General features: G+C 53.0%; 56 protein-coding genes (2 of these 56 cut by a window edge). 27 read left to right on the plus strand and 29 right to left on the minus strand.

The annotated features are described in order from the left end of the window. From AC07P6_RS14840 to ftrA, 4 genes are all read right to left on the minus strand, one after another. A protein-coding gene (locus AC07P6_RS14840; protein ID WP_478316798.1) for a DUF2846 domain-containing protein crosses the window boundary here: on the minus strand, positions 1-253 show its 5' portion. The gene continues 20 nt to the left of window position 1, outside the view; only the first 253 of its 273 coding nucleotides appear in the window; its start codon is at positions 251-253; the stop codon falls past the left edge of the window. Between the two features lie 317 nt (positions 254-570). Then, entirely contained in the window at positions 571-1,629 is a 1,059-nt protein-coding gene (locus AC07P6_RS14845; protein ID WP_478316799.1) for a hypothetical protein, read from the minus strand. A gap of 318 nt (positions 1,630-1,947) precedes the next feature. After that, entirely contained in the window at positions 1,948-2,043 is a 96-nt protein-coding gene (mgtS, locus tag AC07P6_RS14850; RefSeq protein ID WP_049089018.1) for a protein MgtS, read from the minus strand. Between the two features lie 134 nt (positions 2,044-2,177). Next, complete coding sequence (ftrA, locus tag AC07P6_RS14855; RefSeq protein WP_434663565.1) at positions 2,178-3,188, minus strand: transcriptional regulator FtrA; 1,011 nt, start codon at positions 3,186-3,188, stop codon at positions 2,178-2,180. Positions 3,189-3,255: 67 nt separating this feature from the next. On the opposite strand from ftrA, the gene AC07P6_RS14860 reads away from it, so the two are divergent. The 8 genes from AC07P6_RS14860 to AC07P6_RS14895 all read left to right on the plus strand — a co-directional run bounded on the left by AC07P6_RS14860 (position 3,256) and on the right by AC07P6_RS14895 (position 12,130). Then, the gene (locus tag AC07P6_RS14860) at positions 3,256-3,648 is read left to right on the plus strand and encodes a rhodanese-like domain-containing protein (protein ID WP_434663566.1); all 393 of its coding nucleotides are present in this window, start codon (positions 3,256-3,258) and stop codon (positions 3,646-3,648) included. 149 nt (positions 3,649-3,797) lie between these two features. Beyond that, positions 3,798-4,901: a cobalamin-independent methionine synthase II family protein gene (locus AC07P6_RS14865; protein WP_434663567.1), complete on the plus strand. Its 1,104-nt coding sequence runs from the start codon at positions 3,798-3,800 to the stop codon at positions 4,899-4,901. Positions 4,902-5,079: 178 nt separating this feature from the next. Continuing rightward, positions 5,080-6,351: an urea ABC transporter substrate-binding protein gene (urtA, locus tag AC07P6_RS14870; RefSeq protein ID WP_110274118.1), complete on the plus strand. Its 1,272-nt coding sequence runs from the start codon at positions 5,080-5,082 to the stop codon at positions 6,349-6,351. 84 nt (positions 6,352-6,435) lie between these two features. After that, positions 6,436-8,010: an urea ABC transporter permease subunit UrtB gene (gene urtB, locus AC07P6_RS14875; protein ID WP_434663571.1), complete on the plus strand. Its 1,575-nt coding sequence runs from the start codon at positions 6,436-6,438 to the stop codon at positions 8,008-8,010. Beyond that, a complete protein-coding gene (urtC, locus tag AC07P6_RS14880) occupies positions 8,010-9,083 on the plus strand; it encodes an urea ABC transporter permease subunit UrtC (RefSeq protein ID WP_181486105.1) in 1,074 nt (357 codons plus the stop codon). The genes urtB and urtC overlap by 1 nt, the downstream gene beginning before the upstream one ends. Further along, a complete protein-coding gene (gene urtD / locus AC07P6_RS14885; protein ID WP_434663572.1) occupies positions 9,083-9,880 on the plus strand; it encodes an urea ABC transporter ATP-binding protein UrtD in 798 nt (265 codons plus the stop codon). The genes urtC and urtD overlap by 1 nt, the downstream gene beginning before the upstream one ends. A 9-nt stretch (positions 9,881-9,889) precedes the next feature. Beyond that, positions 9,890-10,588, plus strand: coding sequence for an urea ABC transporter ATP-binding subunit UrtE (gene urtE, locus AC07P6_RS14890; protein ID WP_434663574.1), 699 nt, complete (start codon positions 9,890-9,892; stop codon positions 10,586-10,588). Between the two features lie 561 nt (positions 10,589-11,149). Continuing rightward, a complete protein-coding gene (locus tag AC07P6_RS14895) occupies positions 11,150-12,130 on the plus strand; it encodes an IS110 family RNA-guided transposase (RefSeq protein ID WP_434663922.1) in 981 nt (326 codons plus the stop codon). 199 nt (positions 12,131-12,329) lie between these two features. Here AC07P6_RS14895 and AC07P6_RS14900 read toward each other — a convergent pair whose 3' ends face one another. Genes AC07P6_RS14900 through celB form a run of 3 tightly spaced genes read right to left on the minus strand, consistent with a single transcriptional unit; the run spans position 12,330 to position 16,068 of the window. Further along, positions 12,330-13,787 carry a leucyl aminopeptidase family protein gene (locus tag AC07P6_RS14900; RefSeq protein WP_478316804.1) on the minus strand — a complete coding sequence of 486 codons (1,458 nt, stop codon included), beginning with the start codon at positions 13,785-13,787 and terminating at the stop codon, positions 12,330-12,332. Between the two features lie 3 nt (positions 13,788-13,790). Further along, the gene (locus AC07P6_RS14905; protein WP_304258945.1) at positions 13,791-14,744 is read right to left on the minus strand and encodes a glycosylasparaginase; all 954 of its coding nucleotides are present in this window, start codon (positions 14,742-14,744) and stop codon (positions 13,791-13,793) included. A gap of 4 nt (positions 14,745-14,748) precedes the next feature. Continuing rightward, a complete protein-coding gene (gene celB, locus AC07P6_RS14910) occupies positions 14,749-16,068 on the minus strand; it encodes a PTS cellobiose transporter subunit IIC (protein WP_181486290.1) in 1,320 nt (439 codons plus the stop codon). 155 nt (positions 16,069-16,223) lie between these two features. Here celB and AC07P6_RS14915 point away from each other — a divergent pair, with 155 nt between their 5' ends. Both AC07P6_RS14915 and AC07P6_RS14920 read left to right on the plus strand, forming a co-directional pair. Beyond that, positions 16,224-17,045: a transposase family protein gene (locus AC07P6_RS14915; RefSeq protein ID WP_478316806.1), complete on the plus strand. Its 822-nt coding sequence runs from the start codon at positions 16,224-16,226 to the stop codon at positions 17,043-17,045. 310 nt (positions 17,046-17,355) lie between these two features. Beyond that, entirely contained in the window at positions 17,356-18,216 is an 861-nt protein-coding gene (locus tag AC07P6_RS14920) for an AraC family transcriptional regulator (RefSeq protein WP_478317012.1), read from the plus strand. Positions 18,217-18,253: 37 nt separating this feature from the next. Here AC07P6_RS14920 and AC07P6_RS14925 read toward each other — a convergent pair whose 3' ends face one another. The 12 genes from AC07P6_RS14925 to AC07P6_RS14980 form a co-directional block, all read right to left on the minus strand. Continuing rightward, complete coding sequence (locus AC07P6_RS14925) at positions 18,254-19,774, minus strand: carbohydrate porin (RefSeq protein ID WP_478316808.1); 1,521 nt, start codon at positions 19,772-19,774, stop codon at positions 18,254-18,256. A 90-nt stretch (positions 19,775-19,864) separates the two neighbouring features. Then, on the minus strand, positions 19,865-20,197 hold the full coding sequence (locus AC07P6_RS14930) for an L-rhamnose mutarotase (RefSeq protein ID WP_434658948.1): 333 nt from the start codon (positions 20,195-20,197) through the stop codon (positions 19,865-19,867). Then, on the minus strand, positions 20,190-21,116 hold the full coding sequence (locus AC07P6_RS14935) for a dihydrodipicolinate synthase family protein (RefSeq protein ID WP_478316810.1): 927 nt from the start codon (positions 21,114-21,116) through the stop codon (positions 20,190-20,192). The genes AC07P6_RS14930 and AC07P6_RS14935 overlap by 8 nt, the downstream gene beginning before the upstream one ends. Positions 21,117-21,215: 99 nt before the next feature. Further along, a complete protein-coding gene (locus tag AC07P6_RS14940) occupies positions 21,216-22,520 on the minus strand; it encodes an MFS transporter (protein ID WP_182238541.1) in 1,305 nt (434 codons plus the stop codon). A 61-nt stretch (positions 22,521-22,581) separates the two neighbouring features. Further along, entirely contained in the window at positions 22,582-23,451 is an 870-nt protein-coding gene (locus tag AC07P6_RS14945; RefSeq protein WP_478316811.1) for an amidohydrolase family protein, read from the minus strand. Further along, on the minus strand, positions 23,448-24,398 hold the full coding sequence (locus tag AC07P6_RS14950) for an aldo/keto reductase (protein ID WP_478316812.1): 951 nt from the start codon (positions 24,396-24,398) through the stop codon (positions 23,448-23,450). Before AC07P6_RS14950 ends, AC07P6_RS14945 begins: the two co-directional genes overlap by 4 nt. Positions 24,399-24,414: 16 nt before the next feature. After that, positions 24,415-25,566, minus strand: coding sequence for a mandelate racemase/muconate lactonizing enzyme family protein (locus AC07P6_RS14955; RefSeq protein ID WP_478316814.1), 1,152 nt, complete (start codon positions 25,564-25,566; stop codon positions 24,415-24,417). Beyond that, positions 25,563-26,609, minus strand: coding sequence for an alcohol dehydrogenase AdhP (gene adhP / locus AC07P6_RS14960; RefSeq protein WP_434664103.1), 1,047 nt, complete (start codon positions 26,607-26,609; stop codon positions 25,563-25,565). Before adhP ends, AC07P6_RS14955 begins: the two co-directional genes overlap by 4 nt. A 12-nt stretch (positions 26,610-26,621) precedes the next feature. Further along, a complete protein-coding gene (gene rbsD, locus AC07P6_RS14965; protein ID WP_142513723.1) occupies positions 26,622-27,122 on the minus strand; it encodes a D-ribose pyranase in 501 nt (166 codons plus the stop codon). 5 nt (positions 27,123-27,127) lie between these two features. Continuing rightward, entirely contained in the window at positions 27,128-28,057 is a 930-nt protein-coding gene (locus tag AC07P6_RS14970; RefSeq protein ID WP_182238547.1) for a ribokinase, read from the minus strand. A gap of 57 nt (positions 28,058-28,114) precedes the next feature. Beyond that, positions 28,115-28,816: a deoxyribose-phosphate aldolase gene (deoC, locus tag AC07P6_RS14975; RefSeq protein ID WP_478316815.1), complete on the minus strand. Its 702-nt coding sequence runs from the start codon at positions 28,814-28,816 to the stop codon at positions 28,115-28,117. A gap of 233 nt (positions 28,817-29,049) precedes the next feature. Then, positions 29,050-29,493 (minus strand): hypothetical protein, encoded by a 444-nt coding sequence (locus AC07P6_RS14980; RefSeq protein WP_478316816.1) that lies wholly within the window; start codon positions 29,491-29,493, stop codon positions 29,050-29,052. Between the two features lie 244 nt (positions 29,494-29,737). Here AC07P6_RS14980 and AC07P6_RS14985 point away from each other — a divergent pair, with 244 nt between their 5' ends. From AC07P6_RS14985 to AC07P6_RS15010, 6 genes are all read left to right on the plus strand, one after another. Further along, complete coding sequence (locus tag AC07P6_RS14985; protein ID WP_478317014.1) at positions 29,738-30,547, plus strand: ABC transporter ATP-binding protein; 810 nt, start codon at positions 29,738-29,740, stop codon at positions 30,545-30,547. Positions 30,548-30,566: 19 nt separating this feature from the next. Continuing rightward, positions 30,567-31,523, plus strand: a complete 957-nt coding sequence (locus AC07P6_RS14990; protein ID WP_478316817.1) for an ABC transporter substrate-binding protein — start codon at positions 30,567-30,569, stop codon at positions 31,521-31,523. Then, positions 31,520-32,527, plus strand: coding sequence for a FecCD family ABC transporter permease (locus AC07P6_RS14995; protein ID WP_478316819.1), 1,008 nt, complete (start codon positions 31,520-31,522; stop codon positions 32,525-32,527). Before AC07P6_RS14990 ends, AC07P6_RS14995 begins: the two co-directional genes overlap by 4 nt. A gap of 467 nt (positions 32,528-32,994) precedes the next feature. Then, the gene (locus tag AC07P6_RS15000) at positions 32,995-33,498 is read left to right on the plus strand and encodes a hypothetical protein (protein ID WP_478316820.1); all 504 of its coding nucleotides are present in this window, start codon (positions 32,995-32,997) and stop codon (positions 33,496-33,498) included. 132 nt (positions 33,499-33,630) lie between these two features. Beyond that, positions 33,631-34,347 (plus strand): FadR/GntR family transcriptional regulator, encoded by a 717-nt coding sequence (locus AC07P6_RS15005; protein WP_434658941.1) that lies wholly within the window; start codon positions 33,631-33,633, stop codon positions 34,345-34,347. 1 nt (position 34,348) lies between these two features. Further along, the gene (locus AC07P6_RS15010; RefSeq protein WP_434658940.1) at positions 34,349-35,086 is read left to right on the plus strand and encodes an IclR family transcriptional regulator; all 738 of its coding nucleotides are present in this window, start codon (positions 34,349-34,351) and stop codon (positions 35,084-35,086) included. Between the two features lie 375 nt (positions 35,087-35,461). On the opposite strand, the gene AC07P6_RS15015 is transcribed toward AC07P6_RS15010, so the two are convergent. From AC07P6_RS15015 to AC07P6_RS15025, 3 genes are read right to left on the minus strand one after another with little or no spacing between them, the layout of a single operon-like run. Further along, a complete protein-coding gene (locus tag AC07P6_RS15015) occupies positions 35,462-36,583 on the minus strand; it encodes a CaiB/BaiF CoA transferase family protein (protein ID WP_478316822.1) in 1,122 nt (373 codons plus the stop codon). After that, complete coding sequence (locus AC07P6_RS15020) at positions 36,580-37,737, minus strand: CaiB/BaiF CoA transferase family protein (protein WP_478316824.1); 1,158 nt, start codon at positions 37,735-37,737, stop codon at positions 36,580-36,582. Before AC07P6_RS15020 ends, AC07P6_RS15015 begins: the two co-directional genes overlap by 4 nt. Positions 37,738-37,739: 2 nt before the next feature. Next, positions 37,740-38,882, minus strand: a complete 1,143-nt coding sequence (locus AC07P6_RS15025) for an extracellular solute-binding protein (protein ID WP_181486273.1) — start codon at positions 38,880-38,882, stop codon at positions 37,740-37,742. A gap of 266 nt (positions 38,883-39,148) precedes the next feature. Between AC07P6_RS15025 and AC07P6_RS15030 the strand changes: the two genes are divergently transcribed. From AC07P6_RS15030 to AC07P6_RS15055, 6 genes are read left to right on the plus strand one after another with little or no spacing between them, the layout of a single operon-like run. Next, positions 39,149-40,159 (plus strand): L-rhamnose/proton symporter RhaT, encoded by a 1,011-nt coding sequence (locus AC07P6_RS15030; RefSeq protein WP_478316826.1) that lies wholly within the window; start codon positions 39,149-39,151, stop codon positions 40,157-40,159. A 16-nt stretch (positions 40,160-40,175) separates the two neighbouring features. Then, positions 40,176-41,231 (plus strand): Gfo/Idh/MocA family protein, encoded by a 1,056-nt coding sequence (locus tag AC07P6_RS15035; protein WP_182238565.1) that lies wholly within the window; start codon positions 40,176-40,178, stop codon positions 41,229-41,231. Between the two features lie 19 nt (positions 41,232-41,250). Continuing rightward, a complete protein-coding gene (locus AC07P6_RS15040) occupies positions 41,251-42,120 on the plus strand; it encodes an amidohydrolase family protein (protein ID WP_478316827.1) in 870 nt (289 codons plus the stop codon). A gap of 48 nt (positions 42,121-42,168) precedes the next feature. Next, a complete protein-coding gene (locus tag AC07P6_RS15045) occupies positions 42,169-43,071 on the plus strand; it encodes a dihydrodipicolinate synthase family protein (RefSeq protein ID WP_478316829.1) in 903 nt (300 codons plus the stop codon). Positions 43,072-43,090: 19 nt separating this feature from the next. Beyond that, a complete protein-coding gene (locus AC07P6_RS15050) occupies positions 43,091-43,423 on the plus strand; it encodes an L-rhamnose mutarotase (protein WP_478316831.1) in 333 nt (110 codons plus the stop codon). Between the two features lie 21 nt (positions 43,424-43,444). Beyond that, the gene (locus AC07P6_RS15055) at positions 43,445-43,897 is read left to right on the plus strand and encodes a MaoC/PaaZ C-terminal domain-containing protein (protein WP_478316833.1); all 453 of its coding nucleotides are present in this window, start codon (positions 43,445-43,447) and stop codon (positions 43,895-43,897) included. 120 nt (positions 43,898-44,017) lie between these two features. Here AC07P6_RS15055 and AC07P6_RS15060 read toward each other — a convergent pair whose 3' ends face one another. After that, positions 44,018-44,671 (minus strand): SAM-dependent methyltransferase, encoded by a 654-nt coding sequence (locus AC07P6_RS15060; RefSeq protein WP_304258994.1) that lies wholly within the window; start codon positions 44,669-44,671, stop codon positions 44,018-44,020. A gap of 637 nt (positions 44,672-45,308) precedes the next feature. Here AC07P6_RS15060 and ompC point away from each other — a divergent pair. After that, complete coding sequence (gene ompC, locus AC07P6_RS15065) at positions 45,309-46,388, plus strand: porin OmpC (RefSeq protein WP_434658934.1); 1,080 nt, start codon at positions 45,309-45,311, stop codon at positions 46,386-46,388. A 122-nt stretch (positions 46,389-46,510) separates the two neighbouring features. On the opposite strand, the gene AC07P6_RS15070 is transcribed toward ompC, so the two are convergent. The 6 genes from AC07P6_RS15070 to AC07P6_RS15095 form a co-directional block, all read right to left on the minus strand. Continuing rightward, a complete protein-coding gene (locus tag AC07P6_RS15070; protein ID WP_478316834.1) occupies positions 46,511-47,773 on the minus strand; it encodes a PTS galactitol transporter subunit IIC in 1,263 nt (420 codons plus the stop codon). An 89-nt stretch (positions 47,774-47,862) separates the two neighbouring features. Next, the gene (locus tag AC07P6_RS15075) at positions 47,863-48,858 is read right to left on the minus strand and encodes a 2-hydroxyacid dehydrogenase (protein WP_478316836.1); all 996 of its coding nucleotides are present in this window, start codon (positions 48,856-48,858) and stop codon (positions 47,863-47,865) included. A gap of 16 nt (positions 48,859-48,874) precedes the next feature. Beyond that, positions 48,875-49,636, minus strand: a complete 762-nt coding sequence (locus AC07P6_RS15080) for an SDR family NAD(P)-dependent oxidoreductase (RefSeq protein WP_181486264.1) — start codon at positions 49,634-49,636, stop codon at positions 48,875-48,877. Between the two features lie 11 nt (positions 49,637-49,647). Then, entirely contained in the window at positions 49,648-51,186 is a 1,539-nt protein-coding gene (locus tag AC07P6_RS15085; protein ID WP_478316838.1) for an FGGY-family carbohydrate kinase, read from the minus strand. Between the two features lie 20 nt (positions 51,187-51,206). Continuing rightward, positions 51,207-51,758 carry a glycerol-3-phosphate responsive antiterminator gene (locus AC07P6_RS15090; protein ID WP_478316840.1) on the minus strand — a complete coding sequence of 184 codons (552 nt, stop codon included), beginning with the start codon at positions 51,756-51,758 and terminating at the stop codon, positions 51,207-51,209. Between the two features lie 14 nt (positions 51,759-51,772). After that, the gene (locus AC07P6_RS15095) at positions 51,773-52,564 is read right to left on the minus strand and encodes a class I fructose-bisphosphate aldolase (protein ID WP_304259009.1); all 792 of its coding nucleotides are present in this window, start codon (positions 52,562-52,564) and stop codon (positions 51,773-51,775) included. An 812-nt stretch (positions 52,565-53,376) separates the two neighbouring features. On the opposite strand from AC07P6_RS15095, the gene ecpA reads away from it, so the two are divergent. From ecpA to AC07P6_RS15115, 4 genes are all read left to right on the plus strand, one after another. Then, entirely contained in the window at positions 53,377-53,958 is a 582-nt protein-coding gene (ecpA, locus tag AC07P6_RS15100; protein WP_434658930.1) for a common pilus major fimbrillin subunit EcpA, read from the plus strand. Between the two features lie 61 nt (positions 53,959-54,019). Continuing rightward, positions 54,020-54,694 carry an EcpB family pilus assembly chaperone gene (locus tag AC07P6_RS15105; protein WP_478316841.1) on the plus strand — a complete coding sequence of 225 codons (675 nt, stop codon included), beginning with the start codon at positions 54,020-54,022 and terminating at the stop codon, positions 54,692-54,694. A gap of 10 nt (positions 54,695-54,704) precedes the next feature. Next, on the plus strand, positions 54,705-57,251 hold the full coding sequence (locus AC07P6_RS15110; protein ID WP_478316843.1) for a TcfC E-set like domain-containing protein: 2,547 nt from the start codon (positions 54,705-54,707) through the stop codon (positions 57,249-57,251). Beyond that, on the plus strand, positions 57,238-57,272 hold the start of the coding sequence (locus tag AC07P6_RS15115; protein WP_478316845.1) for a fimbrial protein. Its footprint extends 1,579 nt past the window's final position; the window shows 35 of its 1,614 coding nt (coding positions 1-35); its start codon is at positions 57,238-57,240; its stop codon lies beyond the right edge, outside the window. Before AC07P6_RS15110 ends, AC07P6_RS15115 begins: the two co-directional genes overlap by 14 nt.

The raw sequence follows: 57,272 nt of genomic DNA on the forward strand, positions 1-57,272 counted from the left end.
CTGTCGATATTTGCTGATAGAAAAATACTTTGTCGGCGGTTTCTCCGATGCAGCGCCCATCAATATAAACATCTTTTTTTAACGCTTTGCCGACAAAACTGTCCCTGTATATGTAGAGACCGGCTTTACCGTTTTCCGGTGTAGGAAACGATTTAGCCGTTGTGTTTTCAGTATTGCTGGCTAAAGGGACCGAGGCGCAACCGCCAAGAAGCATTGAAGAAAGAATAACAGCTGTAAGGATTATTTTATTCATAGGATTCTCAATGAGTTAAAAAAACAGCAGAGCAAGGATAATCTCATTTTATAAGTATGTCACCACTGAAATGTCGCGTAACAAATTGTAAACATAAGGGCCAGGTGTCAGATAGGACATAACTGAGGGCTGAGAATGGCCACATACTGGTGGGTGCTCGCAGAGTATGCTGAACGGGGATTATTGCAGTGCAGTTCTATAAAACGGGAGTATTCGCCAGGAATTGCCATCGCTTCTGCTCATCAGGGTAAACGCTTTGGCCGATGCATTATAATTTTGGCAGGCAAAGACTTAGAGCAAGTCTTTGCCTTGTTTCGTCAGGCTGGGCGCAAAAAGAATTTCGTTGGGGTTCTGCCTTTTCCGCTGGCGAAGCGCTCATGTGGTACTGGTTTTTGATTATCGGCAATAATCATTTTATCGTCGTCAATACGCTCCAGAACCAGATAAATATGATCATAACCATGGTGAGCGGTCGGTCCGCAGGTGGAACCCACATCGCCTGGCTGTTGTTGGCCAACAGGAATGGTTGTCCATTGTCGATGATCGTGCAGATAATTGCCCAAAGCTAACGCCTGCATAATATCGGGAACGGCTATGTCTCCTTCTTGTAATAGATTGGAGAGATTTAGCGCACAACCATCATGCGGCCAGTGCTCATGGGCTAATTTAAAGAGCTCAATCGCCGCGATTTCCTGAACCTTGTCATAACGGGACGGGGTCCGGGCAATATTCATCACTTCGATAATTTTTTCTTTGTCGCTGAGCAGCACAGTATTCTCAGCGAACATCGCCTGAGGAGGTGTTTTGAGCGAGAGAAATGTCTGGAATTCTTCCACTGCATCACGCCGCACATGTGAGATAACCTTGCTGGGGTCTTTTATCGTGCCGCACCAGGTGGTGTTGATGCGCAACAATCGCGCGCAATACTCTACTGCCAAATCGTGGTCTTCTTTCATTTTTGTAATGAACGTTTCAGCCGTGTCTATACCGCGCTGTTTGGCAAAGTCAAACAACGCGGAATGTCGACCACCAATACTGTCAAATGATACCTGAAAAGCTCCGGCTTCTTCGCTCTCAATGTGAGTCAGGGAACGATGATTTTTCTTATCAACCCCGGCACCCCAGCGCCAGTCGGATTCAAAACCCGCCTGTACGCGAAGTACCTCACACATGACGGCTTTTCGGTGAGCAAGGCTGGTATATGGCCCTAGCGCACCTTTCATTACTGCGTAGATATCATGAAGCTTATTTTCAGCGAAAACATCATCAGGTAAAGCATCTAAGGTATCGACTATTTGATCCAGGAACTCGATGGGGGGGCGGGCGTGTTGTGCGCTGACAGGGTAGCGGGTCGTAATGAATATACGTTTGTTCATAGTAGCGGTATCCACTGTGTAGAGTCGTCACCGGGAATCACATCAGGAAGTGGAAGGTTGAGCGTTTTTCACTCAGCTCTCCGCTGAATAGTATAGATAGGTTATTATTCACTATATGGCATATCTGGTTAAATTTTTGAGTACAGATAATCCAGGCCAGCAGACACGCAGCTTTAGAAGTTCAAGCGCAGGCTAAACGGTAAAATATAGAGTTTTTCACAGAGAATCTAACGATGTGATTTCAAAGGCCAGAAAACAGAACGCCCCCTGGTGCATCAGCAGCAGGGGGCGTTTACGGGTGGGGATTATCGGCGTTCATCAGTCGTCCCATTTGTGGCTTAGATACGCGGCAAGAAATCCAAAGAACACAATGGTTCCCAGAACTGCCATAAATACATGCATATTTCCCAGCATGATTAACCTCCATTAGTTTTGCTTTGCGCTAAGTTGTCCTCATTGAACAGGTTTACGGTTGTTGGATACATCATAACCCGGCCATTCTAAACAAACGCTTAACAAATTGCCGGGAGTGACTATTTGAGGAAGGGTTACACCACTTTCCTGTCAGCGAGTGACTTCTTCCTGTACTGCAGCGGACTAAGCGCAAACTGTTGGCGGAAATGGTGGCGCAGGGTACTGGCATTGGAAAAACCGCAAAGCTCGGCAATCTGCTCAACGCTCAGTCGGCTGTGAGTCAAATGCTGCGTAGCGCGCAGCAGGCGCTCATCAAGCAGCCAGCGGGCAGGGGTTTTGCCGGTGGCATTTTCAAAACGACGTAAAAATGTGCGCGGCCCCATACCGGCTTTTTCCGCCAGCGAGGCTACGGTGTGGCTGCCGGCGAGATTCTGATGCAGAAAATCGAATAGTTGCCCCAGCCGCTGGCTCTCTCGCGCTTTGGCTACCGGACGCACAATCTGTTGCGCCTGGCCGCCGTCGCGATGAGGGGAAACCACTAAACGCCGCGCGACGGTATTCGCCGCTTCGATACCAAAATCGTCCCGTACCAGATGTAAACACAGATCGATGCCCGCAGCGCTTCCTGCGGACGTCATCACTCCCTCTGCGCCGACGTACAGCACATCGTCGATCACCTCAATCAGCGGAAATCGTGCGCGGAGCTGCTCGGTATAGCGCCAGTGGGTTGTGGCCTTGCGTCCGTTAAGCAACCCGGCGGCGGCCAGAACAAAAACTCCGGAGCAAATAGAAATGATCCGACAGCCTCGTTTATGTGCCGTGACCAGTGCTTCGCACAGCGCAGGCGGAACGGGGGCGTCGATACCGCGCCAGCCGGGCACCACGATGGTATCCGCCTCGTTTAACAATGCCATGCCGCCATCGGTCATCAGACGAATCCCACCGGTAGCCCGCAGTTCGCCTTCATCGACGGCAGCCACGGCAAATTGATACCAGCGTTCGCCCATCTCCGGGCGAGACAGGCCGAAGATTTCTACCGCGACGCCAAATTCAAAGGTACATAACCCGTCATAGGCGAGGGTAATTACCCGGTGGCGTGACAACGTCACGGATGAGGTTGTCATGATTTCAACGTTTTCAGTCATGGTGAGCGGCAGATGTCGTGCTGGAGGTTAATTAAAGTAGTGGTATCACAGACAAGGAGAAGATGCCATGAGTGTTGTAACCGCAATTGCCCCTGCCAGTTCCACCGACGCTGCCGCCTGGTTTCGTCATAAGCTCAGTCTTGAGACCGACTGCGCCGATGTTTACAGCGCGATATGCGACGGCGCACCTGACTTCGTGCTGCTGCACGTGGTTGGGAGTGAAGAGACGTTTGCCCGCCGCCATCTTCCCGGCGCGCTGCATTTGCCCCATCGGCAGATAGATGAGGCCCGAATGGCGCAGTGGCCTGAAGAGACGCTGTTTGTGGTTTACTGCGCCGGTCCGCACTGCAACGGGGCAGATGCCGCGGCGATGAAGCTGGCACTGCTGGGGCGTCCGGTCAAAATGATGCTCGGCGGCCTGACCGGCTGGGAAGATGAAGGATTGCCGTTCGCAAAATGAATTTATTTCATGTGACATGAATTATTCTCGTTTGCCGATGCGCTGCGTGCATGACAGTATCTGGACATATAGCCATCCAGAAGTCTAAATATTCAAATAATAAACTATCACGGTGGGCAACTAACCTTGCCCACTGCTAAGGAGACACCATGCAACGTCATCAGGCCCCGTTCCGCGCAGATATCGTCGGCAGCTTTTTACGCCCGGACGCCATTAAACAGGCCCGTCAGCAGCTCAGCGCTGGCACCATTGATGCGCAGCAACTGCGTCAGGTTGAAAATGAGGCCATTCGCCATCTGGTGCAACAGCAGTGCGAGTGCGGCCTGCATGTGGTGACCGACGGTGAGTTCCGTCGCGCATGGTGGCACTTTGATTTCTTCGACGGCTTACAGGGGGTTGAGCGCTACGATTCTGAAAAAGGCATCCAGTTCAATGGGGTACAGACTAAAGCGCACGGGGTTCGCGTTACAGGCAAACTGGCCTTTGGCGACCATCCGATGCTGGAAGACTTCCGTTACCTGAAAAGCATCAGCGGCAACGCGCAGCCGAAAATGACCATTCCCAGCCCAAGCGTGTTGCATTTTCGCGGCGGGCGCAAAGATATCGACGCCTCCGTCTACCCAGACCTCGCCGACTATTTCGATGACCTGGCAACCACCTGGCGCGATGCGATCCGTGCCTTCTACGATGCGGGCTGCCGCTATTTGCAGTTGGATGATACCGTCTGGGCCTATCTGTGCTCCGATGAACAGCGTCAACAGGTTCGCGATCGCGGTGAAGACCCGGACGAACTGGCGCGCACCTACGCTCGTGTCCTGAATAAGGCCCTGGAAGGAAAGCCGGAGGATCTGACTATCGGGCTGCACGTGTGTCGCGGTAACTTCCGCTCGACGTGGATCTCCGAAGGCGGCTACGAGCCGGTGGCGGAAGTGCTATTTGGCGGCGTCAATATCGATGCCTTTTTCCTCGAATACGATAACGACCGTTCCGGCGATTTCGCGCCGCTGCGCTTTATTCGTCCCGGTCATCAACAGGTCGTGCTGGGGCTGATCACCACCAAAAACGGTGAACTTGAAAACCCGGAGGGCGTGAAAGCACGCTTACAGGAAGCGGCGCAATTCGTCCCGCTGGCGCAGATTTGCCTCAGTCCACAGTGCGGTTTTGCTTCCACCGAAGAGGGGAATTCCCTGACTGAGGCTCAGCAGTGGGATAAAGTCCGTCTGGTTACTGATATTGCCGAACAGGTCTGGTAATTTCTCTTCTTAGCGCAGCGCTGCACTATTTTGAGGCAGCGCTGCCCATTATTTTTCCCTCCCCACGTCTCCCGCCGCGTTTTAAGGCCACTGAACAACCTGGCACCGTTTTTGCCTTATCACTTCCTGTCAGTCGTTAATTCATTTTTTGTCTTTGCGCTATTCAGGAGTGAAATACATGCAGCGTCGAACATTATTAAAAGCTTTTGCACTCTCCGCCTCTGTGATCAGCATGGGCATCTCTTTCCAGGTTTATGCCGCCGACACCATTAAAGTCGGGATTATGCATTCGCTCTCCGGGACGATGGCGATTTCCGAAACTCCGCTAAAAGATGTCGCCCTGATGGCTATCGACGACATCAATGCCAAAGGTGGCGTGTTGGGGAAAAAGCTGGAGCCGGTGGTAGTAGATCCGGCGTCAAACTGGCCGCTGTTTGCTGAAAAAGCGCGTCAGCTGCTGACGCAGGATAAGGTCGCTGCGGTGTTCGGTTGCTGGACCTCGGTGTCGCGTAAATCGGTTCTGCCGGTGTTCGAAGAGCTGAACGGCCTGCTGTTCTACCCGGTGCAGTATGAAGGCGAAGAGATGTCGCCAAACGTCTTCTACACCGGCGCGGCGCCAAACCAACAAGCGATCCCGGCGGTGGAATATCTGCTGAGCGAAGACGGCGGTGGGGCAAAACGCTTCTTCCTGCTGGGCACCGACTACGTCTACCCGCGCACGACCAACAAAATTCTCCGCGCCTTCCTGCATGCCAAAGGTATTCAGGATAAAGATATCGAAGAGGTCTACACCCCATTCGGCTATAGCGATTACCAGACCATCGTCGCCAACATTAAGAAATTCTCCGCTGGCGGCAAAACGGCAGTGGTCTCCACCATTAACGGCGATTCCAACGTCCCGTTCTATAAAGAGCTGGCTAACCAGGGGCTGAAAGCGACTGATGTTCCGGTGGTGGCGTTCTCCGTCGGCGAGGAAGAGCTGCGCGGCATAGACACTAAACCGCTGGTGGGCAACCTCGCGGCGTGGAACTACTTCGAATCCGTAGATAACCCAACCAACCAACAGTTCGTTGCCGATTATCGTGCTTACGCCAAAGCGCACAAGCTGCCGAATGCCGACACCGTGGTGACCAACGACCCGATGGAAGCGACCTGGGTTGGGCTGCATATGTGGGCGCAGGCGGTGACCAAAGCGGGCACCACCGATGTCGACAAGGTTCGCGAAGCGATGGCCGGTCAGACCTTCAAAGCGCCGTCGGGCTTTACGTTGACCATGGACGCCACCAATCACCATCTGCACAAACCGGTGATGATTGGCGAAATCGAAAGCAACGGCCAGTTTAACGTGGTCTGGCAGACCGAAGAGCCGGTACGCGCTCAGCCGTGGAGCCCGTGGATCGCCGGTAACGATAAGAAGCCCGATCACCCGATAAAAAGCGCCAGCAACTAAGCGTTAAACCCCGGCACAGCGCCGGGGTGATGGATTCTGTCGTCCGGGCCCGGTGCCCGGATTTCCCGAGAAAGGAGAACGACCATGAACGCATTGCGCCTCATGAGTTACTTCGCGCTGCTGATGGTATTGATACCGTGGCGAGCGCAGGCAGCGGACGCCGACGATTTCGTAGCCGCCAACCGCAGCCAGCAGGCCCAACTGCTTGAACAGTGGGCCGCCGCACCGCAAGCGCCACGTTTACCGCTGCTACGGGCGCTGAAAAGTGAAACATTACAATCAGATAATAGCGGTCACGCTTTCAGCAAGCAGGGCGAAAACCTGCTTGCGTTGGGTGCGGCCACAACTCCTGTCGGTATAACAAAGCCCGTACGCCTGACCAACCGCCTGCGTAATCTGGCAGCCAGCGCGCTGGCGACTCATCTACTGGTAAGTGACAACGTCACGGAAAGAGCCGCGGCGGTAAAAACGCTCCAGCGCGAAGCGACGCCAGAGATGGCGGGTCTTTTACAGCAGCGTCTGACGGTGGAAAGCGACAGCACGGTGAAATCGCAGCTGGAAATTGCGCTTGCTCGCCTGCAGCTTGCCAGTCCGCAGCCTGCACAGAGGCTGGCGGCTATTGAACTGCTTGGTCATTCTGGCGATCCGGAAACCCAGGCACTGCTGACGCCTCTGACCGACTCACAACATGAACCCAACCCGGCGATTCGCGCGGCGGCGCAGGAGAGCCTGAGCAAAATCCAGCATCGCTTGCTGCTGGGCGATCTTCTTGGTCAGGCGTTTATGGGGCTGTCGCTGGGCTCTGTTTTACTGCTTGCCGCACTTGGCCTGGCGATCACCTATGGTCTGCTGGGGGTCATCAATATGGCTCACGGGGAGATGCTGATGATTGGCGCTTACAGCTGCTGGCTGGTTCAACAGGCGCTGGCGCAGCTGGCCCCGCAGTGGCTGGCTTTTTATCCGCTGATTGCGCTGCCGGTCGCGTTTATGGTGACTGGCGGCATTGGCATGGTGCTCGAGCGTACCGTTATCCGCCATCTTTACGGACGCCCGCTGGAGACGCTGCTCGCCACCTGGGGTATCAGCCTGATGCTGATCCAACTGGTGCGGATGCTGTTTGGTGCGCAGAACGTTGAAGTGGCTAACCCGGCGTGGCTCTCCGGCGGCGTGCAGGTTTTACCAAACCTTATCCTGCCGTGGAACCGGCTGGCGGTACTGGCTTTCGTGCTGCTGGTGCTGCTGTTCACCTGGCTGACGTTGAATAAAACGCGATTGGGAATGAACGTGCGCGCGGTGACGCAAAACCGCGCGATGGCGGCCTGCTGTGGGGTGCCTACCGGACGCGTGGATATGCTGGCGTTTGGTCTTGGCTCCGGCATCGCCGGACTGGGCGGCGTGGCGCTGTCGCAGCTCGGCAACGTCGGGCCGGAACTCGGTCAGGGCTATATTATCGATTCGTTCCTCGTGGTGGTGCTCGGCGGCGTCGGACAGCTGGCCGGGAGCGTGGCGGCGGCGTTTGGCCTTGGGATCTTTAACAAAATCCTCGAACCGCAGATGGGCGCGGTGCTGGGCAAAATCCTGATCCTGGTGATGATTATCCTGTTTATTCAGAAACGTCCACAGGGACTGTTCGCTCTCAAAGGGAGGGTTATTGACTGATGAGCCAACCCATTACCTTAACGCTGGCGCGCAAAGCGCCGCGCCCGCTGCGATGGCTCGGTGTTCTGTTATTGCTGGGCCTGCTAAGTATGCCGTTTCTGGCGCTACTGCCCGCCACACATCCGCTGGCGGTTTCCACCTGGCTGCTGACGCTCACCGGTAAAATCCTCTGCTACGCGGTTGTCGCCGTGGCGCTGGATTTAGTCTGGGGCTACGCCGGAATGCTCTCCCTCGGCCATGGGATCTTTTTTGCCCTCGGCGGCTACGCGATGGGTATGTACCTGATGCGCCAGGCGGCGGGTGACGGGCTGCCAGCCTTTATGTCGTTTTTATCGTGGAGCGAACTGCCGTGGTTCTGGTGGGGCACTCAACATTTTGCCTGGGCAATGCTGCTGGTGGTGCTGGTACCCGGTTTATTAGCGCTGGTTTTCGGCTGGTTTGCCTTCCGCTCGAAAATCAAAGGGGTCTATTTTTCAATAATGACCCAGGCGCTGACCTACGCCGGGATGCTGCTGTTTTTCCGTAACGAAACCGGTTTTGGCGGTAATAACGGTTTTACCGGCTTTACCACGCTGCTCGGTTTCCCCGTCACCGCTATCAGCACCCGGGCGGCGCTGTTTATGGCGACGGTACTGCTGCTGTTGCTCACCCTGTGGATTGGCTATGTATTGGCACAAAGCAAATTTGGTCGGGTACTGACGGCGGTGCGCGATGCCGAAAACCGCCTGATGTTCTGCGGCTACGACCCACGCGGATTTAAGCTTTTGGTGTGGACGCTGTCGGCGGTGCTGTGCGGCCTGGCGGGCGCGCTATACGTGCCGCAGGTCGGGATTATCAACCCCAGCGAAATGTCGCCAACCAACTCTATTGAAGCGGCGATTTGGGTGGCGTTGGGAGGCCGCGGGACCTTAATTGGCCCGGTACTCGGCGCAGGGCTGGTCAACGGCGCGAAAAGCTACTTTACCGTGGCGATGCCGGAATACTGGCAGCTCTTTCTTGGGCTGATTTTTATTATCGTGACCCTGTTTTTACCGCGCGGAGTGATTGGCCTGCTGCGTAAAGGAGACCGCTGATGCAACCGGAAGAAGGACTTTTTACCCGTCAATTGCCGACGGACAGATTCCGTGAGCAAACCGACCCGGTTTTGCAACTGGAAGAGATTAACGTCAACTTTGACGGTTTTCAGGCGCTGACTAATCTGTCGCTGCAAATTGGCGTGGGTGAACTGCGCTGCGTGATTGGCCCTAACGGTGCCGGGAAAACCACGTTAATGGACGTGATCACCGGCAAAACCCGCCCGCAGAGCGGCAGGGCGCTTTACGATCAATCGGTAGATTTAATGACCCTCGATCCCATCGCCATCGCCCGTCAGGGCATTGGACGTAAGTTTCAGAAACCGACGGTGTTTGAGGCGCTGACGGTCGCGGAAAACCTCGAGCTGGCGATGAAGGGCGATAAGTCGGTGTGGGCCAGCCTGCGGGCGCGCCTGAACAGCGAGCAAACTGATCGAATCAGCGAAACCTTGCGCCTGCTGCGGCTGGAGGGTGAACGTTCCCGACCGGCCGGGCTGCTGTCGCATGGCCAAAAGCAGTTTCTTGAGATCGGTATGCTGCTGGTCCAGGAGCCGCATCTGTTGCTGCTGGACGAACCCGCCGCCGGGATGACCGACGCCGAAACGGAGTATACCGCCGAGCTGTTCCGCACCCTGGCCGGGCAGCATTCGCTGATGGTGGTCGAGCATGATATGGGGTTTGTCGAGACCATCGCCGACCGGGTGACGGTGCTCCATCAGGGGCAGGTGCTGGCGGAAGGGTCGCTGCGTGAAGTGCAGGCCAACGAACAGGTGATAGAAGTTTATCTCGGACGCTAAGGAGCGCGGATGCTACAGGTTAATCAGTTACATCAATACTATGGCGGCAGCCATATTCTGCGCGGTGTGGATTTTTCCGCTCGTCAGGGAGAGATTACCTGCCTTCTCGGGCGCAACGGGGTGGGGAAAACCACCTTGCTGAAGTGTCTGATGGGGCTTATTCCGGCGCGCAGCGGCGAAGTGCTGTGGCAGGAGAAAAATATCACCCAGCGCAAGCCGCATCAGCGAGTGCAGTCCGGGATCGCTTACGTTCCGCAAGGGCGCGAGATTTTTCCACGCCTGACGGTAGAAGAGAACCTGCTGATGGGGCTATCGCGCTTTCCCGCTCGCGACGCGCGGACGGTACCGGAAGAGATTTATCAGCTGTTTCCGGTATTGAAAACCATGAAGCAGCGGCGTGGAGGGGATCTTTCCGGCGGTCAACAGCAACAGCTGGCGATTGGTCGCGCGCTGGCCAGCCGCCCGCAGTTGTTGATCCTTGATGAACCAACGGAGGGAATTCAGCCATCGGTGATTAAGGAGATTGGCGAGGTGATCCGCCAGCTGGCGAATCGCGGTGATATGGCGATTCTGCTGGTTGAGCAGTTCTATGATTTTGCCGCCGGGCTGGCGGACCGCTACCTGGTGATGTCACGTGGAGCGATTATCCAGCAGGGTAACGGCAGCGATATGGAAGCCGAAGGCGTGCGCGGAATGGTCACCATTTAGTCATTCCCGGATACCAAACCGCACGGACCCGTAGCCCGGGCAAGGCGCGTTGAGCGCCGCCCCCGGGGAAAACGCGCAGAGGATTGGCTAATTTCCCGGAGGCGATGCTGCGCATCTGTCCGGGCTACCAAACCCCATCCCGCACGAACCCGTAGCCCGGGCAAGGCGCGTCGAGCGCCGCCATCGGGGAAACCGCGCAGAGGATTGGTGCATTTCCCGGAGGCGATGCTGCGCATCTGTCCTGGCTACCAAACCCCATCCCGCACGGACCCGTAGCCCGGACAAGGCGCGTCGAGCGCCGCCCCCGGGGAAACCGCGCAGAGGATTGGCGAATTTCCCGGAGGCGATACTGCGCATCTGTCCGGGCTTGTATGATGACTCCATCAGAAAGAACCGGCCAGTTCTCTCTGATGGCGGTCCGGATGCCGTGTCCGGGCTTAGGCTTTCGCGCCTGTTCCGTAGATCTTTGCACCGGACTGCCGTTCTTTCTCATGTGATAAACCGGACAGTATCATGGACCGGCTTTCACCGGTAACCCGTATTCGCAAGGTTGGTTTCACTATGGAAAATGAACTGTACTTCATCGGCATTGATGTAGCCAAAGCTAAGCTCGATGTTGATATCCTGCGCCCTGATGGTCGGCATCGCGGTAAAAAATTCGAAAATACGCCCTCCGGACATGAAGCGCTTGTCCGCTGGCTTCGCAGCCATGATGTGAACCATGCCCATGTCTGCATGGAGTCCACCAGTACCTACATGGAAGAGGCTGCCGCGTATCTGAGTGATGCCGGTTATACCGTCTCCATTATCAACCCCGCCCTGAGTGCCGCCTTCGCCCGTAGTGAAGGGTTGCGCAGTAAAACCGACAAAGTCGATGCCCGTATGCTGGCGCACTTCTGCCGGGAGAAACGTCCGTCAGCATGGGAGGCACCGCACCCGACAGAGCGAGCCCTGAAAGCGCTGGTGTTACGGCATCAGGCGCTGACAGAGATGCAGACGCAGGAGAAAAACCGTCAGGAAACAGCCCCGGAGGTCCAGTTAGCGAGCATCGATGTGCTCCTGGAGTGCCTGAGTGCTGAACTGAAACGTATCGAAAAACAGATAAAAGACCTGACGGACAACGACCCGGATATGAAGCAACGGCGGAAGCTGCTGAACAGCATCCCGGGTATCGGCGAGAAAACGGCGGCGGTCCTGCTGGCGTATACGGGACTGAAGCTGAGGTTTGCCACAGCGCGGCAGTTCGCCGCGTATGCAGGGCTGACGCCGGTGCAGCATGAGTCAGGCAGTAGCGTGATGCGGGCAAGCCGGATGAGTAAAGCGGGTCCGGTTCAGTTGCGCAGAGCATTATATATGCCAGCAATATCAGCGCTGTATCACACGGCGTGGGGAAAAGCGTTCAGAAAGAGACTGGAAGGGAATGGCAAACGCGCGAAAGTTATCATAGGGGCGATGATGCGCAAGCTGGCGCAGGTGGCGTACGGAGTGCTGAAGTCAGGGGAGCCGTTCGATGCGTCACAACATGGAATAGCGGTAGCGTAGGGACGAAAAGACTGCGGGAATAGAAAAACAGCACCCAGAGGGTGCTGTCGCTGGTGTGTCTGTCATCCAGAAACCGGAGAGAGCCCCGCAACTAAAAATGGTTGCCGATGCTCACAGTATCTACCTTACGGCAGGTGCATCGTGGGGGGTATTGTTTTGTAGCCCGGGCAAGGCGCATCGCGCCGCCCCCGGGAAGGTTTTAAACATCGCTGATATCGTTGAGCAGATGCTGGATCAGCAGCGGTATTGGCCTGCCGGAGGCCACGCTCTTGCCGCCTTCTCGCCACAGCGCCGTGCCGCTGACGTCGAGGTGGGCCCACGGGATTTCCGGTGGGCAGAAATGCTGCAACAGCCAGGCGGCGGAGGCACTGATTGCCGCGTTGTTGCCCGGCGTATTGCAAAGATCGGCAATCGCGCTTTCGGTCTGTTTTTTCAGCCGACTGTCCAGCGGCAGCGACCAGACTTCATCTCCGCTCTCTATTCCCGCCTGAGTCAACGCCGAGCGCAGGGGGTCGTTTTGGGTCATTAAACCACTGAGGTCATAACCCAACGCTTTCACCACCGCGCCGGTCAGCGTTGCCATATCGATAATATAGCGCGCCTGCGGATGCCGTTGGCTGGCCCAGGCGATGGCGTCTGAAAGCACCAGACGACCCTCGGCATCGGTGTTGTTGATCTCTACCGTTAAGCCGTTACAGGCGCGCGCGACGCTGCCGGGCTGCATGGCGTTGGGGCCAATGGCGTTTTCCGCCAGCGCCAGCACGCCCATCACCCGCACCGGCAGCGCAAGCTTTGCGATGCTTAGCATCAGGCCGAGCACGTTGGCCGCGCCGCACATGTCATACTTCATGGTATACATCCCAGCGCCTTCCTTCAGCCACAGTCCGCCGGTGTCAAAGGTCACGCCTTTACCGACGTAACAGCGAACCGGACCATCGGTGATGCCATCATAATGAATCGCCAGCAGGCGCGGCGGGCGCTCAGAACCTTTTCCTACCGCATGCAGCAGCCCGAGCCCCTGGTCAATAATCGCCCGCTCATCCAGCACCTCGCAGCGTAGAGAAGGAATGTCCGCGCACAGACGCTGGGCTTCTTCTACGACATACTGCGGCGTGCACTGCTCGGAGGGGAGGTCCGCCAACCGTCGTGCGGCGAGCATACCGTGCGCGGTGGCCTGCTGCTGATAAGCCAGCGTTTCCAGCGCCGCTTGTTGTGCTGGCAAAGCGTAAAGCGCGAGCTGGCGCAGGCGGGGCCTTACGGCCTTCACCTGATGCAAACCTAAATCATCAAGCTGCCAGTCGAGATTGAATAAATAGCGCAGCGCTTTGCCTATCGCACCATGTGCCTCTCCCAGCGAGCAATCGAAAACCAGCACATCGCTTACCGGCGCTTTGAACAACGGGCGCAGCGCCTCGATCAGGCTGTCGTTAAGCGAGTCCTGCCACAGCGACTGCGGGATAAGCGTAATGCGGGCGAAAGGCGAGCAGCCAAAGCGGGCATCCGCCACTTCGCCGCGCGCGGCCTGCTCAACCATTTCGGCGAGCAGGGGGCTGGCGTTGTGGGGGGATTGCGCTAACAGCGTACTGCCGGGCCAGGTCACCAGATGTGCGCCATTGCAGGTGCTATCCAGATGGTTAATGAAACGATAATCCAACATAACTTACTCCTCGATGGGGGCGCGAATGCGTGCGGCGTAGGCCTGCATCCATTCGTCGTCCACCGGACGATAATGGGTTTTTTCCTGCACGCGCTCGGCACAAAACACGGTGAGCGGCTGCGTCGCGCTGGCGATCACAAAAGAGAAGGTTTTGATATTGGTCGCCGCGCCGAATTCGCCGTGGCGGTTCATGCAGACCACCGAAAGATCCCCCGCGCGACCAAAGCGCGACATCAGCTTGTCTTCCAGTTCGCACACCACTGAATCTGCTGCCTGCTGCGGGGTCATCCCCTGAGCCATTCGCCGCACGATCTCGTAGCTGGTACAGCCTTTCATCAGATCTTCACCGACGCCGGTCGCCGTGGCGGCTCCGGTTTCGCTATCGCAATAGAAGCCGGAACCGATAATCGGTGAGTCGCCCAGCCGCCCGCGTTTTTTCATAAACAGGCCGCTGGTTGACGTTGCGACGCTCATGGAACCTTGTTTATCGAGGCCGATAATGCCGACGGTGTCGTGGCCATCGTAGGGACTGAGGCCTTTATCCAGCGTTTCGCGGCAGCGCTTGTGGTAGTGCTGCATCGCCCGCTCGGTCAGCATCTCTTTGGCGGCGAACCCCTGACTCAGCGCCCACTCACGGGCGCCCTGACCGACCAGCAGGCTGTTGTATCGCTGGCGGCTCAGGGCGTGAGCCACCTTGACCGGATTGGCGATGTCCACCAGATTGCCAACCGCGCCGAACGCCAGGGTGTCGCCGTTCATATAGGCGGCGTCCAGCTCGACCTCGCCGTTTTCCGTTGGTAAACCGCCATAGCCCACTGATTTGTACAGTGGAAAATCTTCGACTGCGGCTACCGCATTGACTACGGCGGTAGAGGTGTCAGCCCCGGCGGCCAGCGCCGCAGCGGATTCCGTTACCCCTTCCAGCGCCATTCGCCAGGTGGCAATAATTCCCCACATTGGTTTACTCCTGTTTAGCAAGCGTGTTGTCCGTTTCGGCACGGGCGGTGATTTCCGCCGCACGATACTGCTTATCGACGATGCGCATGAAAGGCAGGTACAGCATCGCGCCAATCAACAGATTAAGCAGTTGCATGATGCTACCGCTGAGATGCCCGGTGACGATAAAACCGCTGATCACCGGCGGCAGGGTCCACGGAATAAAGACCCCGGTAGTGACCGCCACCGCACCGATTTTCATCGCTGCGTACTGCACCGTCACCAGCACCAAAGGCACCAGGTTAAACGGGATCAGCATGATCGGATTCATGATCACCGGCAGACCGAAGAGAATCGGTTCGTTGATATTAAAGATGGAAGCGCCAGCGCCCAGGCGGGCGACTTCGCGCATATTTTTGCTGCGGGCAAAAATTAGCATCGCAATCACCAGCGATAGCGTCGCGCCCGCGCCGCCCATCCAGATCATATCGAAGAACTGTTCGGTAATGATGTGCGGAGGCGTCACGCCAGCCTGAATGGCGGCGATGTTATCGGTCTGGTTTTCCATCCACAGCGGACGAATGATGCCGTTAATCATTGAACCGGAGTTGATGCCGACCGACCACAGAATGGTGATGCTGAAGACGGTCATCAGCGCGCCAAAATAGGAGGTGCCGTAGTGACGCACCGGCGAGGCGACGACCTCATAAATAAACTGATGGATGGTCACGTAGTGGGTGTGCTCAAACCCTATACGAATCGCCAGGATCAGAATCATCACCAGCAGCGCCGGGATCAGCGCGGCGAAAGATTCCTGTACCGCAGGCGGAACGCCTTCCGGCATCTTAATCACCAGTTTTTTACGCTTGAGCCAACAGAAGAGCTCGGTCCACAGTAGCGAACCGATCATGGCGACGAATAATCCTTTGGTACCAATCCACTCCACCGGGATCACCGTGATGCCGCCGTTTTCTGCCACCTTGATAAACGGCGTCAGAATAAGAAAACCTACCAGCGAGAGGATACCGCAGGAGATACGGTCATCGCCGTAGTGTTCCGCCAGGCGGTAGGCTACCAGGAAGCTGATAAACAGTGACATGGTTGAGAAGACCGCGTTAAACGGGATCTCGATAATCGCGCTCCAGCTGGCACCGAAGGTGCTGGCCATAAATTGCTGATACGCCTGATTGGGGAATGACGAAATCACCAGCAAAATTGAACCGACAATAATAAAAGGCATGAATGAAACGTAGGCGCCGCGGATAGCACCAAGGTGACGCTGCTGGGCGGTTTTCGCCGCCAGAGGCATCAATTTAGCTTCAAGAAATCCCAGAACATTGTTCATTGTGAACTCCGTACAAGATCGACAGGGGTTGTGTGTGTTATCTATGACGGATTATGAGAGAAAGCGGTGGCCTGAAAGGTGAAGCGGTTCACATTGTATTCTCTGCAATAATATATATCTCATATGATTGGTTATTTTTTCTTGTAGGGGAATGAATGGAAATCAAGCTGCACGCCAACGCCACTACCACGCCAAGAACGCGCAAATATCTCCAGGAATCGGATAAAAGTGACCGGGAACTGGCGCAGGAACTGGGGATTTCCATTACCACCGTTCGCCGCTGGCGTAACCGCAGCCAGATTTCTGATAATCACACTACGCCGCATTTAATACACAAAGTGTTGAGACAAGAACAGGAAGCATTGATTAACACACTGCGTGACGTCCTGCGTGCGCCGCTGGACGAGTTGCTGTTTATGGTTAATGAAGGACTGGGGATCGCTATCTCCCGGGCAACGCTGAACCGTTATCTGCATCCGGCGCATAAAGGGCGAAAGAATGCCGCACCGCAGGGAAAGAAGGCATTAAAAGCCGGGTTGCGCGCGGATACGCTGATGCTCCATTACCGCCTACTGGCGCTCTCAATGGACGACGGCGGCGAGCATCATCTGCTATGGGCGCAGGAGCCGATTAGCGGCTGGTGCTTTGGCCGCATCTATTGCGGGATTTCGCCCGCGCTGGTTGATAGCTGGCTGGAGCAAGTGCTGGAAGCCTGTCCGGCTCAGATACAATGTCTTGAGACTTATGTGCAAAAAGGCTTTCATCCTTCCAGCGCGGAGCTATTGTGTAGAGCGGTAGCGGCACAAGAGGTTGGGGCGGTACAGCTGAGTGAAAGATTAGCCGACGTTATTCCGGCGCTGGATGAACCCGATGCGACTCTCCAGCGTCTCTGCGCGCTGTGGAACCAGGGGCGGACACAAAAAAAGCTGGGTGATATGACGCCGCAGGCGTTTCTTGAGTCGCAGGGGCAAGAGTGAGGGTAAATCTGCTTTAGCGCTTGTGTGCGCATTATTGTCGGGTGGCGGCTGACGCCTTACCCGACCTACAAAACCCGATCCCGAATCCATCTCGTAGGCCCGGTAAGGCGTTAGCCGCCACCGGGCGATTGTGCAAAAATGCACTTTGTCTTACTCAAAACAGCAGCGTTGAATTTCCTGAACGCTTTGTTGTGAGATAGCTCAAAAATCCATAATACAACCGGCCTGAATGACCACATACCGTGTCACGATAGATATCCATAGACTTGATGAATATTGATTATTTGGGGAGTGGTATATGACTTCACTCGTGCAGCGAACGCAGGTCATCGAAAACTGGTATCGCGAGTCCGATGATTTTTCGACGCTGGTTAATTATCGGGTTCTCAGGGCGGGCCATATCCGGACAAACGGTAATTTCCATATTCAACGTCAGTCGGTTGTCGGGCATGAACTTATATTTTGCCTTAAAGGGCGTGGGGTTATTCGGCTGGAAAATAATCTGCATCATGTGCAGGAAGGAAATCTGGCCTGGCTACCGGTACGTTGGCCGCATGAACATTATCCTGATAGCGCTGAACCGTGGGAAATATTATGGCTGAGAATTGATAGCTCAAAATTAAATAATATCATGCAGATTCTCAATGTTCTTCAGGAACCTGTATTTGCCTTCCAGCAGCCGGAGAAAGTGACTGAAATTTATTATCAACTGTTCAGTTTAATGAAAAGCCATACTCTGGTTTCAGACGCGCACTGCGATGCGCTGTGCGCAAAACTTATTTTTACCTTGCTGGAGAACCGCAGCCAGGAAACGGAGAAATCTCCGGTGATTACCCATCGCGGCCTGGGGCGGCTTATATATCAGATCCACAGCCACTATAATGACGAGTGGGATATTGAAAAATTTATGCAGTACTGCCAGGTGAGTAAATCGCAGCTATTTCGCCTGTTTCAGGAAACCTTTAATCAAAGCCCGTTAAAATGGCTGAAAAATTATCGTCTGTCTCAGGCTCGGCGGTTATTAGTCGAAACCGACGACACAATTAGCAAAATCGCCGGGCAGGTGGGTTATAACGATCCGCTGCATTTCTCGCGCGACTTTCATCGCGCGGTAGGCGTTTCGCCAAGCGAATTTCGCCGTCAGGAAAGACAGCTCTCGGATGGCGCGTGAATACGAACGGCTTCGTCAGGGAAGCCGTTCGCTGCGATCAGAAGAAGGTTTCCATCTGAATACCAAACGACCACTCTCCACCAGAGGTAAAGCCTTTCTGGCCCAGCGTATCGTTGGGACTGTAGTTATCCAGCGCTTTATCCCAGTTCATCCAGGTGGCAAAAACGCGCAGTTCCGGGCGGGTGAAGAACGGCGAGACATCGTCCGGGCGGAAAGTCGGGGCAAAGGTGAGCTTATAGAAGTTGCCGTGGACCTTCTGGTACTGCTGATAGCCGTTAGGATCGAGATCCATATACTGCCAGGTGGCTTCATAGCCTAATGCGAAGTTCTGCGTGATATTTTGCATGACGCGACCGTTCAACGTTACCCAGCGATAGTCATCGCCTTTGACGTAGCTATCGCTGCTGTATTGCGCAAGAATTGAAGGTGCGAAATCCCAGTTGCGGGCCAGGTTCACCATGCCATAGCTGGCAAAACGCAGGGTGCTGGCGTCAGAAAGCAGCGCCGGGTCGGTACCGATATTTTTCACCTCCGCGCCCAGCCCTTGCCCCCATGACAGCACGCTGCGTGATTCACCTTGTGCCATCCCATAGAAGCTATCGCCCTGATAACCGAGCAGTACGGTGTAGCCTTTATTGGCGGCGTTGAAGACTTTATAGCCGCTGAGCGTTTCACGTTCCTCGTTGTCTTTGGCCTGCATGCCGCTGACGAAAAGCTGCACCGGCCCGAAATAGTTGTTGGCGGTGAGAATGTAGTTCTGCACATCGTTATTCACCACGTCGACATCGCCAAAGCTGCGCCCGATAAAGGAGAAGTTGCTGCGCGTGTTCTCTGACCAGCGAACGTCATAAATACCACCGCCGGTGCCGTTGAGCGCCACGAACTTGGAGTCCAACCACGGAATTTCAAAGTTGTCGCGGTCGACGCGCTTCCCGGCCCACAAGGTGGTGTCTTTGAGCGGCCCGGTAAAGCTGGGCAGGGAGGCGATTTCGGCAAACGCCTGGCTGACGTTTAGGGTGCTGGAGTCGGCGGTCCAGTCGTTGTAGCTCTTTTGCTGGTCGGCGATCATGGTCATAAAACGGGTTGTCGCGCCATTATCCAGACGTTGTTTTTTCTCCAGATAGACTTCGACGTAGGTGTCAGGTTCGTTACCCAAACGGCCAATCGCGCCGCCGGTTTGCCCGGCTGGGGTCATAAATGGGCCACCCTGGGTATGGCGGGCGTTGTGGTTGGTCATCATCCCGGCGCGCGCGTAGCCGTGAAGTTCAAAATAACCATTATCGTCCGGGGTGATTTTTTCAATTTTTTGCGTGCGGGTTTCAAGGTCTTCGACTTTTTTCTTCGCCTGGTGCGATCCCTCTTCAGTTTGTTTTAACTGGGTCGCCAATTGCGCGTTTTTTTGTTCAGCGATAGCCGCGCGGTTTTCCGCCTGCTGGAGCCGTAATTCCAGTTGATTTAGTCGTTGTTCAACGCTGATATTGGACGCAGATAAAGCATAAGGGATCGTCAGTATATTTATCAGACAGAAACCGGGTAGGGTTATAGAGGTAATTTTCATATTATTCTCATAAGTCACTATCATAAATAAAAAAGACAGGAAACCCTGCGCTTATTAATAAGCGCAGAGAGATTGTTATTTATCTTTCAACTAATCTAAGTGGTAAACTTCTTCCATTTCAGCCCATAGCGTACCTTCCGGTTCGCCGTCGAGTGGCATCTGGCATGGGCCGGTCTCCTGCCACCACTGCTGAGTTTTTAAATGCCCAGCCATTTTCTTTTGATCGGCTTCATAATCGTCACCGTCATATTCGAGATAGCTGAACAATAATCCATTTTTATAATAAATTGAGAAGTTGCGTAGGTTGCACTCTTTAATCATTGCGTTCACTTCCGGCCAGGGGTTAGCGTGCAGCTCTTTATAATAATCCAGTTTTTCCGGGCGGACTTTAACCACACAGCCAAAGCGGCGAATTTTACTCATCGTCGTCATCCTTATTAATAACGTGGGCACGTTGCAGAATCTGTTTAATTTCGGCTTTCATCTCTTGTGTTAATGGTGATGCGGGAGGTAGGGAATAAACGGGAATATCCAGACCGGTCAGCTGTAGCGCATATTTCACGGCGTTATAAAACGGCACGTCAATGCTGTAGAGCGGTGGGATCCAGGAAAGAGACTGCTGTAGAGCGACCGCCGCGGCAAAATCCTGACGCTGCCAGGCGGCGAGTATTCCGCAGGTGAGTTGTGGCGCAAAGTTGGCGCTAGCCGGGATACAGCCGTCACCGCCGAGGATCAGAGTGCCCAGTAGATATTCGTCATAACCTGCGAATACCGCGAAATCCGGGCGCAACGGTTTGACCGCATGCAGGGTTTCCCGGATATGTGAGAGTGTATCAACGGTATCTTTCAGTCCCACGATATTCGGGCAGTTCAGCGCCAGCGTTTTGATAACCGATGGTGGAATCGACTGACCGGTCAGCACCGGGAAATTATAGAGAATAATCGGCAGCGGCAGAGCGTTAGCAATGGTGGTGAAGTGGTGCAGTAGGTTGCTTTCGCTCAGAGGATTGTACCAGGGATTGACCACCACGACGCCGTCGGCTCCCGCGAGTCGCGCATGTTCGCCAGCCGCAATCGTCTGCTGAGTCCCACAGCTGGCGATACCGATCAGCACCGGTTTTCTCCCGGCGACCGTGGTAATGCAAAATTCCGTGACTTGCCGCCGCTGGGCATCGGACATATGAGCAAATTCCCCCGCGCTGCCGAGGAAAAACAAGCCGTCGACCGGGGAGGCCAGCAGGTGTTCAATTAAGCACGCCTGGGCAGATTGATCAAATTCTCCCTGCGCATTAAATAACGTCGGGACCGGGGGGATCACCCCGCGAAAAATAGGCTGAGTCATTATGTTCTCCTGTCGCGTATTCCTGAGTCAGTACCAGGCGCAGGCGAGGGCCTTCACACTCATCGCTGAGTGTGTTCTCGCCTGCAAACTACGCGTTATTTATTTAACGGATTTAATCGGTAATACAAAAAATGATGATGCGAATACAAACACAATGGCGGCAATAAACAGCGACGAATAATCATTATTAAAGGTCGCCAGCAGCCAGGCGGATAATATTGGGCTGAAGGATTGCGGTAATACGGTCGCAATCGTCAGAATGCCCATATCTTTACCCGCTTGCTTTCCGCCGCCGGGTAATACCTGTGTCATCAGCGCCATATCAATAGAGGTATAAGCGCCATAGCCCAGCCCCATGATGGCGGCATAAATATACATCCCGGTAAGCGTTGGCATAAACAGAGGCACACACAAACCGGCAGCCATTAACAGGGTTGAGAGGAAAACAAAGATTTTTCGCCGCTGCAGTTTGTCCGAGAGCACGCCGGAAACCAGGCCGGAGAACAGTAACGTCACCAGGGTGATCACCGAGATAGTGCCGATGGCGTAGTTAGACTCCTCGACGCTTAAGCCAATGAAATCCTGCAAAATATACAGCTGATAGGTTACGACCCCCTGGTAGCCCAGATACATGGCGAAGCGACCAAAGAACGCCCAGCCAAAATCCGGGTACTTACGCGGACTGACCCAGAAGTTTTTGAAGAACGAGCCCCAGCGGAAGGGTTCAACTTCCATGTTTCGGGTAGAGGGTTCACGGTTGATAAGGACAAAAGCCACGCAGCAGGCGGCAATCGCCAGCGCAAATACCAGGTAGCCTAGTTGCAGGTTCCACGCCAGATAGCCTGCGAGGATAATCCCCACCGTACCGCCGGCAGTCGAGCCCGCGCCGACGAAACCGGAGGCGATACCGCGGTTTTCAGGTAAGAACCGGTCGGCGATCACGGTGGCTAATGGACCGTTCATGCAATTAAGCGAGACGGCAGCCATCAACCAGAACACCGCAATACCGGCAATCGTGGTGGTCATTGAAATGCCGAAGATAGCCAGCCCACCGATTAACGCGCCGCCAACGATAAACGGTGAACGACGCCCCCAGGTTGAGCGGCAGCGGTCGGATAACGCCCCGGCAATCGGCTGGGCAAAAATGGTAAACAGCAGCGCTGAGGTCATCACGATCGCCAGGTTATTAGCCTTATTGGCAGGATCGATTTGCGCCACGTGGTTGGGGAGAAGAACCGAGATAACCCCACAATACAGCGCCAACAGTACAAAGAAATTGGTAAACAGCGAGGCCAGCAGGATATTTTTCTTACGCCCCGTGACTCTGTTGCTATTTTCTGACGATACGCTATCAGGTTTATCGTCAACCTTGCCGGCAGGCAGTGAGTTGATATTATCGGACATGCTTATTTCCTCATTATTATTCAGTAGGGTGAATTGAAAATAAACGTTATAAACTCCGGTTTTATTTATTTCCCCCTTCTGATTGCGTCAGATATATACGGCGCGCGTTTTCGCCCATGACTGCGTTAATATCCTCCAGCGATAAATGGGCAATCGCCGCCATCACGCACGTTCTCCAGCGCGGGTAGCCACCGGCCAGCTCGACCACCGGCCAGTCGCCGCCGAATAAACAGCGCTGCGGGCCAAATGCCGTTATCGCCTGCTGGATCCACGGCTGAAGCTGCTCGGGTTCCCAGCGCTGCCAGTCGGCTTGTGTCGGTAAACCGGATATTTTGCACGCCAGCAGAGGAAAGGCGGCCAGCGCGATAAATGTCTCCTGCCAGGTCTGCCACTGGTTATCAGCGATAGCAGGTTTCCCCATATGATCCAGCACCACGCGAGCATCAGGTGCGTGTTGATACAGCCACGTCAGTAAATCGTGAAGCGCAGTCAACTGAGAGGCCCTGACGCACATATCCAGCACAAAGCCCTCACGAGCGGCAGCCAGTAAACCGTCGCGATAATCGGTGTTGTAAAACAGCTCCAGGGGCTCGTTTTGCAAGGAGCGCCGGATCCCCACCACGCGCGGCAGTTCATGTAAATGACGCAGGTAAGGCACCACGGCATTGCCCGTTTCCAGCGGAGCCCAGGCGACAATACCGACAAGCTCAATGGGGCTGGTTTCCGCCTGCTGGTTTATCCACTCCACCTCCAAAAGCGCCTGCTGCGCAGCACAGTCGGCCTGAACCACAATCGCGGCATCCGGCGATTGAGCGGCTTTAGCCAGCTGCGCAGGCAAAAAAGACCGGTTAAGCGCCGGGAGATCGCGCAGCCAGTCGTAGTGCAGCACGCCCGGATCCCAGAGATGCAAATGGCTGTCGAGGATCTTCATTTTTGCGCCTTCCCACCGTTGCCCGGCAGCAGGTCCCAGCCAATATTCAGCACCGGAGCCATTAACTCATCGATTTTCGCGAGCAGCTCCGGATCCAGCGGCTGCGTACACCAGCGGATATTATCCAGCATATTGTCGGCGCTGGCGGTGCCGATCACCGTGGAGGCAATGCCGTTATCCGCCGCGGTGGTGAGTGCAAATTGCAGGGCGACCTGGGCAATATTTACGCCGTGGCTGTCGCACAATGTAGAAACTTTACGGCAGATAGCCTGCACATCCTGATGCGCCGGATGCCAGTCGGGCGCGCCGCCTCGGGTCAGCAGCCCCATCGAAAGCGGTGAGGCGTTGAGGACGCCGATACCCGCCTGATTCAACCGTTGCGCTACCGCCCCAAGCCGCCTGTCCTGTAAGGTCCAGGTGCAGTAGGCCATCACGCTATCCACTTTTTGCTCGCAGGCGACGCGCTCCAGTAGCGCCAGGTCGTAGCCGGTAATGCCAACGTGGCGCACGACGCCGCTCGCGCGCAGTTCGCGCAGTGTCGGCAGCCCTTCATCGAGCAATTGCTGCATGTCGCCATATTCAATGTCGTGACACTGAATCACGTCGATGTAATCACAGCCTAACCGGGTCAGGCTTTCGTCTACGCTGCGCAGGGTAGCCTCGCGGGAGAAATCCCACAGGCTGTCGCCGTAGCGCCCGACCTTCGTCGCCAGGGTATAGCTGTCGCGCGGTACGCCTTTCAGCGCGACGCCCAGCGCGGTTTCCGCTTTGGTTAGCCCGTAATAGGGAGCGACATCGAAATAGTTCACGCCGTGGGCGAGAGCCGTCGCCACGGTTTCGTTGGCCTGCTGTTGCGACACCGGGTGATAGATGCTGCCCAGTGATGCCGCGCCCATCGCCAGCACTGGGACCTGAATCCCCGTGCGTCCAAAAGGTACTGTTTTCATTGTTTGTTCCTTACGTTTAATCGTTGGCAGACGTTCGTAGGCTCAGGCGCAGCCCGGCGCGTTCGGGCCTGACGTGCGGGCCTTGTGCTATCGTCCAACTGCCATCGTTCTGCTGCTGTTGCAGCGCGTTTTCATCGATGGCGATCCCCAATCCCGGTTCATTGCCCAGCACGATACCGCCGTCTTCGATGCGCTGATCCACGCGTAGTCCGGTAGGGAAGCTGAGGTCCTGAATTTCGCAGCTCAGATGATTGCTTACCGCCGCTGCCGCGTGGGCCACCGGGTTGGCGTTGTAGCCCACCGGACTGACCGGCAGACTAAAGGCCTGCGCCAGGTTGGCCACGCGCAGAAAATGGGTAATGCCCCAGCACATGCCCGCCTGAAGAACATCCACCGCGTTCTCTTTCAGCAGCGGCAGAAACTGTTCGAGGCCGGTGAGGTTCTCCCCGGTGGCGACCGCGCAGCGCACCTGTTGGCGGATTGCGGCGTGTCCGGCGGCATCCCAGCGGCGCACGGGCTCTTCGATCCAGCTCAGATCCAGCGCTTCCTGTAAACGGCTGACGTAGCGCACCGCCTGTTTGGCGCTCATCGACTCGTTAACATCAATCATTACCGCCGGAGAGGGGCTGTTGACGAGATACACCTCGCGCACCGCCAGCAGGCGCTGTAAGTCCTCTTCAACGTCGAGACCGCCTTTGAGCTTAAAGGCGCTGAATCCACGCTCGGCAAAACGCTGATGCAGTGCGGTTAACGCCTCCAGCGGCAGTGGAAAATCCAGCCCCGACGCGTACCCGGGGACAAAAGGGCTTCTCGCGCCGAGCAGCCGCCAGAGCGGTTCCCCGGCACATTTGGCTTTCAAATCCCACAACGCCATATCAACCACGCCAATCGCGCCGAAAACGCTGCCCGCATGGCCGCTTTTGAAGACCCAGGCCTGCATCCGGTCGTAGAGCGCGGTGACCGCACGTGGGTCTTCGCCTTCGATAGCCGGAAAAATACGCTCAATATCCGCGTGTCCGCCAACGCCGATACCGCTAATGCCTTCATCGGTTTCGAGGATCAGCAGCGGAACTTCCGTTACGCCAGAGGTGAGGGTGCCGTTGACATCGCCAATCGGACGTCCCCAGCGATGCCAGGTTTTAATCGTGCGCCAGCCGGTGATTTTCATGCGCCTGACTCCTCTTTCTGCCGCGAGGTGCGTAAATCAATCACCATGCGTCCCTGGATGGCGCCGTTGTCCATCTCGTTGAAAATAGCGTTGATCTCTTCTAGCTTGCGAGTCTGTACTATCGGACGAACGCGTCCGGCCAGCGCGTGCTGGAAAGCTTCCGCCAGATCCTGACGGGTACCAACCAGGCTGCCGACAATCTGAATACCATCGAGCACGGTTTTGACGATGTTCAGGTCAAGATCGCCCGGGGGGACTGCGACGCACACCACTTTGCCCCCGGCCCTGACGCTATTGACGGCCTGGTGAAAGGCGGCGCGCGCGACGGCGACCACCACGGCGGTATGCGCACCACCAGCGGTCAGCTCCTGAATGCGCGAGGGAACGTCGTCCCGGCTCGGGTTGAGGGTGATTTCTGCGCCGCACTCGCGGGCAAGCTCCAGCTTGTCGTCCTGTAAATCAATAGCGATAACGCGGGCGTTAAAGACGTTGCGGGCAAACTGGATCGCCATATTGCCAAGCCCTCCCGCTCCCCATATCGCCAGCCACTGCCCGGGGCGAACGCCGGAAACGCGAATGGCTTTGTAGGTGGTGACACCAGCGCAGGTGATGCTGCTGGCAACCAGCGGATCGAGGCCGTCCGGGACTTTAACCGCGTAGTCGGCTTTCACGATGCACTGTTCAGCCATCGCGCCATCGACGCTGTATCCGGCGTTTTTCACGCTGCGGCAGAAGGTTTCCCGGCCGCTGACGCAGTATTCGCACACGCCGCAGCCTTCATAAAACCAGGCGATGCTCACCCGGTCGCCGGGCTTCAGACAGGTCACGTCATCGGCGACGGCGCGAACGATGCCGATCCCTTCATGGCCGGGAATGCGTCCCGGTACCGGGCCAAAATCGCCTTGCACGACGTGGAGATCGGTATGGCAGACGCCACAGCACTCAACGTCGACCAGCGCTTCACCGGAGACTAACGGGCGCACCGGCATCTGGCGAATCTCGACTTGACCGGGATGACTTTGACTCACTACAGCTGCTTTCATCATGACCTCCCGTCAGTTCAGTTGCGGCGTGACGTTATCGTTAATCCGCTGACGTCGGGCGACATAGGCGGGCAGGGGCTGTACGCCTGAAGCGTCGGTAAACCAGGCAAAAGGATCGGTGCTGGCGACGAGGGCGAAATTTGCCCATGGCTCGAACGATCCGGAACGGATAATCAGCTTGGCTTTGTGCGCGATGTCGTGGCATAGCGTTTCGTGGCTGGCGGCGAGAAACTCCGCGCCAGAGCCGGTATAGATAGTTTGTACTTCGCGATACAACTGCGGATGGCAGTCGCGCACTTCGCTGGCAAAATGCACCTCTTCAACGAAAATCTCTTTGCGCAAAACGCGCAGGATGTCACGGACATCAACCGTGCCGGGCCACAGACCCAGATCGATGCGATTCGCGCTGGCGGGAATTGGAAAACCGGCGTCGGTTACCAACACAATATCGGTATGGCCGAGGGTCGCCAGGGCAGCGGCAAGTTCAGGGTGTAAGATTCTATCGGGTCTCATTATTGTTATTCCTCGGTCACGGCATGCGATTGCAAGAAGGCATCGACGTCGGTGCGGTATTTGTAAGAGGGCACGGTTTCCCAGTCAGAGCAGCACAGCGCTGCGGTGGCGTTGGCAAACAGGGCCGCTTCGCTTATCGGCTGACCTTCGTCCAGCGCCACCGCAAGGGCAGCGTTGAAGCTGTCGCCCGCGCCGTTGCTGTCAACCACCTCAACCAGACAAGGGGGAATTTCCTGCGTGGTTTGCGGGCCGAATACTGCGGATCCCGCATCGCCCAGCGTCATCACCACATAACGGCAGCCCGTTTCCAGCAGCATGCTGGCGATTTCCCGGTTGCTACGAGCGTCGTCCGGCGCCAGGCCCAGCGCCACGCGCGCTTCGGTTTCATTGGGGGTGAGGTAGTCGATCGCGCTCAGATCGAGACCGCGGAGATCTCTGGCCGGCGCGGGGTTAAGAATGGTGATTTTATCCAGCGACTTTGCGCGTCTCAGCCCGTAGAGCGCGGTTTCCAGCGGAATTTCCAGCTGGGCTAGCGCCACGCCGCAGCTTTTGATTTGATGCAGGGCGTTATCTACCAGCGCCGGGGTAAAGAGTTTGTTCGCTCCCATATCCACGACGATGACGTTACGGGCTTCTTTATCTTTAATAATCAAGCCAGCTCCGGTCGGCAATTCGGTGGTCAGAGTGAGACCATCGATATTGATCCCTTCCTCCAGCATCAATTCAACGAATTCGGTGCCAAAAGTATCTTTACCCACCACGCCGCTATAGACCACGTCAGCTCCCAGGCGGGCAGCCTGAACCGCCATATCGGAGCCTTTTCCTCCCCAGGTCTGGCGGAAGTCATGCCCGATTAGCGTCTCACCAGCCAGCGGAATGCGCTCGGCGGTCATCACCAGGGCTTTTGCATAACTGCCGAGAATAAATACACTCATCACATACTCCTTAAATTGTGCGGGTGTGGTACCGCCATTTCCGGCGGTACCGTTCGGTTAATAGGCGTTGATGTCGCCGACCAGACCTTTCACCAGCTCGGGTCCTGAGCTGGTGCCAACCAGCTCTGCGCCTGCAACGAACATCTCTTTCATCTTCTCCATAGTGTTCACTTTACCGGATACTTTGACCCGGCAAGGGGCCTGGATATTGGCTTTGAGAAGTTGAACATCTTCTACCGTTGCCGCGCAGCCGCCTTTGCCCCAGCCGCTGGATTGTTTCACCCAATCAATACCTGCTTCATAGGCGTAGCGAGTGGCTTTGATTTTCATCGCCTCTTCGGTGATAAAACCGAACTCCAGCATTGCCTTCACTTTCATTCCCAGGTCGTGGGCGATGTGGGTGACTTCCTTCAGTTCATTGAAATAGAGGTCATCCATTCCGCCGAGTAAAAAGCCTGGGTTCGGTGGGAAATCAAATTCATCTGCGCCTTCTTTGGCCAGTTCTCTCACCACGGCGACTTTCATGGCCGTTGTGTCGTTGGCCTGAGGGAAGTTCACGGTGGTGGCGACGCGAATACCGGTTCCTTTCAATACATCTTTGGCGACGGAGACCCAGCACGGTGCGATCATCGCCGCATCGAACTGATACTCCATGCAGACATTCAGATGCTGAATCAGTCCTTCACGGGTTAAGTCCGGGTTGACGTTGGTGAACTGAATGGCCTTCGCGACCTGACGGGGATCATTAAAATCGATCATGTACCACTACTCCTGTTGGCTGAAAAAACATACGTTACGATGTGAATGACATGGGCTTACTGTAAGGAGGTGGCAGAAAAGGCGTGATAGGCAAGAATCCCGACCATATGGACAGAATTTTCAGACGGATAATTTTGTGAGGGAGTTGGCAAAACGAGCGTGTTTATGGTGCTGAAAATGGCTGGCGATGGCGGGTTTCAATAGGTCCAGGGCCTGAAAGCGAAGTCTCTTCGCTACTTTAGCGCGGAGCCCGCGCGCTCATTTGCCAGGGCTTTCTTCCATTTACAACTGTGATAGCAAAAATAGCCTATCGCGAGCGGTAGCGTCAGGGGGGCCAGTACAAACCAATAGAGGGCACCGAATCCACCTACGCCACCACCATTAATGACTTCAAACACGCGCTCAGACACGATTGAAAGCAAGAGATCGTCGGCCATCCTTTTAGCAAATGGCCAGAGAAACATGGAGAGCCACAACAGGGCATTAATCCACCAGTGCTGGATTATCTCGTTGAAATTATAAATATTTATACCGAAAAGAATAATTCCCGTCGCAAGCTTGCCAATAAAATCTGTACTGTTTATAAACCGGAGCGCAGGGTGCCGCTGCTGCTGGGTGGTATTGTTAGCTAAACGCCGCATCCTGCTTTTACCTGGGTTCTTCTTTTTCCTGCTCACGTGACCTCTTAGCTTAACTACTCGTTTTTATTCAATTTATCACTTTGCATTCTGTATTGTCGCCCCTGGGCCCAGGGAAGGGAGGAGCCTCTAAGCGATGCATTGTACATATAACAGATTAAATGTTATGTTATAACATAATTAAAAAATCATTATAAAATATGTGACTATTCACCTTTCTTTTTAAATGATAATGATTATCATCTTTTCTGGGTAGTGAAAGATGAAAAAAGTTCGCCTGCTAATGGAGGAGAGTTTGACAAATTGTGGTACGGCCGTTGACCCGGTGCTCAGCGTCAATATCGAATCATTGCCGCGACCCGGCGGTGGGGAACTTCTCTCCGGGATTCATTTTAATACCGCTAAAGGGGAGTGCCTGGCGGTCATTGGGCCGAATGGCAGCGGTAAAACATCTTTATTACGTGCGATTGATCAGGAACTCACATTGCGGGATGGCGACATTCGGATATTTGGTCGTTCCATTGCGACCTTGACCCGGCAGCAGCGGGCCCAGCAGATTGCGGTGCTCGCGCAGAATGACGCTCCCGATTTGCGGCTGGCGCTTGAAGATTATGTAGCGCTAGGACGCATTCCCCATGCCCGGGATATGTCGCGTCGTGAACACGAAGCCATCGTGACCAGCGCCATTAACGATACCGGGTTGCAGAGGTTCCGAAAGCGTTCGCTGTCTGCGCTTTCCGGCGGAGAAAGGCAACGAGCGGCGCTGGCTCGGGTGTTGGCTCAGTCACCCGCGTTGGTGTTGCTGGATGAGCCAACTAACCATCTGGATCCTCCTGGCCGGGTGGAACTGCTTTCGCTGGTAAAAAGTAAAGGAATCACAGTGGTGGCGGTGCTGCATGATTTATCGCTGGTTGAGTCTTTTGCCGATCGCGTTTTGCTTTTGTCGCAAGGGCGTGCGGTGGCCTGGGATAAACCGGAGCGGGTACTTGTCTCTGAACAGCTTTATCCCGTTTTCGGCTTGACCTGTTTTACCGTACCGCACCCTGATACGGGTAAGGCTCTGCGTATTTTTGAGGTTCCAGGCTATGCCTGATGAATATATGAGGATCGTAATGAATAAGTGGCTTGTTGGTATTATTGCTATTATGTCGGTTACTGCGGTGCACGCTGCTGATTATCCGGTAACCATTGAGAGTTGCGGAACGCCAGTGACATTCACGCAAGCGCCAAAGAGGGCGGTGATCCATGATCTTAATATGTCTGAAATGGCATTCGCACTCGGTTTACAGGACCGCATTGTTGGGCTAACCGGTATTAGCGGTTGGTATAAAATGACGCCGGAATTTAAAAAGGCGATGGGATCAATTCCCGAACTGGCCCCTAAATACCCTTCACTGGAAACGTTGCTGACGGTGAATCCCGATTTCTTTTTCGCGGGCTGGAATTACGGTATGAAAGTGGGCGGCGAGGTGACGCCAACCGTCCTTGATAAATATGGCATTAAGACTTTCGTATTAAGTGAAAGCTGCGTTTTTACTTCTGGCGATAAACGCAAAGCGAGTATGGATCTGTTGTATAACGATGAGCTGACGCTGGGTAAGATTTTCGGCAAGCAGAAAGAAGCGCAGGTGTTAGTCGACGGCTGGAAAAAAACGCTGAGTACGTTGCCAAAATCGCCGCAAGGCGCGCAACCGTTGAAAGTGTTTGTTTATGATTCGGGCGAGGATAAACCGTTTACCAGCGGTCGCTACGCTATGCCAACGGCGATTATTGAAGCGGCCGGAGGTAAAAACGTGATGGACGGGCTGGATATTAGCTGGGGGACGACCTCATGGGAGAGCGTTGCGACGGCGGAACCGGACTTTATTATTCTCCTGGATTATCAGACCGGCAGCGGGGCGGATATGCTTCGTCATTTCCTGGAAAATCACCCGTTAATGAAGATGACACCTGCGGTGAAGCATCAGCGTTATCTGAAGTTGCAATACGCTGAGTTGACCCCGGGGCCGGCCAATATTAAAGCGGTAGAGAAGCTGGCGCACGCGATGTACCCGACGGCGAACCAATGACCTTTTCTGCATACCGTTACCATTGGGCAATATGGGGTGCGCTGGTTGTTTTAGCTGGGTTAATGCTGCTTAGCGTTGCCAAAGGCAGCGTACCGTTATCGCTGATTCAGGTTCTGGGCGCATTAGGGCTCATGGACGTTCCAGTCTCTGAGATGGTCAGGCGCATTGTGATTGATCTACGCGTCCCGAGAACGCTGCTCGCCGTAATCACGGGAGCTGTTCTGGCGATGGTGGGGGGACTGCTGCAAACCACCACCCGCAACGATCTGGCCGATCCCTTTTTATTCGGTCTTTCCTCCGGCGCATCGGCGGGGGCGGTACTGGTGATCACCCGATTTGGCGAGCGGCTTGGCGCACTCACGCTACCGGTATCGGCGTTTGTCGGCGGGATCTGTTCCGCTGTGGCGGTGATGCTGCTGTTTCATTTTAAAAAGCAGCGCGGTGCTGAACATCTGGTTATCTGCGGGCTGGCTATTTCCTTTTTATTTGGTGCGCTGACCAGCTATCTGATCTTCTCCGGCGATCAGCGGGCCGCCAGTTCGGTGCTGTTCTGGTCGCTGGGAGGGCTGGGGCTAGCGCGTTGGGATAATCTGCCTTATGCCATATTTAGTCTGCTGTTTCTCGGCGCTTTTGTCCTGCTACGTTGGCGTTCGCTGGATGGTTTGCTGGCCGGTGAACAGACCGCGCAATCATTAGGCATTAACGTCAGCCGCCTGCGGATGGAGGTTTTCTTCTGCTGCGCGCTGGCTACCTCTTTGCTGGTGGCGTTAACTGGAGTAATTGGTTTTATCGGGTTGATGGTGCCGCATATGTGCCGCTATTTTTCCGGCGTTAAGCATCTGCTGCTGCTTCCTTTATGCGGCCTGTGGGGAGCGGTGCTTTTATGCGGTGGCGATATTGTCAGCAGGACGTTGCTGGCCCCGCAGGAGCTGCCAATTGGCATTATCACTGCGGGAATCGGCGGCCTGTTTATTATTATGTTGTTGGCCAGAAACCGCTCGTGAACTCATCAACGCCAGGTCATCCCCTGGCGTTTTCAACAGCCCTCGGCAAAAGAACGTCACCTTATCCCGTCTAAACGAATCGCAAACAACTATTCAGAAGACGGATGGTAAATTCACATTCCTCCAGAGTAAGATGTCGAACACTGGGTTTATGTTTTGATAAATCATTTTTTTTAATTCTATTTATTAGATATCATCTCTTTTACAGAGTGTTGTGCTGATTTTATCTATCACACTGATTGTTAATGAGAAAAATCTTAAAAGGAGTGGGCGGTTTGTCAGCCTGCACAGGACCATGGTGACATTATATGGTTTGAGTTATTGAGGGATTTTTCTGAAAACTGGTTGTCTGGACATTAAATATTAAACAAACTTATAATTCACCCACTTCACTCATGGGTATATCCCCATGGCGCGTATTATACGCATTTCTATAAAGGATTATTTAGCTTTCGTGAGGAAAAGGGATGTTAACTATTTTCAGCCACAATCATTTTTTCAAAAAAGCCATGCGGCTGAAAATAAATGATGTAAAGGCGGTCAGACAGGCGAATCTGGTTGACCTGTGCTTGACAACCTACACATCTGGTCACAACGCGCAGTTTCATTTTCTTATCAATAGCTTTGAAATGAAGAAGAATTTTGTCTGTTTTAAAGTTGAAGATAATATTATTTGCTTGATAAACAAAAGACGCACGGCTCATATTGCTAACATAATATCCAGAGTCACTGATGGCATTCCCGTGGGTGAGGATATTTGCTTAACGGAGAGAGAGTTTCAGTATATTTTTATTATGAAATTTAATTTACTGGCAAAAGATTACCCCGATCTACTTGGCGTTTCGCCAAAAGTTTATAGCAACTATAAAAGAAAATTAATCGAAAAGTTTGGCTTTAACTCATTTCATTCGCTCTTGGCATTATCTCATTATTTACATGCCTCCTCGATGATCGATAAATTTATGCCGTGAAGACGATTTCCGCACCAGTGTGGCCCATTGATTCTGCGATGCTGCTGGAATAGTGAACATCAAAGTGTTGCACAACGGACCTGGCTTCCGTAAATTCATGGATATGAACCTTGTCCGCATATGGAAAATATCATGGATGTGACCGCACTGAAGAAAACCACCCTGACCGAACAGATTATGGAGCAGATAGCCTCGCAGATCACCTCCGGAAAGCTGAAGCCTGGGCAGCGTTTGCCGAATGAACGGGCGATGGGTGAGATGTTCAATGTCACGCGCAGCCGGGTTCGCGAAGCGCTGCGCGCACTGTCGCTGATTGGGCTTATCGAGATAAAACCAGGCGATGGCAGCTATGTTTCTGAGAACAAACCACAGCTGCCTGAAGAGACGATGACCTGGATCTTCCATAAGGAGATTCACAACCTCGATGAAATTTATGCGGCGAGGAAGCTTATAGAAGAAGAGGTTTACCTCACCGCGATTACTGCAGTGACTCACGATGATCATATCCGTTTTCAGGCGATAATTGACCAGATGGCGGAGCTGATTTCGCAGGATGGTCAGCCGGAGGCCTATCACCAGTTGCTTGATGAGTACGATCTGCTGATGGGACGCCTGTGCGGCAACCAGATTTATGACAAGTTAATGCAGACTATCGTGATGCTGCGTAAGGATTTTTCGCGCAAATTACTGAATGCCGACGGTGCCATGGCGCACAGCTTTAAGCTGCGACTGAATATTCATGAAGCCTTTGTTCTGCGGGATAAGGTTCAGTTGCGTAAAAATCTGAAGTCGTTCTATCAGTCTTCGCGCAAATTCTACGATCGCATCGCGGATAATAAAGATAACTAATATGGCTAAAGTTAAATCTGCTGAAAGATCGTTTCGTCTTCTGGAGTTGATTGCCAGCCACCGCGAGGGGCTGAGTTTCACCGACCTGCAAACCAGTCTCGACATCCCCAGAAGCTCCGCCCACAGCCTGATTCAGGAATTTCTTGATAACGACTACCTGTTGTATATGCCGGATACACGGCTATATCACGCGGGGCTGGCGCTGATAAAAATCGCCGCTAACTGCATTGAGAGCACTGACCTGGTTCGCGATCTGCGGCTGCTAACCGCCTTTTTGAGTAAGCGTCTAGGCAAAACCAGCCACGCGGCGATTCTCGATGGTAAGCAGGTGGTCTATCTGGCAAAAGCGCTGGCTCAGGACGACCTCTCACTGATGCGGCATATTGGCAACCATCTCCCGGCGCACTGTACCGCCGTTGGCAAAGTGCTCCTTAGCCAATATCGTGATGAAGACCTTGTGCAGTTGTATGGCGACGCGCCGCTGGAAAAAATGACGGTGGACTCAATAAGTTCGTTACCGGTGTTGCTGGCAGAACTGCGCCAGGTACGCGAGCAGGGTTACGCGATTGAGCAACGGGAGGCCAATGAACGCGCGGCCTGCGTTGCGCTACCTATTTATTCCTCAAATGGCAAAATGGTGGCGGCTTTTAGCGTGACGTTTCTTGCTTACGAATGGGAATCACTGGTGCTGGAGGACATTCTGCCAGTGATGAAAGAGTGCCGGATACTGGCGCAGTAGTCGCTGTATCCCCCCGGGTCGCGGCCGTCTTCAGCCGTCTGCGATCCCGTAGCCCGGCGAAGGCGCTTGCGCCGCCCCCGGGAGAAAGGCCGCAGGGGAGTAGAATTTCCCGGAGGCGATGCTGCGCATCTGTCCGGGCTACCAGCCTTCAGCCGTCTGCGAGCCCGTAGCCCGGGCAAGGCGCTTGCGCCGCCCCCGGGAGAAAGGCCGCAGAGTGTTGCAGAATTTCCCCGGAGGCGATGCTGCGCATCTGTCCGGGCTACCCGTCTTCAGCCGTCTGCGATCTTGTAGCCCGGGCAAGGCGCTTGCGCCGCCCCCGGGAGGAAGGCCGCAGGGGAGCAGAATTTCCCGGAGGCGATGCTGTTTGTGGCATGATCATCCCGGATTATGCGCGCCAAGCGGTGGTGCGCCCACTGTGCTGGTGAAGATCTCGCCGTCGATTTTTATCGGACAGCGGGTGGTTTGCAGGGTTTTCCCGCTCTGCAAACGCACTTCTTGTAGCATCTTCAGCGACTGAAAACCTTCGCTGGCAATGAGCTGCTCCCAGTCCATCACTCGCGCGCACCAGATATCCTCCGCTTCCAGAATACTCAACCACTCCTCGCTCTTTTTGTGCCGCAAATGTTCGAGCAAAATTTGCTTGATCTCATCTCGCCGGGTAAACCACTGCTGCGGCTCGTTAAATTTCAGCAGCGCGGTGCAGCCCAGCAAATTTCCCAGCCGGGGGATGGGGGCCATCGCCAGCGCAATAAAACCATCGACGGTGGGATAAATACCGTAAGGCGCCGAAATATAGGCATTGGCGTTATTGACCGCGCTTCTCACTGGCGGCTGTCGTCCATCGTTCAGCCAGGTGGTGAGAACTTCAAACTGCAGATCGAGAATAGCATCCAGCAGGCTCACCTGGACCAGGCATCCCGTGCCGGTCCTCGCCCGCTGTACCAGAGCGGCCATCAAGCCCTGAACCAGATATTCCCCGGCGAAAATATCGCAGACGGACAGCCCAAAAGGAAGCGGCGGCTGATCCCGGTTGCCGTTGAGCCAGCACAGACCTGAGAGCGCCTGCACCAGCAAATCCTGACCGGGACGCGAAACCCAAGGGCCGCTGTCACCGTAGCCGGAAATTTCACCGTATATCAGACCGGGATTGATCTCCCGCAGCGATGCATAGTCCAGGCCGAGCCGCGTTGATACGCCCGGACGGTAATTAAAGATGACCACATCTGCCTGCTCGAGAAGCGGGCGCAGCCTGCTTTTCTGCGCGAAGTCTTTTAGATTCACGGTGACGCTTTTTTTATTGCGGTTAATCGCGTGGAATAACGAGCTGTCGCCATCAACTTGCAGTTCGGAAATGTAGAGCTTGCGGCAGATGTCGCCGCCATCGGGGTTCTCGATTTTGATTACGTTGGCCCCAAGGTCGGCAAGCCGAAGCGCAGCCGACGGGCCGGAAAGGAACTGGCTGAAATCCAGTACATTAATACCTGACAGTGGTTTCATTTCTCTGCCTCCCGTAAATGAAAATCGGCCTGAATTTGTGCGCTACTTGCGCCTAACGCTGGAGCCGGGCGGGAAGAGGAGGCGCGTGCGCCATTAAAGCGCAGCGGGGATTTCAGCATCGCGATCGTGTTGCCGTCCTCAAGTTTGACATGCTGGATCATATCCAGCGCCTGGAATCCCTCGCTTGCCGTCAGCGTTTGCCAGTCGCAAACTTCAGCGCACCAGTAACCCGCTTCCTCAAGTCGGGTGACCCAAAATGCGGCGCTATCTGTCGCCAGAATCCCGGCAATCACCTGCTTGATCTCATCCCGACGGCTGAACCATTCGTCCGGTTTGCGATATTCGGCGAGCGCTGGAGAACCCAAGATTTCTCCCAATTCAACCACTGAGCCCATAGCGAGCGCGATATAGCCCTGTTGCGTAGGATAAATACCGTAAGGCGCGGCGAGATAAGCATGGGCGTTATTTTCCGCGCTACGACAAGGCGGTTGATGTCCGTCGTTGAGCCAGGTGGTCAGTACTTCGAACTGCATGCTGAGCAGCGACTCCATCAGGCTGACCTCAACACGTCCACCAAGCTGAGTTTTCCCCCGACGAATCAGGCAGGCGAGGATCCCCTCGACCAGATGTGCACCGGCAAGTGAATCGGCAACCGAGAGCGCGAACGGCGTCGGCGGCTGGTCCTGATTGCCGTTGAGCCAGGTGAGCCCCGACATGGCCTGCACCAGCAGATCTTGACCGGGTTTTTTAACCCACGGTCCCTCGGTCCCGTATCCGGTCACGGATGCATAGACCAGACGAGGATTGAGCGCCTTTACCTGTTCATAGCCAAGACCGATTTTGTCCATCACGCCGGGGCGAAAATTTTCGATAAGAACATCGGCCTGCGCGATCAACTGCTTAACCGCAGCCAGCTCCTGGGGCTCTTTCAGATTTGCCGTGTAGCTCTCTTTACCGCGATTAATAGTATGAAAAAGCAGGCTGTCATTATTAATCCACTGATTATTAAGGCTCAGGTTTCTGCTGGCATCCCCACCCTGAGGACGTTCCACTTTGATGACCCTGGCCCCCATATCCGCCAGGCGCAGCGCAGCGGAAGGCCCGGCCAGAAACTGGCTGAAATCCAGTACCACTAAACCTGTTAAAGGAAGCATAGTTACCCCATTAAGCCGCGTGATTTTTGATAAAGCGCGTTCAGGTGGGCAAAGACAGCAGCGCTGTTGCCACCGTGCATCACATACTCCTGAACCACATCACCAGCGTGATCCTGAAAGTTCAAAAAGCCGCTGTAGCGCGGACGCTTTGCTGAGCGATCAAGAGTGGGAAGGGTGTCGATGAAGAAATCCAGACTGCGGCGATTTACCTCTTTATCAAGCCAGGCCCCGCGATGGCCCGGCTGACCGCCGTTATCAAAGAAGAGGGTTTTCTGTACCTCTGCCGAGGCGGTATAGCTGGCATAGGCGAGGGCAGCCTCTTGATGCGGACATTTCGCGGAAATGGCCAGTCCCGTCCCGCCAAGCACGGTTTTCAGCGGCTCGCCGTGCCAGGAGACCACATCGGTCGCCTTCAGCAGGTGGCGAGCATATCCGGCGCGGGAGTAATTTGAATAGCCATAGGCGAAGGGGCAGTAGCTCCACTCATCACGGGTCGAAAGCTGTTCGTGAACGGCGATAGGGTCGTAGTCAAAAATCTCTTTTGAACAGTGGCTGGCCAGTTCGCGCAGCGCTTCAAGCGCTTCGATGCCGGTATCGCGGTGGGTAATATTTTCCTCGTCAAACCAGGTGCCGCCGCGGGTGGCGCAGAGCATCAGAAAATCCATCAACAAGTTGATCGGGATCCCGGCGTAAATCACTTTGCCGCTGCGGGCAAGGCTGAGTAAGTCTTGCCAGGTTGCTGGCAGGGCGAACTGCCCTTGTTGCAGATGATCGGGCCGATAGACCGCGACAGGCGTGGCCGCATCAATGGCGAGGGCGCTTTGAAAACCGTTAAATAGATAGCTTTCGTGGGAGCCGCCTACCGAATTGGCCGCCTGATCGTCAAGATACGCTTTTGGTAAATGGTTTTGCAGAGGCAAAAGGATCGCTTTCTCCGCGACAAAGCCCGCCCACGGATGGTCAATAACCAGCAGGTCGTAATGCCGCGCCAGTTCATCCAAATCGCCATCGGCGAAGGCCTGCAATGAACGTTTTTCCCATAAAATTTCGATGTCGGGATGCAGTTCGCTAAACCGCTGTGCGGTTGCGACAACGGATGTGAATCCGCGGCTATGACCCCAGGTAATGCCCCTCAACGTCACCATAACAACTCCTTTTTGCAATGAACTTCACATAAAATTGGTACTACCGCACTACCATTGAGTCACAGCTACTGATACTTTTGTAGTCAGATTAGGTGAATTTGTGATCAGCATTGAAAAATAATAATTGAAGTTTTATTTCGATTGACCATTAAAAAAACGAGAGTTAGTTTTCGATTAGTTTTTATTTGTGGTCATTGATTCACATATATGAACAAAACAATGAGGATAATCCTTGAGTAAATAATCTAATTAACAGGAGATGCTCTATGCTAGCGGGATTTTTTGTATTGATGATCGCTTGTATGTTCCAGGGAAGCTTTGGGCTGGGGATGAAAAATTACTGGCCATTTTCCTGGGAAGCCTTTTGGGTGATATTTTCTATTATCGGCATACTGATCATTCCTATTGTCTGGACGTGGATTGAAGTTCCAGGATTTTTAAAATACATCCTGATGACGCCCGGTTGGATTTTAGCTATCGCCGCCGCCTGCGGTTTTCTTTGGGGTATTAGTGCCATCTGGTATGGTAAAGGCATTGATAATATTGGCATGTCGTTAACCGTCGGGATTAATACCGGGGTAGGGTGCTCACTCGGTTCGCTAATTCCGTTATTTATCCTTAACAAAATACCACCTGCTAACTCAATGAGCTGGCTGCTGGCCGGAATGGCGGTGATGCTAATTGGCGTAGGGGTTATCACCAAAGCCGGTATTCTCAAAGATAAAGAGTCAAAGCAGGATGCTTCGCGGGTCAAAAACGATAAATTTGTCAGCGGGCTATTGATGGCGCTGGCCTCGGGATTTGGTACCGCGGCGATGAACGTCGGCTATACCTACGCCAGTCGGGCCAGCGCGCTGGCAGTGGAAGATGGTATCAATCCGGTGAGTGCTAGCCTGATTGCTTACGTCATCGTTTTTGCCTCCGGCGGCTTCATATCCAATATCGGCTATGCGCTGTGGGTATTGAGAAAAAACAACACGTTCAGCGACTTCGCCCGCCCAGGTTCTTCCTTTGCATGGTTTAAAGCATTACTGACCGGGGGGATCTGGTTTGCCGCATTAGGGTTATATGCCAAGTCCACGGCGCTGCTGGGCGAGCTGGGGCCGGTCATTGGTTGGATAGCGTTCCTCTCCGGGGCGCTGATTATTTCCAACGCCTGGGGACTCAAAACAGGTGAGTGGCAAGGTTATGAAAAACCAAAAAAAGTTATGCTGCTGGGTAACGTTATTCTGGTTCTATCCGTCGTTATCGTTGGATATGCCAACGGATTAGCATAAAGAAGAGGATAAAGAGATGACAACACAACTGAACATGCCGCAAAACAGTAAACCTATCGTCATTATTGGTGCTGGCGGTATTGTCACTGACTCACATTTACCCGCGTATCGCAAAGCCGGATTCCGGGTTCTTGGTCTGTATGACCGGGATTATCAGAAAGCACAAAGCGTGGCTTCGCAGTGGGATATTCCTCATACCTGCCAGACGATTGAGGAGCTGGTATCGCTGGCGAGATCCGAAGACTGCGTATTTGATATCGCCGTACCGGCCTCAGAAATTTTGCCGATTTTACAGAAACTCCCTTCGCAGGTTGGCGTATTGATTCAAAAGCCGATGGGCGAATCCATTGAACAGGCGAAAGCCATTCTTGATTGTTGTCATGAGAAAAATATTACCGCTGGCATTAATTTCCAGCTACGTCGCGCCCCCTTTATGATCGCCGCGAAGAAAATGATTGATGAAGGTCTGCTTGGCGATATTCATGACGTTGAAATGCGAGTTATTTGTCAAACGCCGTGGAATCTTTGGAAGTTTCTTTTTGAGAAAGAACGGATGGAGGTTAACTACCACAGCATACATTATATCGACGCGATTCGTTTCTTCCTTGGCGACCCCCAGTCCGTTTATTGTAAAACCATGAAGCATCCTAAAATGATGGAGCTGGCGCAAACTCGTTCATCGATTATCATGGACTATGGCGATGTTATTCGTGCCAATATTCATACTAACCATGGTCATGATTACTCCCCGGATAAACAGGAGTGTTTCTTCAAAATAGAAGGCACTAAAGGGGCTATTAAAATCCAGATTGGGGTTATTTTAAATTATCCGCAGGGCGCTGACGATAAATTTGAATTCATTCTTGATGATGGTAAAGGGTGGCGAACGTTAGCAATTGAAGGGACCTGGTTCCCGGATGCCTTTATTGGTCCGATGGCGGGGCTACAGTGCAAACTTGAAGATCCAAATTATATCTGGCTTAACGACATCAATGACGCCTGGAAAACCATGTGCGTGGTGGAAGCCTGCTACCAGTCAACCGCTAGCGGTGCGACAGCGGTGAAATACTGATTACTACGGGAGGTCTGGCATGTTGCACATTACCGATACGCATCTTCATCTATGGGATCTGTCGCGCTTTCGTCTGCCTTGGCTTAGTGCGGTTCCGGCGTTGAATCATGATGTTAGCTGGCAGGATTATCGCGCGCGGGTTGACCAGGAAAAGTGGTGTATCGACCGGGCGCTGTACGTCGAGGTTGACGTCGCGCCCGAGCAGCGAGATGAGGAGAGCCTATTTCTGCACGAACTCTGTGAAGATCAGGCGAATTTTGTCGAGGGCGGCATTATCTCCCTCGACCTGCAACAGCCAGATGCGGTCTCACGCTGGCTTGACGCCGGTAAGTACCATACGGCGATCAAAGGCGTGCGTCATGTTTTGCATGTTGCCAGCCAGCTGCCTGGCGCCTGCCTGACCTCTGATTTTCTCAATAATGTTAATGCGCTGGGTAAAGCAGGGCTCTGCTTTGAGGTCTGCCTACGTAATGAAGATCTGGCGGATGCGGTGGCGCTGACGGAACGGACGTCAACGACCCTGGTGCTAAATCATATGGGCAATGTTGATAGTGCCCGGCTGATGGAGGAGGCGACCTACGCGGCGAACTGGCGGCAACGTTTGCAGGCGCTGGCGCAGCAGCCACACGTCTGGTGCAAAGTCTCTGGGGTCAATATTCCCGCTGATGGTGATATCAGTCTGGTACATCCGGCCGTTGAGCAGTGTCTGGAGATCTTTTCCGCCGACAGGATCGTCTTTGCCAGCAATTTCCCGGTCTGCTTACTGAATACCGGACTGATCCCGTGGGTCGATACGCTAATGCACATTACCGAAGGGCAGGGCCGCGCCTGGCAAGAGAACTTTTTTAGCCACAATGCACACGAACTCTATCGGTTGAGGGAAGTATGACGCGCAGGCGTCTTTGACCGATATCTTTTAGAACATCAGGAGTGACATATGAGTACGAAATTTAGCGGCATTATTCCCCCGGTCCCTACGTTGTTTGATGAGCACGAGCAGCTGGATCGTCCGGCGATGTCGCGTCTGATTGACCATCTGCTTGCCAGCGATGTGGATGGACTCTTTTTTCTCGGCAGCGCGGGCGAATTCGCCCATATGTCAGATAGCCTGCGCCTGGAGGTGATGCAGTTTTGCATTGAGTATGTTGCGGGACGTAAGCCGGTACTGATTGGCATCTCACACTCGGGAACTCAGGCAACCCTCGAATTTGGCCGTAAAGCGCTGGAGGCTGGTACCGACGGCGTGGTAGTGATCAACCCATGGTACAACCCGTTGGGCGATGAATATCTGTTCGAGCATTTCCGCTATATCGCCGAACAGTTGCCGGTACCAATCGTGTTGTATAACTTCCCGGCGCTGACCGGCCAGTCGATCCCTGTTTCCTGTATCCAGCGTCTGGCGCTGGAATGCCCGAATATCGTGGGTCTGAAGGATACCGTTGATACCTTAAATCATATTCGCGAAGTGATTCATGCGGTGAAACCGCTGCGCCCGGATTTTGCTGTGTTCTCCGGATATGATGAATATCTGTTTGGCACCCTGATTTTAGGCGGCGACGGCGCGATCCCCGCCAGCGCGAACTTTGCCCCGGAGCTGACCTGCGGCATTTATCAGCACTGGCGTAACGGGGAGCTGAGCGAAGCGGTCGCGTTGCAGCAGCGGTTGTCCTGGATCCCACCGCTCTACGGCCTGGATGTGCCTTTTTATAACGTCATTAAATACGCATTACAGCTTATCGGCCTTGATGTGCCGGTGAATTCGTTGCGCCCGACCGGACCATTAAGCGAAGAGCGGAAAATTAAAGTTCGTGAGGTGCTGAAGCAAAGCGCCATTATCTAATCAATTTACGAGGGATAATATGAAAACTATTCAACGCTTCGGCGGTGTTATTCAGGTTAAACCTGAAAAATATGCTTATTATGCGCAACTGCATGCTAATCCCTGGCCTGAAGTGAATGCCATGATTAAAGCCTGTAACATTTCAAACTACTCTATTTATTTTAAAGATGGCTGGCTGTTCAGCTATTACGAATATCACGGCGATGATTATCAAAACGATATGGCGAAGATGGCCGCAGACCCGGTAACACAGCGTTGGTGGGAAGAGTGCATTCCGTGCCTGACTCCCCTGGAAACCAGAAAGGAAGGGGAGCTGTGGGCATCAATGGAAGAGGTTTATCACCTGGAGTAACCGCCTGAAGAGGTATGAATTATGTTTATTGATAAATGTTTCGAAGATTTTTCCCTGTCTGAATGTCGGACAACAACGGGGCGCACCATCACCGAAAGCGATATTGTTATTCACGCCGGGCAGACCGGCGACTTTTATCCCCATCATATGGATGCCGAGTGGTGTAAAACTCAGTCTTTTGGCCAGCGTATTGCCCACGGTACTTTAACTTTTGCCGTCGCCGTTGGTATGACGGCTGGCATTATTAATTCCAAAGCGATGACCTATGGCTATGAAAAATTGCGTTTTCCGCATCCGGTTTTTATTGGCGATACCATTCGGGTCAATATTTCTATTAGCGAAATGAAAGATCACCCGCGTAATGAGAAATACGGCTTTGTGACGGAAAAGCTGGAGGCCGTGAATCAGCGCAACGAGTGCGTCATGGCGACGCAGCATGTGCTTCTGGTTGAAAAACGGAATATTGGCGAATAAAAGTACGCGCCTGTCCGGACCTACGACTACCGCATAACATGTTGATATTGTGGTGTTGTAGGCCGGATAAGGCGTTAGCCGTTACCCGGAAGAAAGACCTACCCAATGCGTGTTGGTTATTTATTTAATAACATGACCGATCATTTGAATAAAACGCAACTGCTTACCCGTCTTTTCATCTCCCCTGGTCATATCGGCTGCGGCAAACACATTTTCGCACTTCTGCCACTCCAGCCACGCCTGGCGACCGGAGGTCATGTGGCGACACTGGCTGATGGTCAAATATTGGCTCTTAGACCACACAGAGCGCCAGCGGTCGGTGGTCAGGAGATTCACGCCGCTATCAATAAGAGAACGCATTTCAGGGAGTGCTTCTGCGTTTTGAGTACGCAACCCCGGGATAATGACGGCCACCATACCGCCATTTTTGATATACGGCGCGATGCATTGATCAAAAAAAGAGCTACCGGTGCCAAAGTAGTGCCAGGCGTTAATACTGACAACCGCATCAAAAGCGTCGCGAGCGAAGATCCCGAGTCCTGGGGAGGTGCTGATGTCGAGATTGATGGGCGTAATTTTGTTCTCCATGCCAGCGGAAGCGAAGCGACGGGCATTATCATCAGCGTTAACCCACAAATCCGCTGCCACAACTTCGACGCCAAATTCGGTTGCCAGATACATTGATGACAGCCCCGTACCACAGCCCAGATCGAGAATACGCATGCCTGGCCAAAGTTCCAGGGAACGGCTGAGTTCCTCTACCAGTCTCAGCACATTCGGCCCCATCATATTCTGATTAAGATAATCTCTCGGGCAATTTTCTGGACTAAATTTATTCATTACTAAAGCCATCCCTTAAAAATACTGTAGCCGACGTCCCTTTCACAGAAATACTAAACAAACCTTAAACAGTGGTGGTATAATGTTTTGAAGTTTTGTAAAAAAGCCTAAATAAAGCTGGCAATAAAAATCAGACAAAATCAAATCAGGGTAGAAAACTCCGAATATACCGTTTGAAAGCCGATGTGGCGAATTGGCGCGTTTATATATAGGATTTTTCCATCTCAAAATTTAAATTGTAACATATTGATTTAATTATAATTTAACAAAATTAAATGTTTAATTTATCTTATCATTAGAATTTCCTTATGCAAAAATATGTATTTTGGTTGAACATTCTGCTTTTGCAGGTTGAAAGGATTCTGATTCAGAATAATTACGTGTTGGCAGTGCGATTAATTGACGTGTGTCAATTAACAACCACCACCTCTGTCACAATTACGGTTTTTGGTATAAAAATAAGGAACTTTTCATTTCAAGTCGTCTTGAGAATTATCGCATAATGGATCCGCTCAGAAGGCATCTGAGATTTGATATTCTTTTAATAAATAATAGTTAGGGACGAAATAATATGAAATTAAAATTACTAACAGTGGCCGTCTCTACACTTCTTGCTGCAGGAACTTTGCAGGCAGCTGAAGTGTATAACAAGGACGGAAACAAACTCGACCTCTACGGGAAAGTGACCGGCCTGCATTATTTCTCCGACGATAAAGGTGAAGATGGCGACCAGACCTACGCGCGTCTCGGCTTTAAGGGTGAAACTCAAATCACCGACCAACTGACCGGTTACGGCCAGTGGGAATATGAATTCAGCGCCAAAAACGTTGAAGGCAACAATTCCGGAGACAAAACGCGTCTCGCGTTCGCGGGCCTGAAGTTTGGCGAATATGGTTCTCTGGACTATGGCCGTAACTATGGCGTCGCCTATGATATCGGTGCATGGACCGATATGCTGCCAGAGTTCGGTGGTGATACCTGGACGCAGACCGACGTCTTCGCCACCGGTCGTACCACAGGCGTTGCTACCTACCGTAACAACGGGTTCTTTGGTCTGGTCGACGGCCTGAACATTGCCGCACAGTATCAGGGCAAAGAAGAAGGTCGTGATCTGGCGAAACAACATGGTGATGGTTGGGGTCTGTCTTCAACTTATGAGTACGAAGGATTTGGCGTAGGTGCGGCCTATGCGGCTTCCGACCGTACCGATGCTCAGGTTAAAGCTGGTCGTGATTATCCAAACGCCTACGCTCGTGGTGAAAAAGCGGAAGTGTGGGCTGCTGGTCTGAAGTACGATGCCAACAACATCTACCTGGCGACCACCTATGCTGAAACCCGCAATATGACCAAGTTCGGTGACGGCTATATTGCTAACATGGCACAAAACTTTGAAGTGGTTGCCCAGTATCAGTTCGATTTTGGTCTGCGTCCATCCATCGCCTACCTGAAATCAAAAGGTAAAGATCTGGGCCGCAACGGCGACCAGGATCTGGTTGAGTACGTTGATGTAGGCGCGACTTACTACTTCAATAAAAACATGTCTACCTACGTAGACTACAAAATCAACCTGCTGGATGACAATACGTTCACCAAAGCTGCCGGTATCAGCACCGACAACATTGTTGCTGTAGGTCTGACCTACCAGTTCTAAGTCACGCGTTTTACCCTATAATGCCTGCCAGCTAACCCTCCTGGCAGGCATTTTTTTGGGGAAAGCAGGGCGATAAAAAACCCGACGCCGTTTCCAGCGCCGGGCAGGGAGAGAAGGGGAATTTAGGGCGCAGTACTGAAAAACTCACCGAATTTCACAGCCAGCCAGCCAACCGGGGTGGTTGCTCCTCCAACGATATTCGTGATTTCAGACATCCCTTCCGGCACCGGAATATTAGAGTTGACCGCTGCCTGGGTGTACTCTTTTGAAATATCCGTCCCGACGTACAAAATGCAGGTTATCACCAGCGTACCGGTAATAAACATGCGGAACATATTGCGTTTACAGAACGGCGTAACCATTGCCAGCAGGAACATCAGCGAGGCCAGGTCGACAAACGGCAGCACGCGGTTGCCCGGCAGGATAATTGACAGCACTACCGCCATTGGGATCAACAGCAGCCCGGTCGCCAGCACCGAAGGCTCGCCTATGAGCAGCGCGGTATCCATCCCGATATAGAAATCGCGGTTAGGGAACTTAGCCTTCAGCTTAGCTTCAGCGGCATCGCGAACGATCAGTAAACCCTGAACTAAAATTTCGATCATTTTTGGTAGCAGCAGCATAGCGGCGGAAACTTTAATCGCCAGCGACACCGCAGCTAAAACATCGTATCCGGCAAGGAAGGCCAGCAGCAGTCCCAGCACGAAGCCCAGGGTCAGCGGTTCACCAAAGACGCCGAATTTCTTATTAATGCTCTCCGGGTCGAAATTAATTTTATTGATCAGCGGGATCTTATCAATAATATAGTTACAGGCAATACCAAACGGGACATAGGTTATACAGGTAAGATGGGGGAAAGAAATCCCTTTAAGATTATAGTTTTTTTGTAAATATGGCGCGGTTAAATCTGCTGCCAGCAGGGTTAAGACAAATATACCGAAAGTAATACCGACTGAGAGCCAGTAGTTACCGGTTCCGGCATACACTACCGATCCCATAATCAGGAAAATCCAGTAGTTGAATATATCGATATTGACCGTTTTGGTGAGTTTGAGCAGCAGCATGGCGATATTGATAACGATAAAACCGACGACCACCGGCAGCATCAACGGCGAACCCCAGCCGATGGTCGAAGCGGTCGGCCAGCCAGTATCCACCACCGTTAGCTGCAGGCCAATGCGCTCTACCATCGCCTGCGAGGCCGGGCCGATGTTGGTTAACAGCAGACCAATCACCAGGCCAACCCCTTCAAAGCCGATCCCCACGAGCATCCCGGCTTTAAATGCGGTGCCGATTTTTACCCCAAAACAAAGTGCGATAATAAAGAATATTACTGGCATCATTACTGATGCCCCCAGACTAATAATGCTGTTGATAATATCCATAATAATTCCTTAAACAGGCGGCTGAATTGGGCGCGAGCGAACCCGTGCCCAATGGGCCGTATAAAAATCTTAACTGGTTCTTTTAATATTTAGCCGAGTTTCTTTAATAAGATCTCAGAAAATAACTTTGGCGAATTGCTGAATGCGTCAATCGTGCTACCGGCAATATGCGGTGTTATCGTGACGTTATTCAACGTATAAAACGCGCTAGCGTCCGGCAAAGGTTCATCATCAAAAGTATCCAATGCCGCACCCATAATTTTTCCTGCCTGAAGTGCGGCAATCAGATCCTGTTCGTTGATTAACCCTGAGCGTGCCGTGTTGACAATAATGGCGCTTGGTTTCATTAGCTCAAAATGATGGGCGTTGATCAGGTTTTCGGTTTCCGGCGTCATGCGGGCGTGTAGCGACACGACATCCGCCCGCTGAACCAGTTCGTCCAGCGAGTCCACCTTTTCATAGCAATCGTGCCCGGAGACGTATTTATCATAAAAGATAATCTCGCTGCCGAAACCGCGCAGGAACCCGGCGACCAGCTGGGCGATGTGCCCCAGCCCGACCAGACCGACCACTTTACCGCCTAGTTCAGGAATGGCCTGGTGGTTAGGGCTGTCTTTGCGCCAGAACTTATCGCGCAGCGCGTCGTGCGAACGGGCGATATTGCGCATTTCCGCCAGGATCATGCCGACGGTAAACTCCGCTACGCTGCGGGCGTTGCGCCCCGGCGTGTTCATGACCTCAATTCCGCGGGTTTTCGCCACTGCCTGGTTGACGTTTTCAATTCCGCCGCGCAGCACGCCCACATACTTGAGCTTTGGCAGTTTATCGAAAACTGCCGCATTAACCGGGGCGAACTGGGTTATCAGGATCTCAACGTCCTCAGCCCCCTGGAGCAGGGCGGCGGGCAATGCCACCGCTTCAGCGCCTTGTTGCTCAACTTGTAAATTGTCCTCCTGTAGCTTTTCGATTGATTCATGCGACCATTCGCGAACTTCCACCTCGATACCTTTATCTTTAAGCGCTTTCAGGCCTGCGTCCATCATCGCTGCATTGATAAAAAGATCGGCAATTGCCAGACATTTCATAATGATTCTCCATAAATTAACGCATCAACATACCGCCGGTGACATCCAGAGTTGCTCCCGTCATATAGCTGGTTTTAGGAGAAACCATGAAGACCCCAATGTCGGCAATTTCCTGCGGTTGGGCCACACGGCCCACCGGAATACGGCTGACGTAATAGTCAGGGTTTTGTTCAATGTTTTTACGGATCATCGCGGTATCCATGATGCCGACGGCGATGTTGTTGACATTGATTTTTTGTTTTGCCACTTCACGCGCCAGCGAGATAGAAAAGGCCACCAGGCCCGCTTTACTGGCCGCGTAGTGGGCATGACCTGTGGTTGAGCCGTGGAAGGCCGCCTGGGAAGTAATGTTCAGAATGCTACCCGCCTGATCTTTACTCAGACAGTGATTCACAAACAGCTGGCTTAAGTGGAAGACCGCCTTCAGGTTGACATTCATCACCTTGTCCCAGTCCTGCGGCGTGATTTCGGTGACATAGCCACTCAGCCAGATCCCGGCGTTGTTAACCAGAATATCGGCATTACCCAACTTCTCGATGCAGGTGGCGAACAGATTCTCCCGGCTTTGCTCATCGGAAAGATCGGTTTTAACCGCAATAATCTCGACGTTGGTGATGCTTTTCACCGTTTCGACCAACTGTTCCGGGCACTCTTCATCACGCATATACGTGAAGCAGATGTTGACCCCCTCTTTGGCCAGCGAGAGGACAAACTCTTTGCCGAGTCCCGTTGCGCCGCCGGTAACGATAGCTGTGCGATGGTGTAAATTCAGATCCATACTTTCCTCACTTAATGCGTGATGTAGTTACTGCAGCTTTTCCACGGAGACTGCATTTCCGATAACAGGTTTTTGTAGAGCTGATACTTATCCTGATAGACCTTGTTGTTGTCCGGATTAGGGGCGACGGTGCGCGAAACGTGAACCATCTCGTTTGAGGCGGCAAAGACATCATCAAACCAGCCAACCATCACTGCTGCGGTCATCGCGGTGCCCAGCGTGCCATGCTCTTTAACGTCAACAATCTCCAGAGTGGACTGGAAAATGTCGGCAAAGACCTGTAGCCAGACCGGGGAGTTGGTGACGCCGCCCGCAATACGAATGGTGCGGCTTAAATTTGGGTTGATATTGCGTAAACGCTCGGTGTGATAAAGATGACTGAACGCGACGCCTTCGTAGATTGCGCGCAGGAAATGCGCCTTTTTATGGAAACTATTGAGTCCGATAAAACCCGCTGAAGCATCCGGGATGGTGTTGGATCCAAATACAAACGGGAAGAACAACAAGTGGCTTTCATCGGCGGTGGTTGTAGAGACCAGTTCATTGCACAGCTCATAGACCGATGATCCCTGCGCCGCAGCGGTTGTGCGGTCACCTTCCATAAAGTTATTGATAAACCACTCAAGATTGCTGGCGGAAGTCGGGCTGGCCTCGGTGATTAACCATTTACCCTCAATCGGGTAGATAGAGGTCATAAACAGATCTTTATCGATAACGGGATGGTCGGTCACGTATTCGTTGATGCTCCAGGTCCCGGTGATGATCGCCAGCTTATCCAGAGTATTGATACCGGAAGCGACGGATGAAGCGGAGATATCAAAGACGCCGCCGGAGACCGGCGTTCCCGCGCATAACCCAGTTAACCGGGCTACTTCATCAGTAATATAGCCGCAGCAATCGGTAGAACGCTTAATCGGCGGAAGTTTGTCGCGTAGTTCGCCAAGACCCCACCAGGCCAGCAGCGATGAATCATAATCTCGGACGCGGACGTTGATCAGGTTGGTGCCTGAGATATCGGTGAGTTCGAGGAAGGCGTCACCAGTCAGGTAAAAACGAATCAGATCCTTGACCATAAAAATGTAGCGCGCCTTACTCAGCGTTTCAGGCTCATGGTCTTTTAGCCAGGCGAGAAGGGCAACGGGCTGCCCGGCCCAGATGGACTGCATGGTTTTTGGCAATATATCGGTCAAGAACGTTGGTTCGCGGTACCACTTTTCAACGTACGCTTTCGCCCGGCTGTCGGTGGAGATAATCCCGTTACGCACCGGCGTACCGGTTTCGTCCACCATATACAGTCCGTTGCCGTGGCCGGTCACCGCCACGCCTGTAATCTGGCTGGCGTCAATACCGGACTGGGCAATAGCTTTTTTAATCACTTCAACGTTTGCCGCCCACAGTTCGTTGATATCGCGCTCGGTATGAAATTCCTTTGGCGTTAGCATTTGCGTTGATTTTGAGGCGATGGCCACCACGTTACCGCTGCGGTCATAAATAGCCGCTTTGGTCACGGTGCCGCCATTATCAATACCCATGACATATTGTTGGTTCATTTTCGTGAACTCCTTATTAGTTACCATAATCCGGGTTCGCTGGTGGTGATACCCTTAAATCCGGCATGGAATATTTTATCGACAAGGTATTTCCGCTTAACAAAGCCTCCGGCGATGAATATCACATCAAAGCCTTTTAAATTCCGGCTAATCAATTCCAGACACTGGCAGGCATATTCAGCAGGTAAGATTTCAATGGCATCCGGCGGGTTATGCTTAACAATGTCGATGGATTGATCCAGCGAACGTGAGTCGATAAGCAATACCCGAAAGATAGTTAACAATCCCTCTTTTTTGGCATAGCGTAGGGCCGAGAGATTGGACGAAATAACACCATCAACCTTGTAGTAACTTTTTAGCAGGCCGATCCCGGCCTGGTCAGGTTTAAAACCACCTAATAGCTCTAGGTGAATAAGCACTTTTTTGCCGTTCTGATGACATTTGCCAATCAGCGACTGCAAATTACCAATATTGGCTTCGGATAACAGTACATATTCTGACGAACAAGATAATGCCTGTTCAAAATGTTTATATTTTCTAACTGAAGGAATGATGGTGTTATTTAAGAACATATTAATATCCGATGTTATTTAGCCATGTAGAGGCTGTAGGCATCTTCCGCTGTGGCATTTTCATGGATGATGGCATTCAGACCTGCTACTACTTTTGCGGGCTGTGGGTCCTGGGTAATATTGCGGCCCACTGCCACTCCTTTTGCACCAACCTGCATACAGTGCTGAACAAATTTAAAATAACCGTCGATGCCGGTTTTCGGCCCGCCCAGCGCAAGAACCGGCACGCCTGCCGCTTCGACGATGAGCCGGTCATCTTCAGTACCGGTAAAGCGGGTTTTGATAACGTCGGCTCCCAGCTCAACGGCGATGCGGGCCGACGCGGCGATAATGGCCGGGTTGTTGGAGTCATCACTGGTGACGGGGTAGCCGTACGGCAGAGATTCAACGATCAGTGGTACATTCCAGCGATCGGCGGCCTGTGCCAGCTGCATCGCCATGATGTGCGTTTTTTCTTCATTAAACGCGCCGGGGAAGGTCATACAAACCACGCCTTCAGCACCAACTTTCAGCGCATCTTCGATGGAAAAAACAGGGGTTGTATCGGGAACGGTATTATCAAAAATACTCACTGTGCTATCGACGCGTAATACAACAGGAACGCTATTGAAAACTTCACGGAAATTTTTCAACATGCCATAAGTCACCAGCGCGCAGTCCAGACCGCTTTCGACCAGAGTGGGGAGCTGGTTTATTGTATTATCAATACCATTTGTTTTGGTTGAAAAATAGTAGCCATCCAGCGCCAGCGTGACCGATTTACCATCTTTTGCGAAAATGCGAGAGAGACGACGTTCTTTAGACATTTTTTTACTCCTGAGATAGAAAAAACAAAAAAAGCCCTCAGAGACTTTCGTCTCTGAGGGCTTTCGATTCACTTACCCTTTTGATAATCGTTCAGAAATCCAAACCATTATCAATGCAATTTTTCAGCCTTTTGAGAAGGGGTTTAAATACTGTTTAATTTAAACCCGTTCTCCTGCTTGCTTAAATTACTAGCATGTCCGAGTTCTTTCTGTCTAGTCATTGTTGGCAAAATGAGATATGCATCACAAATTTAAATTGAGCTTAATCTTAATCAATTTTGTTAATTTTAGTCGATTCTGGTCTTGTCACGCTAACCTTATGTCAGGTTTTTTTCAGAAGTAAACATTCAAGGCGCATATTTTCTTAAGGTAATGTTTACCTGATTCACTATTCGGCTATTCCTGTGTTTTATTGTGCCAAACTGATGCTTTAATCCATCATTGCTGCCTGCATCTTGCAGGTCATGAGGTTTTTTATTCTGTCGAAATAAATCAATTCCTCAGGTTAACAAGAAAATTCCTAATGAATTTATTTTTAGAGCTTGCCGGGGCGCGGGCGTGTATTTTTCCAGGGTGATTTTAACATGATTTTTCTTAAGGATGTATGCAATGGACAGTGGCTGTGCGTAAATTTATACTCTGCCGCATTCATATTTTAATATACATTTAGCTCGGCATTTGTCATCTGCTTCATGGCCTAATGTATCTTATTGATAATCAGTAATTAATATTATTTTGCTCTCCGGGCAGAATATCTCTGTGGGCGGCAACGCCAAAGCAATACATCTGGAAATGTTTATTAAGGATATATAATGAAAAAGTCTCTTTTGGCAGCATGCGCTACTTCTATTCTCTTTTGCTCCGGCGCAATGGCAGCGGATCCTGTAACGGCTTCCGCAACGGCAAGCTGGGATGCCTCTGCAACAAAAGACACCACCAGCCTGCTGGTCGTTACGCCGCTGCGTTCAGTTTCCTTTGAATATGCCGAAGGTCTGAAGGCGTTTAATTCTCAGGACGGTGCGTTCGATATCACTATTCAGGGACAGGCTGGTGCTTCTGACTTCGTATTAACCTCTCAACTGGTGACTAATACGCTGAACCGCGCGGCTGATGGCTCGACGCTGGAAGTGGGGGTGGCATGGAACGGTGCAAAACTGTCTAAAACCACTCCGGTGACCATGGTTAATATTGGTAGCAATATTACTGCTGGTCTGGAAAATCTGGCTGCTGGCTATGCGGACAACGTGAACCGTACCAGCACCCAGAGTGCTTTTCTGTTTACCGTCGATTCAGCTACCTCTAATGGTACAACTGCGACGCCGTTCGCTTCCCTGGCTGACGGCTACTGGAATGGTGACGTTAAAGTGCAGTTTACCGCCGAGTGGACGCTGTAATTTCCCCATAGTTAAATCCTAACCTGCATAAAAGGAGGGGTATCCCTCCTTTATTTTAATAATGAAAAAATCATATACCTTTTTGTTTTTGACGCTGTTTCTCAGCGGTAGCGCGGCGGCCATTGGTGTCGGAGAAGTGACCTCGATAATGTTCGCCGATGACCAGATGCTGGCTAAAGAGATCGACAATGCCAGCGATTCGGCGCGGTTCGTCAGCGTCAGCGCGCATCGAATATCTACGCCGATGTCCGGCGGAAAAATCATCCCGATGGAGCAGAGCGGAGAGCTGCTCTCAACCCCGGCAAATATGATTTTACCCGCAGGCGCCAGAGAGCATTTCCGCTTTATTTATCATGGCCCTAAAGATGATAAGGAACGTTATTACCGGTTGTCATGGCTGGATGAGCCGGTGAGCGATCATCAGGCCAGCAGCAACTCACGTCACGGTTTGGCGACCACGTCGGCGCAAATTAACACCATTCTGGTCGTGGCGCCGCGTAAAGCAAATTTTAATTATCAGCATAACGGCGATACGGTGACCAATACTGGCAATGTAACCTTCAGGGTCATTTCGTATGGCCCGTGTAAGGATTCTGAAAAAAATAACGGTGAAGGTTGTCGCGAACGTTATTACGTGATGCCCGGGCTCAGCGCAAAAATAAAACAAACGCAAATGGCGAATAAACAGACGCGAATCGGCATCTGGCACGAAGGTAAATACATTCACGTCAAATAGAGAATTACAGATGTCAGGATGGTTTTTCAGAAAAGGAATGCTGCTGTCGGGATTATGCCTTGTCTGCACGGTGGATGTCTCGGCAAGTGATATCGCAGAAAAAACAAAACTGCTGCGCGTGGGTGACTATATTATTCCCCCCGTTTTTGCTGATGCGCTCAAACAAGGTATGAGGGTACCTGTTTTTATCCGCTATAAAGAGACGGAGTTGCCGATGCGCAGTCGACAAAAAATAGCCGATGCGCTGATCGCCACCGAAAATGGCGCGCTGACGATCCGCGAACTCACGCTGGTTTCCACCCCGGATAATCTCTCGCTATCTGCGCCGGTCGAGGAGATTATTAACGGGTTACAGGACCAAACGTTTTCCGACGACATGATGCTGCACCTCTCCGACGCGGCGCAGATTACCTTTGACGTCAGGGCGTTTTATCTTGAAATGACCGTGGACCGCAGCGCTCTGGCGGCAACAACCCTCGCCAGGCACAGCTCGTTGGGGAATTCTACCGCCAGTGCGCCATCAAACGTGCTCAACTATACCTTTGGCACTTATCATCACCGGTATAATGGCTATGACGGCACCAGCAGCTATCTGACTTTGGATAACACCTCGGCGATCCGCGAACACCATTTAAATCTAAACGGATCTTTCTATGGCATCGGCTCGGCCAACAGCAGCGGCAATCTTTACCGGGCAATGTATGAACGCGATATAGAAGGCAATCGCCTGGCGTTGGGGATGGTGGATACCTGGAATCTACAGTCCATCGCTAGCATGAATGCGCTTAATTCCAGCCGTATCTACGGCGTCAGCTACGGCAATAAAAGCAATTCGCGACTCGAAGATACCACCTTATCCCTGACGCCGATTACCGTCTTTTTACCGGCGGAGGGCGAGGTGCATATCCTGCGAGACGGCAAATTATTGAGCATCCAGAACTTTGCAATGGGCAGCTATGAAGTGAATACCGCAACGCTGCCGTTTGGGATTTATAACGTTGAGGTGCAGGTCATTATTAACGGTAAAGTCGCCAGCAGCCGCAACGAACAGATCAATAAGACCTATGCACGTGGTTCGAGCGTCACGGAAAGGTGGTCGTGGCAGGTGTTTGGCGGGCTGCTGGAATACCATAAAACCGACTATCGTCCGCAAAATGCCGTGCGCGAGGGCAAGCAGGAGACCTGGCTGAGCGGCGGCGCGGCTGCAGTAACGCTGCCATGGCTTGCCGGGACATCGTTCAAAACGACGCTATACGGTTTCGACAGTAACGCCGTGAATGAAAGTGAAATCGACGTGATGTTTAACGAACGTCTGCGGGCTAATCAGCAGATACTGCTGGCTAATGACGGTAGCCGAAAAAGCATCACCACCCTCAACTTGAGCCTGCCAGCCGGTTACGGCTCGCTTTGGGGCTCCAGAGAGTTTTCTCATATTGGCAACCACTTATCGCTGCGTAAAGGGGATTACTTTACTTATGGCGCGACGCTGCCTTTGCAGTCGCTGACGCCTTATCTCGGTTCATTGACCTTTAGCCGAACGGAAAACTACACCAACAAAACGCGCTATAACAACCTGGATTATTCACAGACTCTGGCATCCGGGCGCTATGGCACAGTGACCTTGAGAACCGGGGTGCAGAACTATCACTATCAGCGCGATCAGGACACCACACGGGATAAATACGTCAATCTTGACTTCTCGCTGCCGCTGGCGGCGTGGTTCAGCGCGGGCCTCTCCAGTGAAAACGGCAATATGCTGGCGAATGTGGCGCTCAGAAAGCGCTTTACTGACAGCACGATTACCCAGGCCGGTCTTTCAGCTTCTCAGCGGGTAAAAAGCAAAGAGAGCGAAAGCTACCGCAGCGATAAGCGGGCAGTTAACGGTTTTCTCAGCTACGACAGCAAATACAGCAGCGGTACACTATCAGCCACTCATGCCTCGGATAACAGCACCAACGTCAATTTCAGTACCCTGGGCAGCGTCGCCTGGACCGGGCGAGACGTGGTTCCGGCGAAGGGGAGCTTCACCTCTGGCGTATTGATCCATACCGATTTCAGCGACAACGCCACCATGACCGCCAAAATAAACGGCCAGCATTACCCGCTCAGCGGTAAGAAAAACTTTATCCCACTGCCGGCATACGGGCGCTACAGCGTGGAGTTAATGAATGACAAACGCAGCGCCGATAGCATGGATATCGTCAGCGGCAGAAATCATCAGTCAGTCCTGTACCCCGGCAATGTCGAAGTTATACGCCCGGAAATAAAACAGCTGGTGACGGTATTTGGTCGCATTCGCCGCGATAACGGCACCGTTGCCGCGCACCTCGATATTCACAACCACATTGGTAAAGGGCGCACCGATGGGCAGGGAGAATTTGCCATGGATGTTGATAAACGTTATCCGACCATCACTCTGGTCGAGAAAAACGGCTCGCGATGCGAACTTGAGCTGAATTTGCAGGAGGCGCGCGGCGCGGTGTGGATGGGCGATTTGCAATGTGAGTCGCAAATTCGTATGGCGGCGCAAGGGGAGGGGCAACATGGGACTCTGTAAATCATTTCCTGGCCTGGCGCT

It is taken from the genome of Klebsiella sp. GFKo11 (assembly GCF_056490265.1).

Excerpts from the sequence above, each read along its gene's own strand:
- urtD (WP_434663572.1), top strand. The coding sequence starts at position 9,083 with ATGCAACCGGAAGAAGGACTTTTTACCCGTCAATTGCCGACGGACAGA.
- AC07P6_RS15035 (WP_182238565.1), top strand. The coding sequence starts at position 40,176 with ATGACAACACAACTGAACATGCCGCAAAACAGTAAACCTATCGTCATT.
- rbsD (WP_142513723.1), bottom strand. The coding sequence starts at position 27,122 with ATGAGACCCGATAGAATCTTACACCCTGAACTTGCCGCTGCCCTGGCG.
- AC07P6_RS15005 (WP_434658941.1), top strand. The coding sequence starts at position 33,631 with ATGGATGTGACCGCACTGAAGAAAACCACCCTGACCGAACAGATTATG.
- AC07P6_RS15045 (WP_478316829.1), top strand. The coding sequence starts at position 42,169 with ATGAGTACGAAATTTAGCGGCATTATTCCCCCGGTCCCTACGTTGTTT.
- urtE (WP_434663574.1), top strand. The coding sequence starts at position 9,890 with ATGCTACAGGTTAATCAGTTACATCAATACTATGGCGGCAGCCATATT.
- AC07P6_RS14905 (WP_304258945.1), bottom strand. The coding sequence starts at position 14,744 with ATGTGGGGAATTATTGCCACCTGGCGAATGGCGCTGGAAGGGGTAACG.
- AC07P6_RS15040 (WP_478316827.1), top strand. The coding sequence starts at position 41,251 with ATGTTGCACATTACCGATACGCATCTTCATCTATGGGATCTGTCGCGC.
- AC07P6_RS14990 (WP_478316817.1), top strand. The coding sequence starts at position 30,567 with ATGAATAAGTGGCTTGTTGGTATTATTGCTATTATGTCGGTTACTGCG.
- AC07P6_RS14995 (WP_478316819.1), top strand. The coding sequence starts at position 31,520 with ATGACCTTTTCTGCATACCGTTACCATTGGGCAATATGGGGTGCGCTG.
- AC07P6_RS14845 (WP_478316799.1), bottom strand. The coding sequence starts at position 1,629 with ATGAACAAACGTATATTCATTACGACCCGCTACCCTGTCAGCGCACAA.
- celB (WP_181486290.1), bottom strand. The coding sequence starts at position 16,068 with ATGAACAATGTTCTGGGATTTCTTGAAGCTAAATTGATGCCTCTGGCG.
- AC07P6_RS15000 (WP_478316820.1), top strand. The coding sequence starts at position 32,995 with ATGTTAACTATTTTCAGCCACAATCATTTTTTCAAAAAAGCCATGCGG.
- AC07P6_RS14970 (WP_182238547.1), bottom strand. The coding sequence starts at position 28,057 with ATGAGTGTATTTATTCTCGGCAGTTATGCAAAAGCCCTGGTGATGACC.
- AC07P6_RS15085 (WP_478316838.1), bottom strand. The coding sequence starts at position 51,186 with ATGAACCAACAATATGTCATGGGTATTGATAATGGCGGCACCGTGACC.
- AC07P6_RS15055 (WP_478316833.1), top strand. The coding sequence starts at position 43,445 with ATGTTTATTGATAAATGTTTCGAAGATTTTTCCCTGTCTGAATGTCGG.
- ompC (WP_434658934.1), top strand. The coding sequence starts at position 45,309 with ATGAAATTAAAATTACTAACAGTGGCCGTCTCTACACTTCTTGCTGCA.
- AC07P6_RS15080 (WP_181486264.1), bottom strand. The coding sequence starts at position 49,636 with ATGGATCTGAATTTACACCATCGCACAGCTATCGTTACCGGCGGCGCA.
- AC07P6_RS15025 (WP_181486273.1), bottom strand. The coding sequence starts at position 38,882 with ATGGTGACGTTGAGGGGCATTACCTGGGGTCATAGCCGCGGATTCACA.
- AC07P6_RS14865 (WP_434663567.1), top strand. The coding sequence starts at position 3,798 with ATGCAACGTCATCAGGCCCCGTTCCGCGCAGATATCGTCGGCAGCTTT.
- AC07P6_RS14915 (WP_478316806.1), top strand. The coding sequence starts at position 16,224 with ATGGAAATCAAGCTGCACGCCAACGCCACTACCACGCCAAGAACGCGC.
- urtA (WP_110274118.1), top strand. The coding sequence starts at position 5,080 with ATGCAGCGTCGAACATTATTAAAAGCTTTTGCACTCTCCGCCTCTGTG.
- AC07P6_RS14895 (WP_434663922.1), top strand. The coding sequence starts at position 11,150 with ATGGAAAATGAACTGTACTTCATCGGCATTGATGTAGCCAAAGCTAAG.
- AC07P6_RS15070 (WP_478316834.1), bottom strand. The coding sequence starts at position 47,773 with ATGGATATTATCAACAGCATTATTAGTCTGGGGGCATCAGTAATGATG.
- AC07P6_RS14860 (WP_434663566.1), top strand. The coding sequence starts at position 3,256 with ATGAGTGTTGTAACCGCAATTGCCCCTGCCAGTTCCACCGACGCTGCC.
- AC07P6_RS15075 (WP_478316836.1), bottom strand. The coding sequence starts at position 48,858 with ATGAAATGTCTGGCAATTGCCGATCTTTTTATCAATGCAGCGATGATG.
- adhP (WP_434664103.1), bottom strand. The coding sequence starts at position 26,609 with ATGAAAGCAGCTGTAGTGAGTCAAAGTCATCCCGGTCAAGTCGAGATT.
- AC07P6_RS15010 (WP_434658940.1), top strand. The coding sequence starts at position 34,349 with ATGGCTAAAGTTAAATCTGCTGAAAGATCGTTTCGTCTTCTGGAGTTG.
- AC07P6_RS15110 (WP_478316843.1), top strand. The coding sequence starts at position 54,705 with ATGTCAGGATGGTTTTTCAGAAAAGGAATGCTGCTGTCGGGATTATGC.
- AC07P6_RS14950 (WP_478316812.1), bottom strand. The coding sequence starts at position 24,398 with ATGAAAACAGTACCTTTTGGACGCACGGGGATTCAGGTCCCAGTGCTG.
- ecpA (WP_434658930.1), top strand. The coding sequence starts at position 53,377 with ATGAAAAAGTCTCTTTTGGCAGCATGCGCTACTTCTATTCTCTTTTGC.
- AC07P6_RS14945 (WP_478316811.1), bottom strand. The coding sequence starts at position 23,451 with ATGAAGATCCTCGACAGCCATTTGCATCTCTGGGATCCGGGCGTGCTG.
- AC07P6_RS15105 (WP_478316841.1), top strand. The coding sequence starts at position 54,020 with ATGAAAAAATCATATACCTTTTTGTTTTTGACGCTGTTTCTCAGCGGT.
- AC07P6_RS14930 (WP_434658948.1), bottom strand. The coding sequence starts at position 20,197 with ATGAGTAAAATTCGCCGCTTTGGCTGTGTGGTTAAAGTCCGCCCGGAA.
- urtC (WP_181486105.1), top strand. The coding sequence starts at position 8,010 with ATGAGCCAACCCATTACCTTAACGCTGGCGCGCAAAGCGCCGCGCCCG.
- AC07P6_RS14955 (WP_478316814.1), bottom strand. The coding sequence starts at position 25,566 with ATGAAAATCACCGGCTGGCGCACGATTAAAACCTGGCATCGCTGGGGA.
- AC07P6_RS14935 (WP_478316810.1), bottom strand. The coding sequence starts at position 21,116 with ATGACTCAGCCTATTTTTCGCGGGGTGATCCCCCCGGTCCCGACGTTA.
- ftrA (WP_434663565.1), bottom strand. The coding sequence starts at position 3,188 with ATGACTGAAAACGTTGAAATCATGACAACCTCATCCGTGACGTTGTCA.
- AC07P6_RS14925 (WP_478316808.1), bottom strand. The coding sequence starts at position 19,774 with ATGAAAATTACCTCTATAACCCTACCCGGTTTCTGTCTGATAAATATA.
- deoC (WP_478316815.1), bottom strand. The coding sequence starts at position 28,816 with ATGATCGATTTTAATGATCCCCGTCAGGTCGCGAAGGCCATTCAGTTC.
- AC07P6_RS14940 (WP_182238541.1), bottom strand. The coding sequence starts at position 22,520 with ATGTCCGATAATATCAACTCACTGCCTGCCGGCAAGGTTGACGATAAA.
- AC07P6_RS14900 (WP_478316804.1), bottom strand. The coding sequence starts at position 13,787 with ATGTTGGATTATCGTTTCATTAACCATCTGGATAGCACCTGCAATGGC.
- mgtS (WP_049089018.1), bottom strand. The coding sequence starts at position 2,043 with ATGCTGGGAAATATGCATGTATTTATGGCAGTTCTGGGAACCATTGTG.
- AC07P6_RS14985 (WP_478317014.1), top strand. The coding sequence starts at position 29,738 with ATGGAGGAGAGTTTGACAAATTGTGGTACGGCCGTTGACCCGGTGCTC.
- urtB (WP_434663571.1), top strand. The coding sequence starts at position 6,436 with ATGAACGCATTGCGCCTCATGAGTTACTTCGCGCTGCTGATGGTATTG.
- AC07P6_RS15015 (WP_478316822.1), bottom strand. The coding sequence starts at position 36,583 with ATGAAACCACTGTCAGGTATTAATGTACTGGATTTCAGCCAGTTCCTT.
- AC07P6_RS15020 (WP_478316824.1), bottom strand. The coding sequence starts at position 37,737 with ATGCTTCCTTTAACAGGTTTAGTGGTACTGGATTTCAGCCAGTTTCTG.
- AC07P6_RS15095 (WP_304259009.1), bottom strand. The coding sequence starts at position 52,564 with ATGTCTAAAGAACGTCGTCTCTCTCGCATTTTCGCAAAAGATGGTAAA.
- AC07P6_RS15030 (WP_478316826.1), top strand. The coding sequence starts at position 39,149 with ATGCTAGCGGGATTTTTTGTATTGATGATCGCTTGTATGTTCCAGGGA.
- AC07P6_RS15090 (WP_478316840.1), bottom strand. The coding sequence starts at position 51,758 with ATGTTCTTAAATAACACCATCATTCCTTCAGTTAGAAAATATAAACAT.
- AC07P6_RS15050 (WP_478316831.1), top strand. The coding sequence starts at position 43,091 with ATGAAAACTATTCAACGCTTCGGCGGTGTTATTCAGGTTAAACCTGAA.